The 45,688-nt window shown below is 48.9% G+C and carries 44 protein-coding genes; 18 read left to right on the top strand and 26 right to left on the bottom strand.

All coding sequences use genetic code 11. From position 1 onward, the window contains the following. The 3 genes from CWO84_RS24640 to CWO84_RS12840 form a co-directional block, all read left to right on the top strand. Positions 1-281, top strand: a 281-nt coding sequence (locus CWO84_RS24640; protein WP_205800377.1) for a hypothetical protein, incomplete at its 5' end; no start/stop codon positions are given. 380 nt (positions 282-661) lie between these two features. Then, complete coding sequence (locus CWO84_RS24180; protein ID WP_133120674.1) at positions 662-1,504, top strand: hypothetical protein; 843 nt, start codon at positions 662-664, stop codon at positions 1,502-1,504. A gap of 88 nt (positions 1,505-1,592) precedes the next feature. Further along, a complete protein-coding gene (locus CWO84_RS12840) occupies positions 1,593-3,008 on the top strand; it encodes a tetratricopeptide repeat protein (RefSeq protein WP_051669935.1) in 1,416 nt (471 codons plus the stop codon). 213 nt (positions 3,009-3,221) lie between these two features. On the opposite strand, the gene CWO84_RS12835 is transcribed toward CWO84_RS12840, so the two are convergent. From CWO84_RS12835 to CWO84_RS12825, 3 genes are all read right to left on the bottom strand, one after another. Beyond that, positions 3,222-3,515 (bottom strand): addiction module antidote protein, encoded by a 294-nt coding sequence (locus CWO84_RS12835; RefSeq protein ID WP_033156494.1) that lies wholly within the window; start codon positions 3,513-3,515, stop codon positions 3,222-3,224. A gap of 9 nt (positions 3,516-3,524) precedes the next feature. Beyond that, complete coding sequence (locus CWO84_RS12830) at positions 3,525-3,815, bottom strand: type II toxin-antitoxin system RelE/ParE family toxin (RefSeq protein WP_033156495.1); 291 nt, start codon at positions 3,813-3,815, stop codon at positions 3,525-3,527. Between the two features lie 157 nt (positions 3,816-3,972). Continuing rightward, complete coding sequence (locus tag CWO84_RS12825) at positions 3,973-4,248, bottom strand: hypothetical protein (protein ID WP_033156496.1); 276 nt, start codon at positions 4,246-4,248, stop codon at positions 3,973-3,975. A 26-nt stretch (positions 4,249-4,274) separates the two neighbouring features. Here CWO84_RS12825 and CWO84_RS12820 point away from each other — a divergent pair, with 26 nt between their 5' ends. The 5 genes from CWO84_RS12820 (at position 4,275) to CWO84_RS12800 (ending at position 11,234) form a co-directional block, all read left to right on the top strand. Continuing rightward, positions 4,275-4,787 (top strand): RNA polymerase sigma factor, encoded by a 513-nt coding sequence (locus CWO84_RS12820; protein WP_033156720.1) that lies wholly within the window; start codon positions 4,275-4,277, stop codon positions 4,785-4,787. A 58-nt stretch (positions 4,788-4,845) separates the two neighbouring features. Beyond that, positions 4,846-5,823 (top strand): FecR family protein, encoded by a 978-nt coding sequence (locus tag CWO84_RS12815; protein ID WP_101053037.1) that lies wholly within the window; start codon positions 4,846-4,848, stop codon positions 5,821-5,823. A 292-nt stretch (positions 5,824-6,115) separates the two neighbouring features. Continuing rightward, the gene (locus CWO84_RS12810) at positions 6,116-8,509 is read left to right on the top strand and encodes a TonB-dependent receptor (protein WP_165786315.1); all 2,394 of its coding nucleotides are present in this window, start codon (positions 6,116-6,118) and stop codon (positions 8,507-8,509) included. A 194-nt stretch (positions 8,510-8,703) separates the two neighbouring features. Next, the gene (locus CWO84_RS12805) at positions 8,704-10,017 is read left to right on the top strand and encodes a PepSY-associated TM helix domain-containing protein (RefSeq protein ID WP_205800376.1); all 1,314 of its coding nucleotides are present in this window, start codon (positions 8,704-8,706) and stop codon (positions 10,015-10,017) included. Positions 10,018-10,283: 266 nt separating this feature from the next. After that, positions 10,284-11,234: an OmpA family protein gene (locus CWO84_RS12800; RefSeq protein ID WP_033156497.1), complete on the top strand. Its 951-nt coding sequence runs from the start codon at positions 10,284-10,286 to the stop codon at positions 11,232-11,234. Between the two features lie 115 nt (positions 11,235-11,349). On the opposite strand, the gene CWO84_RS12795 is transcribed toward CWO84_RS12800, so the two are convergent. The 4 genes from CWO84_RS12795 to CWO84_RS12775 form a co-directional block, all read right to left on the bottom strand. Beyond that, positions 11,350-13,185: an Hsp70 family protein gene (locus CWO84_RS12795; RefSeq protein WP_101053033.1), complete on the bottom strand. Its 1,836-nt coding sequence runs from the start codon at positions 13,183-13,185 to the stop codon at positions 11,350-11,352. Next, on the bottom strand, positions 13,182-13,832 hold the full coding sequence (locus tag CWO84_RS12790; RefSeq protein ID WP_101053031.1) for a DUF2760 domain-containing protein: 651 nt from the start codon (positions 13,830-13,832) through the stop codon (positions 13,182-13,184). The genes CWO84_RS12795 and CWO84_RS12790 overlap by 4 nt, the downstream gene beginning before the upstream one ends. A 113-nt stretch (positions 13,833-13,945) precedes the next feature. Next, positions 13,946-14,332: a hypothetical protein gene (locus CWO84_RS12785; protein WP_033156500.1), complete on the bottom strand. Its 387-nt coding sequence runs from the start codon at positions 14,330-14,332 to the stop codon at positions 13,946-13,948. A gap of 308 nt (positions 14,333-14,640) precedes the next feature. After that, a complete protein-coding gene (locus CWO84_RS12775) occupies positions 14,641-15,039 on the bottom strand; it encodes a hypothetical protein (RefSeq protein ID WP_101053029.1) in 399 nt (132 codons plus the stop codon). A 255-nt stretch (positions 15,040-15,294) separates the two neighbouring features. Here CWO84_RS12775 and CWO84_RS12770 point away from each other — a divergent pair, with 255 nt between their 5' ends. The 6 genes from CWO84_RS12770 to CWO84_RS12745 all read left to right on the top strand — a co-directional run bounded on the left by CWO84_RS12770 (position 15,295) and on the right by CWO84_RS12745 (position 21,623). Then, the gene (locus CWO84_RS12770) at positions 15,295-16,230 is read left to right on the top strand and encodes a hypothetical protein (protein WP_101053047.1); all 936 of its coding nucleotides are present in this window, start codon (positions 15,295-15,297) and stop codon (positions 16,228-16,230) included. Continuing rightward, positions 16,206-17,318 (top strand): FAD-dependent oxidoreductase, encoded by a 1,113-nt coding sequence (locus tag CWO84_RS12765; RefSeq protein WP_240618039.1) that lies wholly within the window; start codon positions 16,206-16,208, stop codon positions 17,316-17,318. Before CWO84_RS12770 ends, CWO84_RS12765 begins: the two co-directional genes overlap by 25 nt. A 15-nt stretch (positions 17,319-17,333) precedes the next feature. Then, entirely contained in the window at positions 17,334-17,795 is a 462-nt protein-coding gene (locus CWO84_RS12760) for an amine oxidase (RefSeq protein WP_101053027.1), read from the top strand. 26 nt (positions 17,796-17,821) lie between these two features. Continuing rightward, positions 17,822-18,442, top strand: a complete 621-nt coding sequence (locus CWO84_RS12755) for a glutathione S-transferase (protein ID WP_101053025.1) — start codon at positions 17,822-17,824, stop codon at positions 18,440-18,442. Between the two features lie 209 nt (positions 18,443-18,651). Continuing rightward, the gene (locus tag CWO84_RS12750; RefSeq protein ID WP_101053023.1) at positions 18,652-19,455 is read left to right on the top strand and encodes a spermine synthase; all 804 of its coding nucleotides are present in this window, start codon (positions 18,652-18,654) and stop codon (positions 19,453-19,455) included. Then, positions 19,452-21,623, top strand: a complete 2,172-nt coding sequence (locus CWO84_RS12745; protein WP_033156506.1) for a YgiQ family radical SAM protein — start codon at positions 19,452-19,454, stop codon at positions 21,621-21,623. Before CWO84_RS12750 ends, CWO84_RS12745 begins: the two co-directional genes overlap by 4 nt. Positions 21,624-21,640: 17 nt before the next feature. Here the strand turns inward: CWO84_RS12745 and CWO84_RS12740 are convergent, their stop codons facing one another. From CWO84_RS12740 to pgaB, 19 genes are all read right to left on the bottom strand, one after another. Beyond that, positions 21,641-22,591: a hypothetical protein gene (locus CWO84_RS12740; RefSeq protein ID WP_051669942.1), complete on the bottom strand. Its 951-nt coding sequence runs from the start codon at positions 22,589-22,591 to the stop codon at positions 21,641-21,643. Next, positions 22,588-23,691, bottom strand: coding sequence for a DegT/DnrJ/EryC1/StrS family aminotransferase (locus CWO84_RS12735; RefSeq protein ID WP_033156507.1), 1,104 nt, complete (start codon positions 23,689-23,691; stop codon positions 22,588-22,590). Before CWO84_RS12735 ends, CWO84_RS12740 begins: the two co-directional genes overlap by 4 nt. Then, positions 23,688-24,683 (bottom strand): NAD-dependent epimerase/dehydratase family protein, encoded by a 996-nt coding sequence (locus tag CWO84_RS12730; protein WP_033156508.1) that lies wholly within the window; start codon positions 24,681-24,683, stop codon positions 23,688-23,690. Before CWO84_RS12730 ends, CWO84_RS12735 begins: the two co-directional genes overlap by 4 nt. Continuing rightward, entirely contained in the window at positions 24,680-25,399 is a 720-nt protein-coding gene (locus tag CWO84_RS12725) for a class I SAM-dependent methyltransferase (protein ID WP_201799029.1), read from the bottom strand. The genes CWO84_RS12730 and CWO84_RS12725 overlap by 4 nt, the downstream gene beginning before the upstream one ends. Next, a complete protein-coding gene (locus tag CWO84_RS12720) occupies positions 25,396-26,235 on the bottom strand; it encodes a methyltransferase, TIGR04325 family (protein WP_051669943.1) in 840 nt (279 codons plus the stop codon). Before CWO84_RS12720 ends, CWO84_RS12725 begins: the two co-directional genes overlap by 4 nt. After that, positions 26,220-27,419 carry a glycosyltransferase family 4 protein gene (locus tag CWO84_RS12715; RefSeq protein WP_033156509.1) on the bottom strand — a complete coding sequence of 400 codons (1,200 nt, stop codon included), beginning with the start codon at positions 27,417-27,419 and terminating at the stop codon, positions 26,220-26,222. The genes CWO84_RS12720 and CWO84_RS12715 overlap by 16 nt, the downstream gene beginning before the upstream one ends. A gap of 16 nt (positions 27,420-27,435) precedes the next feature. Then, positions 27,436-28,302, bottom strand: coding sequence for an FkbM family methyltransferase (locus CWO84_RS12710; RefSeq protein ID WP_033156510.1), 867 nt, complete (start codon positions 28,300-28,302; stop codon positions 27,436-27,438). Positions 28,303-28,479: 177 nt separating this feature from the next. Then, the gene (locus CWO84_RS12705) at positions 28,480-29,769 is read right to left on the bottom strand and encodes a lipopolysaccharide biosynthesis protein (RefSeq protein WP_033156511.1); all 1,290 of its coding nucleotides are present in this window, start codon (positions 29,767-29,769) and stop codon (positions 28,480-28,482) included. Positions 29,770-29,857: 88 nt separating this feature from the next. Beyond that, positions 29,858-30,736, bottom strand: coding sequence for a glycosyltransferase family 2 protein (locus CWO84_RS12700; protein ID WP_101053021.1), 879 nt, complete (start codon positions 30,734-30,736; stop codon positions 29,858-29,860). Then, a complete protein-coding gene (locus CWO84_RS12695; protein WP_033156513.1) occupies positions 30,733-31,806 on the bottom strand; it encodes a glycosyltransferase in 1,074 nt (357 codons plus the stop codon). The genes CWO84_RS12700 and CWO84_RS12695 overlap by 4 nt, the downstream gene beginning before the upstream one ends. Positions 31,807-31,821: 15 nt before the next feature. Next, positions 31,822-33,012, bottom strand: a complete 1,191-nt coding sequence (locus CWO84_RS12690; RefSeq protein WP_240618038.1) for a glycosyltransferase — start codon at positions 33,010-33,012, stop codon at positions 31,822-31,824. 50 nt (positions 33,013-33,062) lie between these two features. Next, positions 33,063-34,190: a sodium ion-translocating decarboxylase subunit beta gene (locus tag CWO84_RS12685; protein ID WP_033156515.1), complete on the bottom strand. Its 1,128-nt coding sequence runs from the start codon at positions 34,188-34,190 to the stop codon at positions 33,063-33,065. Between the two features lie 142 nt (positions 34,191-34,332). After that, positions 34,333-36,138, bottom strand: a complete 1,806-nt coding sequence (gene oadA / locus CWO84_RS12680; RefSeq protein WP_033156516.1) for a sodium-extruding oxaloacetate decarboxylase subunit alpha — start codon at positions 36,136-36,138, stop codon at positions 34,333-34,335. Between the two features lie 53 nt (positions 36,139-36,191). After that, the gene (locus CWO84_RS12675; protein WP_033156517.1) at positions 36,192-36,431 is read right to left on the bottom strand and encodes an OadG family transporter subunit; all 240 of its coding nucleotides are present in this window, start codon (positions 36,429-36,431) and stop codon (positions 36,192-36,194) included. A gap of 191 nt (positions 36,432-36,622) precedes the next feature. Next, complete coding sequence (locus tag CWO84_RS12670) at positions 36,623-37,093, bottom strand: peroxiredoxin (RefSeq protein WP_101053019.1); 471 nt, start codon at positions 37,091-37,093, stop codon at positions 36,623-36,625. 4 nt (positions 37,094-37,097) lie between these two features. After that, positions 37,098-37,622, bottom strand: coding sequence for an ACT domain-containing protein (locus CWO84_RS12665; RefSeq protein WP_033156519.1), 525 nt, complete (start codon positions 37,620-37,622; stop codon positions 37,098-37,100). Positions 37,623-37,703: 81 nt separating this feature from the next. Continuing rightward, positions 37,704-38,138 carry a poly-beta-1,6-N-acetyl-D-glucosamine biosynthesis protein PgaD gene (gene pgaD / locus CWO84_RS12660; RefSeq protein ID WP_033156520.1) on the bottom strand — a complete coding sequence of 145 codons (435 nt, stop codon included), beginning with the start codon at positions 38,136-38,138 and terminating at the stop codon, positions 37,704-37,706. Further along, the gene (pgaC, locus tag CWO84_RS12655; RefSeq protein WP_205450394.1) at positions 38,135-39,481 is read right to left on the bottom strand and encodes a poly-beta-1,6-N-acetyl-D-glucosamine synthase; all 1,347 of its coding nucleotides are present in this window, start codon (positions 39,479-39,481) and stop codon (positions 38,135-38,137) included. The genes pgaD and pgaC overlap by 4 nt, the downstream gene beginning before the upstream one ends. Positions 39,482-39,488: 7 nt before the next feature. Then, the gene (gene pgaB / locus CWO84_RS12650) at positions 39,489-41,402 is read right to left on the bottom strand and encodes a poly-beta-1,6-N-acetyl-D-glucosamine N-deacetylase PgaB (protein WP_205450395.1); all 1,914 of its coding nucleotides are present in this window, start codon (positions 41,400-41,402) and stop codon (positions 39,489-39,491) included. Positions 41,403-41,743: 341 nt separating this feature from the next. On the opposite strand from pgaB, the gene CWO84_RS12645 reads away from it, so the two are divergent. The 4 genes from CWO84_RS12645 to CWO84_RS12630 all read left to right on the top strand — a co-directional run bounded on the left by CWO84_RS12645 (position 41,744) and on the right by CWO84_RS12630 (position 45,514). Next, a complete protein-coding gene (locus tag CWO84_RS12645; protein WP_101053017.1) occupies positions 41,744-43,336 on the top strand; it encodes a SulP family inorganic anion transporter in 1,593 nt (530 codons plus the stop codon). A gap of 127 nt (positions 43,337-43,463) precedes the next feature. Next, complete coding sequence (locus CWO84_RS12640) at positions 43,464-44,747, top strand: DUF2130 domain-containing protein (protein WP_101053014.1); 1,284 nt, start codon at positions 43,464-43,466, stop codon at positions 44,745-44,747. A 129-nt stretch (positions 44,748-44,876) separates the two neighbouring features. Further along, complete coding sequence (locus CWO84_RS12635) at positions 44,877-45,131, top strand: AbrB/MazE/SpoVT family DNA-binding domain-containing protein (RefSeq protein ID WP_101053012.1); 255 nt, start codon at positions 44,877-44,879, stop codon at positions 45,129-45,131. Continuing rightward, on the top strand, positions 45,125-45,514 hold the full coding sequence (locus tag CWO84_RS12630) for a type II toxin-antitoxin system PemK/MazF family toxin (RefSeq protein WP_101053010.1): 390 nt from the start codon (positions 45,125-45,127) through the stop codon (positions 45,512-45,514). The genes CWO84_RS12635 and CWO84_RS12630 overlap by 7 nt, the downstream gene beginning before the upstream one ends. The last annotated feature ends 174 nt before the right edge of the window (positions 45,515-45,688 follow it).

The raw sequence follows: 45,688 nt of genomic DNA, 5'->3' as shown, positions 1-45,688 counted from the left end.
AATCCGCCAAAAGGCGGAATTTAACCCCCTTAGGGGCGAATATAACCGGCCAAAACCGGTTTTTAAGGCCTAATCAGGCTTCCAGACCACCCGGCGCTTCGAGAAATGGCGCCGAAACCGAAGGTATATCGGTAAATTTCAACAGCCTGTTAGGTGGCATGTTTATGTTAAGCTGCCCATGGATGCTTTTTATTCTATGGTCATTTGTTTTAGGAAAAAATCTTGTACCAAACACAAAGCATCCGCCTGCGTTTATTTATCCAGAACTCAGGTTAAATTAAGATGAAGTCATTATACAATAAGCTATTTTATATCAAAAATATCATAATATTATTTGGATTTTTCTCTACTACGGCATTAGCTGAACAAAATGAATTGATAGTTACTTGTGTTAAACATGCTATAAGAGTTGGTTATGAAGACGCATCGTGCGCAGCTAACTAAATTGATACCTGTCTACGAACACAAAGCCAGAAGGAAATGGCTGGTGCATTAGGTGTCAGTAAAATGTTGAATGCAGTAAAAGGAACATGCCCAAATTCAAGATCATCATATTCTAGTGTTCCTGAAATTTTAGATTCAATTGCATCACAGCTAGATAAACCGTAATGTATCCGTTCAGTCCCCCTCTTAGAAAAAGAGGTGGTTATGGGAGATTTTATTGAATAAATCCCCATCAATTCCACTTTTACAAGGCGGGGAAGTGAATACTTACACCGGAATAAGTATTTTACAAATGAGACAATATTTGTTAACTCGGCTAAAAAAACAAAATTTAAATACGTCTCTGATCGTAAAAGATTCGACACCGGTTCTTGGTTTTGGTGACTATTATTGCGCATCCGTTGCTACTGTTGGCTTAAATCCAAGTCATCGCGAATTTCTTGATTCAAAACGATTATTATTGTTGGGACCAAATAACCGTTTAGAGACTAACAAAACTTTGAGAATATCTGATATCCAACATGCTCTACCTCACCAGTTGCAGATTATTGAATGTGGATGCTTGCAATATTTCCATAAAAACCCTTACAAATCATGGTTTGACAAATTCAACCCAATTCTTAATAGCTTTGATGTTTCCTATTATGATGGGACAGCTTGTCACCTTGATTTAGTGCAAAGCGCAACAAACAAAAATTGGTCAAAGCTTAGCGCATATGAAAAGAAAAATCTTCTTGAAAATGAGTCATGGTTTTTCAAGGAGCAGGTTTGTAACAAAAATATTAAAATAATTTTGTTAAATGGAAGGTCTGTTATTAATGCATTTATTTCTTTATTTGATAAAAACTTAAAGGAAATAAAAATATCTGAAATAAATAACAATTGCGCAACGTATGACTCTATTGTTTGGAATTTAAACATTAATTGCAAAGAACCTGACAAATGTAGAGAGTTTATTGTTATTGGATGGAGTATTAATATACAATCTTCATACGGAGTTGGAAGCCAGTTAATTAATGACATAGCAAATAAATGCGCCACGTATAATACAAACCATTAGAAATGCATTAAGATTATCATATTATTTTTGAATAAAACATTTATTTTATGTATACAAAAAGTAAAAATATTGTTTTTTTGTCTTATTTGTGTCTAGTTATGCACATTCATCAACGGTAGTTGAGGACGCTCAATTAGCAGAAAATGGAGATGCCAATGCTCAATGTAGGCTAGCAGAGGCATATTATTTTGGTAAGGATATTGAAAAAAATGTTGCACAGGCTATTGTATGGGGCGAGAAATCCAGCAACCAGGGAAATTCATGTGGCCAGGAATTTATGGGTCAAATGTATTTTAAAGGGGATGGTGTAGAACAAAATCCAGACAAAGCAATATCCCTTTTGACAGCAGCAGCTGAACAAGACAATGTAGAAGCGCAACGTGTACTTGGTAAAGCTTATTTTAATTACAAAAAATATCCAGACGCCGTTGAATGGTTCAAGAAAGCAGCAGAGAAGGGCGACAGGGACTCACAAGAGTATTTGGGTAATATTTACTCTAATGGTATTGGTGTAGAAGTGGATGACGAAGTTGCATTTGAGTGGTTTAAAAAAGCCGCACAAAATGGTAGTGCGTCAGCAGAGTATTATCTCGGCTTGTCATACCTTATGGGTAAAGGCGTTCCAAAAGATTATGAAAAGGCTGCGGATATATTCAAGAAATTAACAGCTGTAGGGAATAAAGAAGGACAATTCTGGTTGGCTTTTATGTATTACCACGGCACTGGCATGCCAGTTGATTTCAAAAAGGCGGTGGATTTACTCACACTATCCGCCAACCAAGGTGAAAAAATGGCGCAGCGTGGTTTGGCGCATGCGTATCTCAATGGAAATGGGGTTGAGAAAAATCTAACCTTAGCGAAAGAGTGGGCGCAGAAATCCGCCGATCAAGGTGATGAACAAAGCAAGGAACTTCTGGCGCAAAGTAACGCAGAAGTAGAGAAGGTGAAAGCAGAAAAAACGAGAGAGGAATCCTGTCAAAAAGCATTGGCCGCAAATGAAAAATACTGTCGTTATATTGAAAAACCAGCAGGTGGTGGTGGCTATGATGTTGAATACACAATACATATCACACCGGACTGTCTATGTGATACTGAAAGCGGATTAGCTATTCCAAAATATCCAGAAAACGCAAAGAATAGTCACATGGAAGGTACTGTGCATTATATAGTTGATAACGACACATATGAATATAAACCAGATGGCAAAACAAATTCCGGTAAATTAATGAAATTTGAATATGGTCGTCGTTTCGATAATGTGAACCCAGATTTATTCAAGCCAGCCATTGAGGAAGCCATGCGAAAATGGGTAAAACTACCAAACCCTCATTCGCAATTTATAACATTCGAGTTTGATTTGCCTGGCGATCAAGTTATTAAGCAGCGCAATGAAGCAGCAAGACGTGAATACGAAGATCGGCATCAGCGCATGCAGGATTTACAACAAAGGAAGAATGAATACAATCAATATCTAGATAGCATGGGGGTAGGTCCACTTAAATAAGACCTTGAATTAGCTTAATCTTCCCCAGCAGACAACCGAGGGAAGATTAAAAGAAAAGGCTAGCCAAGAGAAAATCGGCCATTAAACCGGATTATTGGTAGAGCCACTCTCGTCAGACGACGAGAGGCCGGGTGTTGTCCGTCAGTTTGCTTAAGAAAGCATGCAAGCGAATTAAATTAGCCGCTAACGTACGTTTTCGTACCGCTGAATTTATCAGGCCGGGTCGGCATGCAGATGAATGCCTAGTGCCTTTGTTACCTTGAGAATCGTATCGAAACTAGGGATATGCTCGCCGTCCAGGGATCGATACAGGCTTTCGCGGGAAAGTCCGGTCTCTTTGGCAATCTGCGACATGCCACGCGCGCGGGCAATATCGCCAAGCGCTTTGGCTATGAAGGCCGCATCGCCGTCGGCTTCTTCAATGCAGGCATCCAGATAGGCCGCCATTTCTTCGGTGGTTCTCAAGTGCTCCGCCACATCGTAGCGGCTGATAATAATTTTTGTCATTGCGTTGTCCTACAGGTTACGAGCAAGTTCTTGAGCGGTTTTGATATCGGCAGTCTGCGTGCTTTTATCGCCACCGGCCAATAAAATGACGATTTCGTTGCCGCGCCGCGTGAAATACACTCGATAGCCGGGGCCATAGTCGATGCGCATTTCAGATACACCTTCGCCGATGGACTTCACGTCACCCGGATTGCCGGCAGCCAGACGTTCGACCCTGGCCAAAACTCGTGCGCGAGCACGAATGTCGCGAAGATTGTCCAGCCATTGGGCATAAACATCGGTTTTCTTTATATCGATCATGGATTAAGTGTAGCCGATAGGCTACGTTTGTCAATAGACTGACTGCCGCTTGCGTTCTCGTGCAAACGTAAGGGCTCGTGTTGAAATGGGTAATAGCGGGAGTGGATTATATGCCAGATAACATGGTGGAAAATAAAGCCATGTGCATGCCGGCTTATTAGATATTGCTAATTTTTACCTTTTCGAGGGGATGGGCAAAAATAGCCTTATTCAGGCCCAGAAAAATCCCGATAAAGTCCGCTGCTAAATCACCGCCGCCGAAACATTGGCGGCGGATACGCCCTTCGGCTTGAAATGTCGGCGATTTCCCGATGCTTGCCGTTGGCATATAACACAGTTCAATTAAATCGGCCGTATGCTCAAGCTCGTCAAACCGCTTAAGCTCTTGAATAATCGCATCGCCCGCAAATCGGGCACGATTTCGGCTTGCCATTGCGCACCATTGAACTTCACGCCGACATGCCCAATCGCCATATTCGCCTATTGGACTTTCTGTTCCAACGACACAACAAGGAGCTGCTGGTGTTCGCCGAACAACGGGCCGGCCGCCAACATGCCGAGGATCTGGTTCAGGATGCTTATCTCAGGCTCTTGCAGCACGGCGACACCGACGCCATCGACAATCACCGCGCCTACCTGTATCGCATTACCGCCAACCTCAGCGGCGATCTACACAGACGCGAGCAAATCGTCCCTTTCGTCAACGACGAAGAATCGGAAACGGACGCTGTAGCCTGCCCGATGCCGCAACCCGATGCCGTCGCCGAAAGCCGGGAACGCCTGCGAATTTGCATGCAAGCGCTAGACAGCCTGCCGGAAATTGTTCGTACCGTGTTTCTGTTACACCGCGTCGACGGTCTGACCTATCCCGAAATCGCCAAGGCTTTCGCGATCCCGCCGCGCACCGTCGAGCGCTATTGCATCAAGGCCTTGGCCCACTGTAGCAAATCCGTCAGCCAGGACATCGATTAATACCGCCAAATTCTCCGCCGGCCAGCGTAGCCGGTTGTGGATACGATACACTAACACCATGAACCGAATCACCCCGCCAATTTCACCGTCGTTGCACGAACAAGCCAGTCATTGGGTGGTCAGACTGAGCGCGCCCGATTGTTCGGCTAGCGAACGCCGGGCGTTTCAGGATTGGCTGGCGTTAAGCCCTCGCCATCGCCAGAGCTATCAAAACGCCGAAGCGATTTGGCGGGAATTTAGCGGCGCCGACGTACAACCCGACCCGCGGCTGATGGCAGCAAGGGACGGTTTACGCCGCGCGCAAATGGCGCGCCGCCGGGCACGCCGCGGCCTACGGCTGTCGATAGCCGCCTCGTTACTGATTGCGGCAATAGGCATTCCTCTAGCCTGGGACTGGATAAACACCGACTGTTACTCGACACTAAAAGGCCAACGGCAACACATCGCGCTCCGCGATGGCTCGACGATAGAACTCAACAGCAACAGCCAGGTGCGAGTCCGCTACGGCTGGCGCGGCCGCGAAGCGGTGTTGGATCGTGGCGAAGCCTTATTCAGCGTGGCGCACGATGAAACCAAACCCTTCGACGTCGTTGCCGGCCACGGCAAAATCCACGATATCGGCACCCGCTTCAACGTGTGCATGCTGAATAACTCCGCCACGGTCAGCGTCCTGGAAGGCGAAGTCGCCATTGCCACGGAGCGGCGGCCCGACCCGCAAAATCTGTTGGCTGGCCAGCAAATTAAATACGATGCGCGCGGCCTGGCGTCCGCGCCGGCCAGTTTCGACGCCACTACTGTCGCCGCTTGGCGGGAAGGCATGCTGGTATTTAAAAAGACCGCGCTGGCCGAGGTTCTGGCACAACTAAGCCGCTATCACGACATCGAACTCCGCGTCGCCGACCCGCAATTGCAAAACCTTAAAGTCAGCGGCGACTTTCCCACCGACGACTTAAACCTTGCCCTAAATGCCATCGGCGCCGCGCTGCCGATCAAGGCGGTTCGAAAAAACGAGCGACTGATCGAATTCGAACGCTGACCGAGAGATGGTCAGGTTCAACAGCAAGTTGGAAAACACATATGACGCTTGCGAGCCCAGGCCGGAAGTCGGTTCGTCACAAAACCCCTTGGCTTCCTTGGCACAAGCGCTGGCCATGGCAACATTCCCGCATACCGCCGGCGATTTACGCTTGACGGAAATAACTGAATTTACGCTGCGCGCGAAATCGTTACCGAAAATATTTTTAACCACTCGAAAAAAAAGTGGCGCCTCCGCCCTCGAAAACCGCTCTTACTGGTTAGTGAAATCACCACACACCACGGGAGGGCAAATGTATTCACTTTCTAGGACGCTAGTCGGCGGTCTGCTGACCGGCACCGCGCTGGTTGCCGCGGCTCAGGAACAAAGCTATCAATTGAACATTCCGGCGCAAGCCCTGTCCAGCGCGCTGGAAACGCTCAAACAGCAGACCGGCCTGCATCTGTTCTACGCGGAGCAAACCCTAGCCGGTAAAACCAGTACCGCGCTGCAGGGCACTTACAGCGCCAAGCAGGCGATAGCGATTCTGGTCGGCGGCGCCAGTCTGAGTTACACCTTTACCGCCGACAATGCCGTATCGATTAAGCCATTAGACGTGAACAGTTTGCCGGCGGTCACCGTCTCCGGACAACGCAGTTACGATCTCACCGATCCCTATAACAAGGACTACTCGGTACCCAATACCAGTTTCGCCACCAAAACCGATACGCCAATCATGGAAACCCCGCTCAACGTGCAGGTGATTCCGAAGGCGGTATTGGACGATCGCCAAGCCATCAAACTCGATCAAGCGGTGAAATACGTCAGCGGCGTAACCACCGGCCAAGGCGCTGGCGGCTTGGGCGATCAAGTGACTATTCGCGGATTTTTTAATTTCAACTATTTCCGCAACGGTTTCCGGATAGATACCTTTGGTGGCGCGGACGGCACGCGAGCCATGGCCAATGTGCAAAGCATTGAGGTCCTGAAAGGGCCGGCCGCGATGTTATATGGGCGTGTCGAGCCAGGCGGTATGGTTAACGTCGTGACCAAAAAGCCTCTGGATACGGCGTATTACGCGCTGCAACAACAATTCGGTTCTTACGATTTATACCGTACCAGCATCGATGCGACCGGGCCGTTGACTGAAAATCGCGATCTGTTGTACCGGATGAATGTGTCCTATGAAAACAGCGGCTCGTTTCGCGAGCTGGTGGACTACGAAAAAGTATTCGTCGCCCCGGTGCTGCAATGGAACATCAGCCCGCGAACCACGGCATTGTTGGAGATGGAATACCGCCACGAAAACAATGATTACGACCTGCATTCCAGACCCCTAATGATAGACGGCACCCGTGCCGACGGTAGCTGGATCAACCCACGCTTGGTGGAAATTCCGCGCGAACGGAATTTGATGGAAGCTAACCCGAATCCGGTCGAAAATAAATTCGTCGGCTTTAATCTGAAACACCAATTTAACGACAACTGGGAGATCAGCGAGCAACTAGGCATCAACTTATTGGATAGAACTAGAACCGCACTGTTACCCACTACCTTACAAGCCGACCAGCGCACGCTGAACCGGCGTTTAGTGACCAGCGATTTTTACAGCAACGAAAGTTATTTTACGACCACCAACCTGACCGGCCATTTCAACACCTGGGGCTTGCAACACACGCTGCTGATTGGCGGTGATTATTATCTGCAAGACGAAAACACCGTCGGCTACAGCAGTACCGTTGCCAGCACCATCGACATCTACAATCCCATCCATACCGGTAATCCGCCTATCAACTTAACAACACGAGCCGCCAATTCGTTTCATACCGTTACCGACCTATACGGCATCTATCTGCAGGATCAAATCAAACTACCTTATAACGTTCATGTCATGGGCGGCTTTCGTTACCAAAATGTCGAGCAATTCAATGTGTTGTCTCAACAGGTCGGACAAAGAGCCGATGCGGTGACACCTCAGGTGGGTGTGCTGTGGCAACCGGAAAAATGGCTGAGCCTTTACGGTAATTATGTGGAGAATTTCGGCACAACCAATGGCATGGGACAAGGCAATACCTTTTTACCGCCGCAGACCGCGCAACAGTGGGAAGTGGGATTTAAAACCGCATTTTTCGACGACAGATTAACCAGCACTATCGCCTACTATGACTTAACCAAACAAAACATTCCCACCACCGATTTAACCAATATAAATTTTAGCGTAGCCACCGGCGAGGCCCGTAGCCGGGGCGTCGAAGTGGATATCAAAGGGGAAATTCTGCCTGGATGGAATGCCATTGCCACTTATGCTTACACCAACACCGAAGTGTTGAAGGAAAACAATCCGAATAATATCCCGGTCGGCAGCCGATTGAGAGGCATTCCGGATCATACCGCCACTTTTTGGACCACATACGACTTTCAGCAGGCAGACTTGCGTGGTTTAAAAATCGGTGCTGGCCTGGAACTGGCAAGCGACAGGAAGGCGACCTTCGATTTTCATGATTTCAACTTCGATGGCTATGGCGTCGTGGATCTGCTGGCTAGCTATACCCGCAAAGTGGCAAAAACCAACGTTACTTTACAGCTGAATGTTACCAATTTACTGGATAAGGAATATGTCCACGACGGTTTTGCGTTAGTGTCCGGCACGCGCGCGACCTGGGGTACGCCCCGTTCGTTCTTGGGGTCGGTCAAGGTTGAATTTTGACCGGGTAAGTCGCAAAAAGCGGTAGTCCTTCCCGTTCTTTGCGACCGAACCGCCTCCTGACCATAAAGTTGCGCGAGCGGTGTCAAGTATCGTCATCTCGGCAGTTACAGCCAAGATGACGTTATTGCTGAAACCGCTTTTTAATCAGAAAACCGTCTTGTGTTCCTTAGCCGAAGTCATTTTTAAAAATCGTTATGAAACCAGCTTTTGAGAATTTAACGTCCTGCAGTGCAAAGCCTCCCGCACCCAATGCCAGTGCTAGCCGGTTAACGAAGCTTAAATCCCGTCGTAAAAGGTGGCTGGCTGTTCACCTTTATTTAGGTTTGAGTGCCGGATTGCTGTTGGCGGTCGTCGGTCTGACCGGCGGCATACTGGTGTTTTATCTGGAAATGCAGGAAATACTGAACCCTGAGTTGTCCGTCGTTTCCTTACCCGCCGCAGAACAACGACACTTGCGGTCGTTAGACGACATCGTCGCCGCAGCGGAAAACGCCAAACCGCCAGATAGTCTGTTTTTTAAGGTGTACTACCCACGAAACGCCGAAGTGGCTTACAAATTTTTGTATTTTGTCAGGGACGACAGTAAAACGAACAGTGGCGACGGCTACTATATCTTCGTCGACCCTTATACCGCGCAAGTCAAGGGTTTACAGCTTTGGCATCCGAAAGATCGATATTGGGGCCGGCCTTTGGTCAGTTTCATCATGCAGTTACATTGGTGTTTGCTGCTGGGCAAGACTGGCGCCACTATCGTCTCGATTCTCGGCGCCTTTTCCATTTTATCGGTATTGACTGGCTTAATCGTCTGGTGGCCGTTGACCGGTAAATTTAGGCAGGCGCTGACCTTCAAGCGCCGTTCGGGATCAGTCAGATTCAACTTCGATCTGCATAAAATAGTCGGTTTCTATTCCGGCATCGTGTTAATACCGGTATTGTTTTCCGGTATTTATATGACGCAGCCGGAGCGAATAGACGTACTAGTCAAGCCGTTCTCGACTATCACCCGCCCGAATGCGTACAACGGCATTCCGGAAACGATTGATAGCGCCCCACCCAAAGCGGGGCAACAGACGATTAGCTTAGCGCAAGTGGAAACAATAGTGCAGCAAAGCTACCCTGCCGGCCGGCTGTGGATGCTGAATGGCCCCAAGGACAGAACCGACGTGTTCAGGGTCATGAAGCGCGATGTCGACGAATTAAGCCGCTTCGTCGGCTATAGGGATATTGCCGTCGATCAATACAGCGGCGAAATTCTGAAAGTCTACGATTCCGGCACCAGCTCCAACGCCGATGTCTTTTACGATTGGCAATGGCCTTTGCATAGTGGCCATGCCTTCGGTTGGCCGGGGCGGATTCTGGTGTTGCTGGCGGGTTTGGCTTGCCCGGTGTTATATATCACCGGCATCGTGCGTTGGCTGCAAAAACGGCGAGCGAAACAGCCTCTAAAGTCACTTAGCCAAAAACAACTGCCACAGGCCGCTGAATCAATTTATTGCCCCCGCCCTTAAATCCCGTTCGCGCTTGGTCTGTCGAAGGGCACGCTCGTTTGGGCTGCGATGCGCTTAGCCCGCGGCATATCCGGGATAAATAGGGCCGGGTTAATAAGCCATTCAGGAAACCATTCCCCCGCCTGCCGATCCATTTTAAGTGCGAGTTAAGCCTTTAAGGTTTTAATCGCCACGCGGTCCGGGACCGGCTTCTATTGGCAATACCCATAGAATTTATACGCCGCCCGACTCAACGTATTTATGAACAGCATCCAGGATGAAAAATAATGACTAAAAAATTACTTGCTATCGCCATCGGTACCAGCTTGTTGACAGCCTGTACCACTAACCCCTATACCGGCCAGTCCAGCATGAGCAACCTAGGCAAGGGCGCCGGTGTCGGCGCGGCAGTGGGAGCAGGCGCCGGTACTTTATTCGGCGGAAACGACTGGAAAAACGCCGGTCTGGGCGCATTAGCCGGTGCCGCGGTTGGCGCCGGGGTCGGTTATTACATGGACAAACAACAAGAAGAGATGCAGCAGTCGCTGCAAGGCACCGGGATTGAAGTCCAGCGCACCGCGCAAAACCAGCTGACCTTGAACATGCCCAGCACCAGTGATGTGACGTTTGCGTTCGGCAAGGCCGACTTGACGCCGGAAGCCCAGCACGCACTCGACCCCATCGCCAGAGTGTTGACCAATTACCCGGAGTCGACGATTTCCGTCACCGGCCACACCGATGACGTGGGTTCCGATGCCGACAATCAACGTTTATCTGAAGCACGGGCTACCAGCGTGGCCAACTTCTTGGCGCAACGCGGTGTGAACCGGATGCGTATCTCCCAGCAGGGCATGGGCGAAAGTTCGCCGAAAGTACCGAACAGTAGCGATGCCAATCGGGCAATCAATCGCCGGGTGGAACTGGCGATCAACGCCAATCAAAACGCCGGTGCTGCGCAACAACCGCAGCAAGGCTACCCGCAACAGCAAACCCAGCCTTATCAGCAACAAGGCGGTTATCCGCAGCAGAACTACCCGCAGCAAGGTTATCCGCAGCAAAACCAACCGTATCAGCAGGGTTACCCGCAACAGCAAAGTTACCCTCAGCAGAATCAGCAATACCAAGGTTACCCACAGCAACAGGGGTATCCACAGCAAACTTATCCGCAACAGAGTTACCCACAACAGAACCAGCAATACCAGCAGCAGTATCCACAGCCTTATTACCAACAACAATAAAGCTTTAGATACAAGCCAGCCATCATAAAAAACCCGCTTCTTTCCGGGAAAAAAGCGGGTTTCAGTTAAGCCCTTGGAAATTCGGCTCTGGTTTAGCCGCTAGCTATTGTTAATATCAAGCGTCGCCAGCCCTGACATCAAACTCAATTTTCCAGCGCTGTTGATCGCGTTTGGAAACCGCTTTTAACTCTAAAGTCCCTACTTCGGTTACTGCCACAGACAAATGCACGGGGACGATGTCGCCGGCATGGCGGCCTTCTTCCGGTAAGGTGATTTCGATTTCGTCCAGTTCTTCCAATTCGTCGTCCTGCCAATATTCCAGCCTTACCCCTACCGCATCGTCGCGGCGGGTTTTTGAGCCAAAAAAGCGGAAGCGTACCGGTTCGCCGATGATCAAACCGAATTCGTCATTAGGCAATTCCTGTTCGCTGCCCTCTTCCATTCCAAACGGCGCGATGCACAAGGCTTCGATCTCCGCCGGCAATCCGGGAACCGCCGGCATGGCGCTCTCAATACCGACGTAATAAGCCGCCGCCGTGCCGCCTTTAATTCTGACGCCCTTGCCTTTGCGGACAAATCCGTAATAGGCAGCGCCACGCGCGACCGCCAAATCCAAGTCGGCGCCTTGCAACAGTCTGGCCGGCGCCGCTTGTTCGGTTTGCAGCCAGCTATTTAATATTTGCATCAAGCGCTCGGCCATCACGCCGGCTTTTAACACCCCGCCGTTGAACAATACCGCGGTCGGATGCAAGAAACTGGCGTGTTCGGGCAAGACATGATCGGCTAGCTCGCCGGTCGCTTCTTTTTGCCGCGACAAAAATGCAGCCAGATGGCGAGTAATGCCGGCATCCTGCGCATAAGGCAAACCCGCGGTACGCAAACCACTGCGCGGTCTGACCACCGGTCTTTCTTCGATCGGTACCCACGGTAAAAAGCCTTCGACCAAGACGCGGTTCAGTTCGTCGCGAGTCAGTTCGGTGCGCAAGGTGCCGCCGATCAGGGATGAGCCTCGGCTCGCCACGACCAAAGGCATGCTGCCCAATTCGGGCTGGTTGAATAGTTTTTCTTTGGCTTCCCGACAGGCGTGGGTCAAAGCTTGTAGTTGCCAGGATTCCAGGCGCTTGCCACCGTCTTGTTCCAGTTTGGCTTTAACGGTATAGGCCAAGGCCAAGTCCATGTTATCGCCGCCCAGCAAGATATGGTCACCCACCGCCACCCGGGTCAATTGCAGGTTGCCATCCTGTTCGGTGACCGCAATCAAGGATAAGTCGGTAGTGCCGCCGCCGATGTCGGCGACCAAAATCACGTCGCCGATTTGCACATGATTGCGCCAATCGCCTTCGCTGTTTTCGATCCAGCTGTACAAAGCAGCTTGCGGCTCTTCCAACAACACGGCCGGCCCTAGTCCCACCGCGCGGGCCGCTTCGACCGTCAATTCACGCGCGGCCGGGTCAAACGAGGCCGGCACGGTGATAGTGACATCTTGATCTTGTAAATTGTGCTCCGGGAATCGATGATTCCAGGCATCGCGCAAATGTTGCAGATAGGCCTTGCTGGCGGCAAACGGGGAAATCCGCTCCACATCCTCCGGCGCCTCGACCGGCAAAATCGCTTGTTTGCAATCGACACCGGCATGGCACAACCAGCTCTTGGCGCTGGACACTAATCTGATGGGGGTTTTGCTGCCCAGATTACGGGCGATTTCGCCGACCAGATATTCCGGTTTAGCTGTCCACGGCAACGCAGTCGCGCCCTCGGCAATCTCGGCCGAATGAGCCAAATAGGTGAAGGACGGCAATTGCGCCTTGTCTTCTATCGTGCCGGGGCCGGTCAACTGCGGTATCGCCAACACACCCAGGACCACTTGGTCGTCGCCGGCTTCCAAATCGACATAAGACAATACGCAATGCGTGGTACCTAAATCGATACCGACCGAATAACGCGCGGTCATAATTCCACCTCGGCCGGCGCGACGATTTTGGCGTTATGGCCTTCGGTCAATTTCGGCAAACGCAGATCCGTGACTTGCCAACCTTTATGCACCAAAGTACCGGTAAACGGCGCCTCGCCGACGATATTGCCGGTCAAACGAAATGACGTGGCATCGAAGCCTTTGTTTAGAGTCACCCGGTTACCTTCGGGATCTTTGCTGACAGGGGCCAGGGTGAAATGCTCGCTGACCGCTTTGCTGCAACCTTGATGCACCACCCGCGCCGCCGCGCCGATTTCGGCATCGGAAAAAGCACTGACATCTTCTTTGATAAAGTCGATAAAGCGGGCTTCTTTTTGCAGCAAACTCAATAGTTGCAAGGCGGCATCCGGAGTCGCTTCCTTTAATACCACGGGCTCAGGCGCCGGGGCCTGGACGATTTTTTCCACTTCGACGATCTTCTCGACGATTTTGACTTCCGGTTGCGGCGCAGGGCTGGGAGCGACTACCGCCGGAGCTGCGGATTTGCAGCGGCGCATGCCCAGCAATACCGAGACTAAAACCACAATCAGAATCAAAGCCAACAGTGCTGCGGTACCGGCCAAACACACGTGCCACAAATCGAAGGTGGTCGGGCGCAAGGATAAATCGATGGTGTAGGTATTCATGAAAAACGAGTGATGGTTGTTAATTGAAACAAGGGCTGTAGCATCTAATCTTCAAGCATGCCGCAACAGATAACGCTAAATTTTTACGCCAATGCCATTGCGGACAGTGGGAGTCAGTTACCAGGCATGCCGGCTTTCTTCGCGGCTTCCGCGTACATTAATTGCTGCAGCAAATTGCGCGTTACCTGGATACGCATTTTCTTCAAATGCCGGTCAGCCACCACGCCCGGCACTTCGGCGTCGGTATAAACTTTGCGCATTTCGGCCAAGGTCGGCTCACAAGACTTAATAATCACATCGGTGGCGTTGCGGCTTTCCATCTTGGCAAACTCGGGTTTTTGCATAGTATCCACTACACATTTTTTATAGGTGTACTGAGCTTGCTGAATTTTCTGGATGGTCTCATCTTTCAGAGTGGTTTCGTTCCATTCTTCCTTGGCTTCCTCGGCACAGGCCAAACCTGCGACCATCATCAATGCAACTACTAAACGGTATGTCATGTTTTGCTCTCCAATGGGGGCGTGATAATGGCTGGCGATTTTACGCGATGCTAGCTGAAATGAACAATCAGTCGGCAGCAGCAGGCGGTCAGAACAGGCCTAGCCTGATCAGCCAGCTCACTGCGGCCAGCTGTAAACTCACCCAGGCTCAGGACAAACTCGCCTTTCAACGCCAAAGCACTAAGATACCAGGCAGTGAGCTAAAAGCCACGCCAAGGCGGCAGGAACGCGCTGCTCATATAAGGGCTGGCGCGGGTCTCTTGGAAATGACCGTATCGAAAAATCCACCCAAATTGGTGCTCTAAAGCTTAGTGATCGCAAACATGCCGAGACGAACCGGCCTGATTTTGGCCTTGAGTGGTATCAGGCAATAAAGGCAGGGCTTCGGTTATTCCGTCGCCGCATTGTTTCATTTGCTGCATAGCTTTATTGGCCGATACGTCCTTACCAAACTCCATCGCTCTGGCCATCGCTTCATCGCGTTTTCCCGCCGCGCATAAGCGCTCCACCTCGGCAGTCATTTGTTTGGCCTGCGCTTGAAAGGCTTGCATGTCGGTCTTATCGATGTGCTTCACGCAGTCTTGCATGGCTTTCATTTTCTGCATCACTTGCTGCATTTGCGCTTTATCCATATTTTTAAACGCATCGTTTTCAGCGGCAGCGGCGATGGGGAGTAGTAACAGCAGGGTTATCAATAAATTTCGCATGACTTTCCTCAAAATAATGAACATACCTGGGAACTGTAGAAGTGTTCTACCTGGATAGCAAGCGCGGACGATAACGCCGACTTAATGGTGTTGTCGTGACAAGATCGCCGATTTTGTCGCACCCACGACATCGTTTGCTAAGCTGCCTCAGAGCAATAATCCCTATCAATCTACAACCTACACACGCATGCGGCGATTTGCTAAATTGGCATCATTCTTGATTGCTTGATGACTTTCGTCATCAGCAACCCAACGATGGAACACATTTTCCCTCTGCCCCGCCCGATGCCTGCGCCGCCCAAACCCAAGCATCCAGTGCTGCAAGCAGGCCATCGCTACAGCATCGACACCCAAAAATTAGCGGACAACCCACTCGGTGATGTGGAGCATGATCTGCAAAACGGCTTACTCGGCGATTATCCGCTAAGCATCGAACGGGCTGCGGTAGTGCCCGTGGATACGAAACGAACACCCATACACGCATTCGTTTGGAACAGCGATTTACTGAGCCCGCCGCTCAAAAGCTGCTTAGCCCTTACCACAGCTCACCCGCAGCAACCCAAGCAGAATCGTTTGACCTTGCTTGACGCCCGCATGGCCGCGCCGACCGTAAGCTTGGCGGACGATATGCCAACCCTAAGTATCTCACCTCATTTTGAACTGGCATGGGACACCGCCGGTTTTTGCAGCCAACTGGGCGTCTTGCAGTTGCTGGAGTCTACTCGAACAGCACACTTCGCCGACGGCAAAACGATGACTTTATTGGATACCGAAAGTGAAGAAGGCGACCCGGTTTTGTATCTATCTGTGAAAGACAGGCCTGTGCCGGTCATACCGCTTGGCGGGTTTCAACAGCAAGGCCGGCAGCAAAAACTGCTGTTCAGGCAGGCCGTGACGCAAGCCATTCCGTCCGAAATTGCCGGTAATACTGTCGCGTCGATGAGCGTTTTGGAAAAATACACCGTGTACTTCATGCAAAACGCCGGACCGGATAGGCCGGATCTTTATATTTGGGTGCCCGTACATTTACCTATCGTTTGGGGATGGAGCATCCGGGTACAACAACGCTATGACGGCGTTTGGGATATTTTTCGCAAGAAATTGATCATGCCCAGCGCGTCGACCGAAGCGCCGAAATTACCCCTATGGCAGAGTAACTCCTTGCTATGCCAAACGATGCAGATGGCGTGATGACCATGCTGGACGTGGCGATTGTTGGCGCCGGACTGTCCGGTTTGTCCTTGGCAGAAAAACTGCTGACATACAAACCTAACATTGGCGTATTTGAAGCCCGCGAACGCTGCGGCGGCAGGATTCTATCCGCAGCTGACCCTACCCTGGGTTTTACCGCAGACTTGGGCCCCACTTGGCTGTGGCCTACCGAGCAACCGCGTATTTCGGCATTAGTAAAGCGCTTGGGATTGACGCTATTCCCGCAATGGGACTGCGGCCAAAGCTTATATCATGTGCAAGCACACTCCCGTCCGGTGACTTACATCGATACTCAGACTCACGCTGAAGCCAGACGGATTGCCGGCGGTTGCCAGCAATTAATTGACCGTTTATTGCAACGGATACCGGGACGGGTGTTGCGCCTTGGATACAATTTGCTATCACTTAGCGATCACGGTAGTTATGTCGATTTAACATTCGCATGCGATAGCACCGTCAGTACCATACAGGCTCGCCAAGTTGTGCTGGCTGCTCCGCCGCGATTACTGGCTAACAGCATTACCTTTCAACCGGCTCTAGCACCCGGTTTGCTATCACTAATGCAAGACACGCCCACCTGGATGGCCGGGCACGCCAAGGCGGTTCTGGTTTACGAACAAGCTTTCTGGCGCCAACAAGGCTATTCCGGCAACGCCATTTCATCCTACCCCGGCGCGGTTTTGGCCGAAGTCTATGACGCCTGCTCCGACGATGCTGGAACATCTGCCCTGTTTGGTTTCTTTGGTTTGCCAGCCCAGATTCGCGAACAGTATCAAGACAGTCTGCCGGCCCTGATCGTGCGGCAAATGGTCGGCTTACTCGGTCCTGCCGCCGCCAATCCACTAAGTGTGGTGATTCAGGATTGGAGCCGGGAACCATTTACCGCGACTTCTGTAGATCGCATACCGGTGTTCGAACATCCCGCCTACGGCCATCGCGCGCTGCAATTGGACCATTGGCAAGACAAACTGTATTTCTGCGGAACGGAAACAGCCAGTAGGTCCGGCGGCTATTTGGAAGGCGCATTGGCAGCCAGCGACCGGGTTTTTAGCGCATTAACACTCTAACTAAAGGACTTTGACATGAACAATCCAACGCTTAACGCGAACAGCATCGGCGAATTTAGTCGATTCATAATCGAGCAGAAAGCGAATATGAAGAAGCAGTACGATCAATTATTGGCCCATGACCTATCACACCAACAATGGGATGGTTGTTTTCAGCGCAATATCTTGATCGTCTTGGAAAAAACCTATCAAGACGCCCTGGCTCAATTAAAGGCCTTGCCGTTTGATCACACGGGCAGCACCGTCAATCAGGGCTTGGCGGATCTTACCAAATCAGTATTGGCGGTATTTGATGGCTTTATCGACGAGTTTTTGTTGATGGTAGTGGATAAACATCGCACTTCCTGCGCCTTATCCAATTTCCCAGACGAGCATAAACCCGATCAGGTTTACCTGAGCGCGGTGCGTAGCGATATCGCCTTACTGTGGCGGAATTTTGCGCTGGACATTAATGCTTACTTTCTGGAATGCCGTTAAGCAAAACTTTTCCGATAGGATAATTTATGAAACTCTACATGACACCCGGCTCCTGCACGACCGGTATCCATATTTTACTGGAAGAGCTGGATCTGATTTTTGAAGCGCATCTGGTCAATTTAATGGCCGGCGATCAACATCAAGCCGATTATCTGGCAATCAACCCCAAAGCCAGCATTCCTACCCTGGTCCGTAACGACGGTACTGCCCTGACGGAATTCCAAGCTATCGCCTACTGGCTGGCGCGCAGCTACCCCAAAGCAAAACTATTGCCAGGCGACGCGGATGGCGACGCGAAAGCTATCGAGTTGATGGACTATGCGGTCGGCACGCTGCATGGTCAAGGCTTTGCCCGCATTTTTACCACGGAGAAATTCGCGCCCAATCCCGCCGATCACGACGCGGTTAAGGCCCAAGGCTTGGATATAGTCAATAAAGCTTTTGCAATCTTGAACGAGTTGCTACCAGCCGAAGGCTATGCATTGAACGCATTCAGCATCGCCGATGCCGCTTTGTTTTACGTGGAATTTTGGGCGGATAAGATCGGCATTACGCTGCCGGAAAAATGCTTGAAACACTATCGTTTGATGCTGTCGCGGCCGGTTGTTAAACGGGTACTGAGGGAGGAAGGTTATCGCGGGGAGTGACTTTTATCGCCGCACTATCTGTTGTTGCCTTCTCCTGTCCGGAGATTCGCGATGTGAAGCCATTCACACTCATATCCATCAATCACCCGAGTTAAGCCAATATCCCTTCACATTTACAAGGTGACTAAATCGTCATCCACACACTATTCACAAGACAAGCGCTGGATTTTCAAGGAAAATAGCGTCCTCTTTACCATTCGCTACAGCGCATGTACAAATATGAAGGCCTGGTGGTACACCAAAGCCACGACGACGAAGGCATCATAGAAATCGTTGATAAGGAAGGGGTGAGGGCCTTGCACTTTGGCTCGCATGCCCGGCAAAGCAGCATGCTGCTGATGGAACCCGACCGGCTACATTCGTTGTATGCCAGAGCAATGATGGCCGGCCTGCTGTTCCACGACACTCCCAACGAAATCCTGATGATCGGTTTGGGCGGTGGCACTATCGCCAAATTCATGCTGCGCCAATTTGCCGATTGCCGGCTCAAGGTGGTGGAATTTCGTAGCAGTGTGTTAAAAGTCGCACGCAGCCATTTTGGCCTGCCATTCGATCCGCGCCTGAAAATCAAGATTGGCTGCGGCGCGCAACATGTACGCCAAGCCAGCCAGGTCCAGAGCGAACAGCACGACTTGATCGTCATAGACGCTTACGACCACGACGGCATGGCCCCGGAAGTGAGTAGCGAAACTTTCTTCGACAACTGCCGAACCTTACTGACCAAGAACGGTCTGCTGGTGATCAATTTGTGGGGCACCGATAAGGACATGTTCCAGCAAGTGGCCTGGAATCTGGGCCGTGTGTTTGAAAGGCGCATGCTGTTTTTGCCGGTACGCAATCGCGGTAATGTCATCGGCTTTGCCTTCGGTGAAGCCATGGCAAAGCCAGGCATCAAACAATTGATCGACAAGGCCAAGCGGCTGGAACAGATGTATCAACTGGAATTCCCCATCTATTTGCTGGATTTAAAACGCCACAACCCCAACGTCTTCAACCGGATTATAAAATCGTGATACACAACGCTCCCAACATCTTCGGCTACAAAAAATACTGGGCGCACCGCTTCGGTCCGGCGCCGGAATTACCGATGAGCCGCGCAGAAATGGAAGCGCTGGGCTGGGACGCCTGCGACGTCATCTTGGTGACCGGCGATGCCTATGTCGATCATCCCAGCTTTGGCATGGCGGTGATCGGACGAGTGTTGGAAGCGCAGGGCTTCCGGGTCGGCATCATCTCGCAACCGGATTGGCATAGTGCCGAGGATTTTAGACGACTGGGCCAACCCAAACTGTTTTTTGGGGTGACCGGCGGCAATATGGATTCGATGGTCAATCGCTATACTTCGGATAAGAAAATCCGCTCCAACGACGCTTATACCGCCGATGGGGCGGCCGGCAAACGCCCGGACCGAGCAGTGAATGTTTACGCCCATCGTTGCCGCGAAGCCTTTAAAAACGTACCTATCGTCATCGGCGGCATTGAGGCCAGCCTACGCCGCATTGCTCACTACGATTATTGGTCCGATAAAGTGCGGAAATCCATTTTGTTGGATTCAAAGGCCGATTTACTGGTGTACGGCAACGCCGAGCGGCAAGTGGTGGAAATCGCCCAACGCTTGGCAAAAGGCGAAACCATCGCCGATTTGAAAGGCATACGCGGCACTGTGCATTTTGTGAAACAGGTTCCGCAGGGCTGGATGGAGAAAGACTCGACCGACATCGATAAACCGGGGGCGGTGATTTCTCACGTGAATCCCTATCAAGAACAACCGGCGTGCGACGATCAGGGACGGTCGGAGTGCGGCGACGGGTCGGAAACCCTTGCCGCCGCGGATAAACCGGCACTGGCTGAAAACGAGCAGGTGATTCAATTCAAACCTATCGCCAACAAGCAGCGCACGCAAACCGTGATTCGCTTGCCGGACTACGAAGCCGTAAAAGACGATCCAATTTTATACGCGCACGCTTCCCGGGTGATGCACGGCGAAACCAACCCCGGCAACGCCCGCGCGTTAATTCAACGCCACGGCAACCGCGAAGTGTGGATCAATCCGCCGCCACTGCCGCTAACCACGCCGGAAATGGACGGCGTATTCGACCTACCCTACTCGCGCTTGCCGCATACCGCTTATGGCAAAGCCAACATACCGGCGTTTGAGATGATTCAGCATTCTGTGTTGATCATGCGCGGCTGCTTTGGCGGCTGTAGTTTTTGTTCGATTACCGAACACGAAGGGCGTATCATTCAAAACCGTTCGGAAGATTCCATCATTCGTGAGATTGAAGCCATCCGCGATACCTCGCCGAATTTTACCGGCCATATCTCGGACTTGGGTGGCCCCACTGCCAACATGTGGCGGCTGGCGTGCAAAGACCCGAAGATTGAAGAATCGTGCCGCAAACCCTCCTGCGTCTATCCGGGGATTTGCCAGAACCTGAATACCGATCAAACACCGCTGATCAAACTCTACCAGCGCGCTCGCGCCTTGCCGGGCATCAAAAAAATCTTCATCGCATCGGGATTGCGTTACGACATCGCGGTTGAGACACCGGCTTACGTGAAAGAGTTGGTGACCCACCACGTCGGCGGTTACCTGAAAATTGCCCCGGAGCACACCGAGCAAGGCCCGCTGTCGAAGATGATGAAACCCGGCATGGGCACTTACGACCGCTTCAAAGCGATGTTTGATAAGTACTCCAAGGAAGCCGGCAAGGAACAGTATCTAATCCCCTACTTCATTGCCGCCCATCCGGGTACAGAAGATAAAGACATGCTGAATCTGGCCCTATGGCTGAAACGCAACGGCTTCCGAGCCGACCAAGTCCAGGCCTTTTTACCGTCGCCGATGTCGATTGCTACGGCTATGTATCATTCGGGGAAAGACACCTTGCACAAAGTCGCCCGAAACAGCCCGGACATAGCAATTCCGAAAAACATCAAGCAACGGCGCTTGCACAAGGCATTTTTACGCTACCACGACCCTAAAAACTGGCCTTTGTTGCGAGAAGCATTAAAAGATATGGGCCGCGCCGATTTAATTGGGAATGGTAAGCAGCATTTGGTGCCGAGTTTTCAGCCGAAAAGTGATGGTGTAGCAATGACAAATGCCAAAAAAACTCAGGTTTTTAGAACCAAACATACCGTATTTCCTGGTACAGACAGGAAGCGTAAACAAAGATAAAAAACTGCATTTTTAGCTTATAAAGGCTGCTGCCAATGTATGGTTATTCGCCAAACTTGCCTCCAAAAACCAAGAAGCAGCCCAAAAAACTTGTCGTTTAGAGTACACCTGCGCTGTGCCTTCACTTCCCACCCAAAAGTTGTGATGGTGTTAATTGCCCTGCGCAGATCGATGAAGTATTCGCGATAAATATGGCGCCTCGTTACCCATGGTAATGGGTAAGAACCGCAATCAACAGCATACCCGGTCGCGGATAAGCCTTTTAAAATACGTAATTCGTGAAAGTGCCAGCAGACCGCTCGGCCATGAGGAAAACGGGTTGCGTTCCAGGGGGCCAGCAAAAGCTCCTTGTCGATCAAGACATGGACTTCTTCAGAAAATCGCTCTGTCCAATCATCCAGATATTTTTGGTCCCCGAACTTACCGTCTTCCGCGCGTGCATAACACCACTCTAAACAACGGGCTTCCCACCAACTTCGAACCGCTTCCCCACCGTCTCTTTTGAAAATCATAAACTGAACGCAATACTGACCGGAGGTTGCTGATCGGTCATACTCCGGGGCGTAAGCATGATCCGTTATCAACACTTGTTTGCCAGATTCTTCAAACTCACGAAAAATCTGCCTTGGATTTACACGAAACCATAAATCCGCATCAAGATAAGTCACACGCTGAACAGATGAATCAGCTGCAAAAACAAAACGAGGGGTAAATGGCGTGAGCGTCCAGCAATATTCCGCTACTGTGCGTTGCTGTTTAACGTGAATCAGTTCATCCGTCTCAAGTTTGCTTAATTGCAGTAATCGGACATTTGGAAGATCAAGGCACCCCAACGTCTCAAATACCTCATCATCCATACACAAGACCCATAGGGTATAAGTTCCTGCATGTCTCTCCATGGATAAATGCAGAGCAAGCCCCTGCGGCAAAAAGAGGCTGTCAAATAAGGTTACGTAATGCTCGTTCATTTGCCCTGAAAAGAATTTACAGCGGCTATAACAGCCGCTATGTCCTCATCCGACATTTGGGGATGACAAGGCAAAGAAAGACAAGTGTCGGCGTGACGTTTGCTGTTAACCAAGCCAAACGGATCATGGCGAAGATTACGACAAGGTTCTTGCATATGAATGGGAACGGGGTAATGAATAAATGTTTGGATCTGATTTTGTTGCAAATATGTTTGGAGTGCGTCACGGCAAGGGCAAGTCACAACGAATAAATGATAGACATGCGCGGATCGGGATTCGGGGAGTGCGGGGCAAGTGACATAGGGATTCTTGATACCATCAAAGTAAGCCGACGCAATTTGCCGCCGGCGCTCCGTAAAATCAGGCAACCACTTTAGTCGCGCCGCCAAAATAGCAGCCTGCATTTCATCTAACCGACTATTCAAGCCTAACTCCGGGTGCTGATATCGCACACTTTGTCCGTAGTTACGCAATTGGCTTGCTCTTACAGCCAATTTTTCATCATCTGTCACAATCATGCCGGCATCGCCTAACGCACCAAGATTCTTGGTCGGATAAAAACTATATGCCCCAATAATCCCAAAGCTACCAGCTGCTTTATCATTTAATGACGCCAAGTGTGCTTGCGCACAATCCTCAATAAGCGCAATCCCATAATTTGCACAAAATTCCGTCCACAAATCCATCGCACGAACCTGTCCGTATAGATGAACCAAGACTACCGCCTTGGTCTTGGATGAGACACAACGACTTGCACTTTCCAAAGACAGCAACGCGTTTTGAGGTTCTATATCGGCCAAAACCGGCGTGGCTCCCGCTCTGATAATTGCTAATACTGTAGCAAATGCGGTCATAGGCGTAGTGATAACCTCATCACCGAGCCCAACTCCGAGCGCACGTAAGCCAATCTCTATGGCATCCATTCCATTACCAACCCCAACACCATAACCTAAGCCGCAGGCTAAAGCCCATTGCTGCTCAAAAGCAGAAACTTCCTTGCCTAACACAAACCAACCTGACTCGATAACGCGCTTCGCAGCCCCCAGCATGGCCTCTTGTAACTCCGGAGTCTCGGCCTTAAAGTCATTCATCAAAATCATGCGTTAGCGTCCCAATAGTGGCGATGATGCTCAGAATAGTAAGCCATTGTATTTGCTAATCCTTCGCGCAAACCAATTGTTGGCTGCCAACCTAATTCAGCGGAAATTAGCGAAAAATCACTGTAATAGTCACCTATATCAATCGCTTTGCGTTCAGGCGGGAACGGTATCAGTTCATATACACCGCCATGGCCAAGTTCAATCATCATCTGCGCCAAATCTTTTAAGCCAATGACTTCCTTACTGCCCAAATTGTATACCTTGCCGTTGGCTTGCTCGCTTGCACCAGCCAGTAATAGGGCGCTAACGCAATCATCCACATAATTAAAATCCCTTAGTTGCAGCCCGTCTCCAAAAACCTTTATCGGATTACCTTCAATCAATAGCCTCACCCAAATTCCAAGAAATGTTTGACGAGCATCCTTCACGCGCATGCCGGGACCGTAGGTATTGGTTAAGCGTAAGGCGCAGGCCTGGATATCATAAACATTGTTATAGAGAAGGTGATACCACTCACCGGCCAATTTGTTAATGCCATTGACATCCACTGGACGAATTGGATGTTTCTCATCCACCGGCAGGTAATCCGGCTTTCCATAAAGTTGTCGAGTACTGGCAAAAACAATCTTGACACCGGGATTAACTTTGCGGCAAGCCTCTAATATGGAAAGCTGCGCGGTGGCATTGATTTCCAGGTCTGTGCGTGGATCGACCATAGAATCAAGATGACTTGTTTGCCCAGCCAAATTGAAAAGGTAATGCTGATTTTGCAGCAAATAGGCAAGCGCAAATGAATCGCGTACGTCACAAACATTTACGGAAACTCGGTCACGGATATCTGCAATGTTAAATGGATTGCCGCCATATTGTGGTATGAGGCTATCTACAAGCGTAACGTTCGCACCAAGCTCAACTAAAACCCGGGCAAGATTGGAGCCAATGAAACCCAGCCCCCCCGTAATTAATATTTTTTTACCTTCATATGTATTCAAGAAATTTTTTCCGCCAACACAATATTATCAAGAAATAGATCCGCGTTTACAGGCAACACTCGACTAAAAAAAATACCGCATAAATTAATTGTTGCCATCACGGAAACCGTTAAAAGTAGCTTACAGATTTTTGGAAAAGATTGGATAATCTTAAAAATGAAAGCGTTTGTCAGTTGAAACAAAACAGACGCATCGGCACAAGTTTTTCTATGCTCGATGATTCTAAACCCATGTTTTTCCAACAGGGCGCGTAATCCAAAACTGGAATATCGCGCGAAATCGTAAGGCTGCTCATGCTCGTCCCAAACAAATGGAACCGTAAGCAATAAGCTACCATTAGGCTTTAGCACCCGATTGAGTTGCTCTAGAAACTCATCAGGATTAAATACGTGCTCGAGAACTTGATTACAAAGGACTGAGTCGAACGATGCATCATCAAATGGGAATTTTTTACCATCATAAAAATAATCCGCAATATCCCTCTGCCTGGAAAAGACACTATCAATCTCTAAACCGATGTAGGCACTAACATTAAAAAGCTGTTTATAGGGCTTAGTACCACAACCTACATCAAGTAAAACTCCTCTCAATTTAGGAGCGAATTCTGTCATAGCGCGGTATAAACCCAAACGTGAAAAATAAAAAGGATTTACAAAAACACCTAGCCATCCGGGGGTGTACATTTCTTTAAAATAATATGATTTAAAAAGAATCACGATTCACGCCGCTGCAATAACATACCTTGAAAAGAGAATTCAAAGCCTTTATTGGAATAAACCGTCCCTTCTGGACAATTTATGTTGCCTATCGAGCACCAATCTTGATTTATTTTATTTAGAAATGCAGACTCAGAAAAAACCCACATCGGGTAACTAGCCTTGTAAATAGAAAGTGGCACACGCTGGATTAACAGTCTATCTTGCGCAAGTTTTGAAAAAGGCGTACGATCAATGATTAAAATTGACGCCCCTATAAACGGCAATTTTTTGATAACGTCAAACGGGGATTCCAGATACTGTAACACGCTAGATAAAAGAATTACATTTGGCTTATTCTCAGCTAAACATTCATCAATCGAATAATAAAATCGCAACATGTCGTCCTGAATATGAGTTCTTCCGGCTTCTACATAATGGGCTTGCTCGACTACATTCCATCGAACATTGGACAATGTACTGAGGATAATCCGGTGCTGAAAATAGCCACTCCCCAAAGCACCGCCAAAATCCAGCACATTTAACCTGCCTCCAGCTAGAGCCGCTGCCCACATCAATCCCGACAAACCTGGCCAAACGAAATCAACGTTATAAAAGAGCACGGAATCACGCTCGAAAAGCGCATCGCCACACTTAACTGTTAGTGTGGCATCCAGTACTCTTTTAAGTATATCGTCCGCAGAGTAACCAATGCACAACAAAGCGGATTCATCCCAGGTACTACCAGCATCATCAAAAACTATACCACCACCAAAATATCGGTTAAATTTACGAATTAGAATCAGAGGCAAGATTTTTTTTAAAAAAAAATTAAAATTTTTCACAACAACGTACATTTTTTATTAATAAAATAGAAAAATTCCACTAATCTTTGTTGAGCAAAAACTTCCCAAGAATACTTCTGTTTTATTCTGTTCGCGCCGATAGCACCCATATTGACTCTTTGTTCCGTTTCAACTAAAATCAATATTTTTTTTGCTAAATCCTTAAAGTCGTTCTTCTTGAATCTCATACCATTCCCTTCAAATCTATCGACATCTTCTACCGTGTCGTTCACAATAATAGGCAGGCCACACGCCATAGCATCTAACTGGCTAGTAGATTCTTGCAACGGCCACACACCTATATCTGAGCTATGATAAATATTTGGCAAATCTTTTGGCTCTACAAACGGCAGTGTAGTGCATCCTTTGCAATTCTGAAGCTGACTCTGATAATCAGCATCACCGCAGCCTATAAATAATCCTTTAATAAATACGTAACCAATTTCGTGTAAATAATCTATTGCTTGTCCCAGTATGAGTGGTCCTTTATCTGCCGTAAAGCGCCCCGTATAAACACAAACAATATCGGCATCACCAAACCCTAGCTTTTCTCTAAACCTTGTTACTGAGACTTCGTTTCGTTCAGAATTGAAAATACCAGTTTCGACAGAAAGACTAGCTAACTTACACTTATCACTAGGTATACAAAAATAATTTGTAATATTAAAATAAACGTCCGGCGCTATAGGGTAAAATATATCAACATTATTGATAACATCTTCCAGCCAAAAATGCCTATTGCTTATCCAGAACTTAACCTTACTAATCAAATTAGTCGGCGGGGAAAAAACCGAAGAATGCATTCGGCTTTCACAAAATAAACAGAAATTGTATTTTGGCTTTAACTTTGCTAATAACGCAGTTGTTAACAGGTTTATCTCAAAGCAGTATATAACATCTGGATTTAACTTCTTTATTTTTTCTTCCAAACCAATTATATTTATTCCGTAGCGAGAAACCTCAGAATAATTTCTATGTAACGTGAAATATAAATTTTTGAATACACCTGTTTTTGTTTGAGAATTTCCGAGCTTATTTTTATATACCTTATCGTAGTCAGTCGAGGTAGCATATACTTGCAAATTAGAAGTAACCAAATGCACTTCTTGATTTAGCTTCCCAAAAGCCATAGGCAAGAAATTTTCTGAATAGCCCATGCTCTCAGAATACCAATCTGATACTATTAAAATTTTCATACCTAAAGAATGCCTATTACCTCATCAGTCCCACACTATTTAAATAATCCGCAACACCCTGAGTGCATATTAAAAAGTTCTGATGATCGTTATTCCAAAGGCCAGACACCAAAGTTAAACTATTTTTAACTTCATCTATAGAAAAATATCTATAACTTAAACCTTCAAGCAACTTATTAATTTTATTTGCACTATCATCACTAATTATTTCCACCACGATTGACGGCAAGCTCACTTTTAATTCAGGATACATCGACTCCAGAACTGAAAATTCATGCCCCTCAACATCGATCTTAATTAAATCAACATTTTTTAGCGAATACTTATTTTGTAAATACTCATAGGGCTTAACATCAACGACAACCTCAATAATTTTAGTATCTCCAGCAACCTCAGGGTGTAGTTTATATCTATTATCGTTAATAGATGTCATATAATTTAATCTATCTTTCAGCATGAACATTGATGCGTTTCCATCATAATTTGACAACGCTATCCGTTCAACACTGACAGGAAAATTATTTTTTTTTATATTTAATTCCAATAACTCATAATTTATCTGTATTGGCTCGACCGCTATAATTTTCGCCGAACTGTTATTACTTTGAGAAATTAGACTAAATACACCAGTATTCGCTCCGACATCTAATATTAAATGAGCTCGTTTTGACAAAGCAGCCCAAATCTTAAGAGACTGCCTTTCCCATCGACCATAAAGACCATACTTATATAATTCAGATTCTATAAAGCTATCTTTTCTCCAAAACATTTCAATACACTTACCAGAACCATGATCATACAACTTTATAAATCTTTCTTTTTCTGGCTCACGATATTTCTTAAAAAAAATTGATAGCATTACTTTTATAAAACTTTTAACCATATTTATTTTTTCTTAAAAAAGTTGCCTCAGTAAAATGTAAGCTATATGGTAATATCCCAGCAACAGATGCTTATCGACTAGTCACGATAATAATAACGAAAAGCATACCATAATTTCTTTAAGTCACTTTCCATTATATAAAACAAACACGCCGACCGAAAATACGAAGCCGAATATTCAAATATTCACGTACTGTTTCTTTTTGATTAGAATAAAAATATAATATAAATTAAACTGCACTGCGCTTACAAGCACACCAACAACTGAAACCCCTAGAATACCATAGAGCTTTGATCCAAAATAATTTAGCGGCAAACTGATGCACGCAACAAACACACCGAATAAAATAGTCAGAAAAGTCATATTCCAGTATATAACATAATTACTTAATAAACCGGTAAGCCCTGAAATAATACATGTAATCATTGCATAAGGTAGAATCCGCAAGACACCTGAGTATTTTTCATCTATTATTTCAAAGAATATCGCCATAAACAAACCAAACCATATAAAAAGCGCAATAGCAACAAACACTCCACCTAAAACTAGAAATGTTTTTTTCGTTTTAGCCAGATTCAGAGACACATCTTTTTCCTTTAAGAACAAAGGAAGCCAAACATTTTGGAATGCCGAAAAAACAATAGTAATTATATTCGCTAAAGTGAATGACAAATAGTAAACCGACAAATCAGCTAACGAGCAATATTTCTCAATAAAATATTTATCAGAAAAATTAACAAAAACCCCCAATATAGCCGAGCCCATTATTGGCAACCCTATTTTCAAAGCTTTTACTGCCAACCCTAAATTTACCTTTGGACACATAACATTAATATAAAAATGAAAAAAAAATGTAAGTGCGAATATTTCACTGAATAAATATGCTTTTGCACGTATATCAGCCTTATCACCTGACAACCAGTACATTGCACAGACTCCAACTACAGTGCCGATTATAAAGCGAGATAGGTTATATAACTGTTGCTCAGCAACAAGCTCCTCCGCCATAAAAAAATACAATAACATGCATGAGTACACTGAGCTTATCATGCCAATTAATATTAGCCATCTATAATGATGATAAGCAATAGATTTAGAAAATAAACTCTTAACAAGAACATCATCCCAACCAAAAAAGTATAATGGAGCAAGAAATATTATTAAAAAAACAATTAAAATAACATTAATTGTATACAATAAAGACGCCCTTTCTTCACTACGCAAACTATGATATAGCTTTATCTGAGAAACATATAATCCAAAATTAAGAACTAGCCCAAAAGTACCTATAACTGACAACATATAATTGAATACAGCGTATTCTTCTTGCGTCATCAAATGCAGATATATCGGCAAAAAAATTATCCCTGAAGCTTTAACAAAGCCATCAACACTAAATAACTTTATAAAACGCCTTAGAACAATACTCTCTTTATACTCAAATATAAATTTTTTAAGAATTCTCAATTTTTTCGCCAGCTATTATTTTAATACCGGTTTACACAATAAAAAATTAAAGCGAATAATATTTAATACATTAATTAATTGCTTTTAATTACCAAACAACATACCTCGCTCGATTAAATAAATATACAAGAAAATAGCGGACAAAATATAGCGCTACTCCTAGCTGGCATAGCCATGAAACAGGATAGTGAAACTTGAATAAAGTAATAACATCTCGCAGATTGCGATGGGATCTAGTGCTGGTCAAAGAATGCATAAATCCAAAAATGCTAAGCCTAGCTGGATTACTAGCCTGACTGGTGCTATGCGAATCAATATCCACGACTACATGAGGCGCTACATTAAGCGAAATTTGCTGCTTTCTGGCACGTAAATAAAAATCATGGTCGGCACCATAATGTGGCAAGCGTTTTTCGTCGAACAAGCCTATTTTGTTAAATACCGCAACGGGAACTAGCGCTCCTCTGCCGCCAACGATTAGTTTGACGGGGATAACATCTTGGGTGAGCATCTTAGCGCTGAGTTTCTTGGGGCCTGTTATCGTGGAAAACCCCAACAAAAAGCAGGTACTGGGACTGATAGACGTGATTTGTCCGCTTTGCCAATCGCGCTGTACTGGAGCAATAATGGCTTCGGGATATGCTTCAGTTGATTGGACCAGGTAACCCACAGTATCCGGCGCCACATAGCAATCGTCGTTTAGCAACATCACATAGTCCGCGCCACGCTCTATAGCCGCACGAATCCCCAAATTGGTTGCGCCAGTCCACCAAAGTTCGGATGAACCTTCCAAGCGAATCACATCTGGAAAATCCTTAGCCAGGCCAATCCGCGTGGTGTCATTGGTGCCATGATCGACTACCAAAACAGTAAACGTACGATATTGGCTTGCGGCCAAGGCCTCCAAACAACGCCGGGTTTGCGTGTAGCCATTAAAGTCGGTAATGACGATAAAAAGATTTTTCATCCGGCAAGTTTAGTCAAAGCTTCATAAAGTTTTTGACCAATTAATCGCCAAGCTAACTCTTCTGGAAACAAAGCTATTTCTGGGGTCTGAAGCTGTGAGAGGATTGCTTTTGCCATATCGACTGTATCGGGATCGCAAATAGATGACGGTGCATCTTTAAAGATCTGTTCGTGATTGGAAACCCGTGTAGCTACAACTGGTTTTCCGCAAGCAAGGTATTCCGCAATCTTGCATGCGCCGGACATACTATTGAATGTATCATCGGCATACGGCACGCATACCACGTCACAAGCCTGTATAAGTTTTGGTATGTCTGATTGTTCCAACTCACCAAAATAGTCTATCCACGGCTCGTCAAAGCATACATCCGTTACTCGTCCGGCCAATACAAGACGCAAATTCGGCAGAGCCGATCTGGCTCGTCGACAGGCTTCGATCAGAAGCGGTCCTCGGGACGGCGTAATTGAACCGAAATAACCAACCAATGGAATATCGGTCACCAGTTTCATCGCCAGTCTGGCCCGTAAATGATCACCTTTATTGAATAAGGCCGTATCAACTCCATTTTCGATTAATAGGGCATTTTGGTTAAGTTGGGTAAGGACTTTTTGTAACAGAGGTTGGCTTGCACATAAAACCAAATCGGCTTTCTTAACCGTATGATCAAACAGCAAAGCGAGTCCTTTAAATCGGTTGATCCGAAAAGACGGGTAATAATCATACACATCGTAGACAAATGGCACTCCAAGTCTTCTTGCTATCCAAAGCCCTAGGTAACCAATGTAAATGTCGCCACTTGCGATGAGAACATCCGGTTTGGCAATACAAGCATTGCGATAGGCATCCAGAAGAAATCGAGGTATCTTGCTTGCCGTTGCTGGAATGGTATGAAAAGAAACACCCGCTTCGTTAACGCTTATTTCTGTGTTATTTCGATAGTCAATGGCATCAACAAAAACATCGCTACCATGGGTCACCCATTGTTTCGGCAAATGGTAAAGCCGCCCAAAGCGATCATGAATTAGATCTTTGTTGGTGTAATACCGCTTACACAGGAAGTAGATGTTCATTACCGCTTAACTACTCTATGACTGTCGGCTATAAATTGCGACAAACTTACTGGCGATCTCTTTCCAATCATAAGGTTCGGCAGCCAGCCTCCCAAATGCGCACAGTCCTTTTCTTAAAGTTTCATCCACCAATAGCTGCTCAATCGCCTTTGAAAGCGATTTTGTTTGCTTAGGATCAACTAACAACCCCGTTTTTCCATGCTCAATTATTTCGGCAACGCCACCAGTGCGCGTACTTATCACAGCAGTGCCGCTAGCCATCGCTTCCAATAAAATTACACCTTGGCCTTCCGTATCGCCATTGCTGTCGACAATTGATGGGGCGATGAAAATATCAGCTGCCGCATAGTAGTCCGGTAAGATGGCGTTCGGAAATCTGCCGTGAAAAACCACCTTATCTTCAATCTTTAAATCAACCGCTAACATTTTTAAACGTTCACGCTCGATGCCATCGCCAATAATCCATAATTCAATGCGATCAAGTAGGTTTTTAGGCAAATCAGCAACCGCCACTATCAGATCGGCCACGCCTTTTTTTTCAACCAAGCGCCCGACAAATAATAGAATTGTTTTTTGCTGATTGTTTGGCTTGAGAATAGCTTTTGCATTGCCGGCCGCAAATTTTTCATAGTCTATGCCCATGGGAATAATCTGCGGCTTGGGCAAATCCGGGCCTACGGCATCGGCAGTGGCTTCGGTGTTGCTGGTCCAAGCTGCGCAATGCTTTATGGTCCAGCGTTTGATAGCCCCTAAAACGCTACCTCGCAACGCAAAAGCGTCACCACCGTGCGCGGTCACCAACACCGGGATTTTGAACAGCTTGCCTAACAATACCGCTACCGTGCCTTGCGGGAAAATCCAGTGGGCGTGTATCAACGACGGCCGGCGGGCAACCATAATCGCGGCCGCAGTAATAAACATAGACAGAATGAAAAAAGGCACCTGCAACAACAACCAAGGCGCGGTTCGCAAGTTGGGTAAAATCCCTGAGCCGTAAGCTAACATTTGCCACTTACGCGGCCAAAAATAACGAAAATGGCGACAAACTATGCCGTCAGGCTGCGTAGTAGGGATTGCTTCCGGATGATCCGGTGAGAGGATATAAAGATTAACTTTCTGGTTTGCCAGAGCTTCCGCCAAATAGCGCAAGAAAACCGATGCACTGTCGTCTTTACTGCGTGGATAACTTGATGTCAGCCAAAGCACCTTAATCGGCTGGTCCTTGGCTGACAGGGCACTCATACAGAGTTTTGGCGCTAACGAACCAAACTCAACAACACGCCCGCCGCGACTGCTGAGCCGATCACACCAGCCACATTCGGTCCCATCGCGTGCATTAACAAAAAGTTGTGCGGGTTACTTTCCAAACCAATTTTATTAGCCACCCGCGCTGCCATGGGCACGGCGGAAACGCCGGCAGCACCAATCAACGGATTGATAGGCGTACTGCTGAAACGGTTCATGACTTTGGCCATCAGCACACCACTTGCAGTACCGATAGAAAAAGCGACTGCGCCCAGGCCTAAAATACCCAGTGTCTCCATTTTCAAAAACGCCTCGGCACTCAGCTTGGAGCCGACCGACAAACCCAGGAATATCGTGACTATATTGATCAATTCGTTTTGCGCGGTTTTACTCAGTCTTTCGACCACGCCGCTGGCGTTCATCAAGTTACCCAAACAAAACATGCCCACCAGCGGTGCAGCAGAAGGCAGCAACATGGCGGTCAACACCAGCAACATCAAAGGAAATACGATTTTCTCGGCCTTGCTAACCACTCTAAGTTGTTGCATTTCTATCCGCCGCTCTTGCTCGCTGGTCAGCGCGCGCATAATGGGCGGTTGAATCAAGGGTACTAATGCCATGTAAGAATACGCGGCCACCGCAATCGCTCCCAACAATTCCGGAGCCAATTTGGAAGCCACATAGATCGCAGTGGGGCCGTCAGCACCACCGATGATGGCAATCGCCGCCGCCTGCTTAAGCGTAAAATCCATACCTGGAACGGCATTCAACGCCAACGCGCCGAATAGAGTCGCGAATATCCCGAATTGGGCGGCGGCCCCTAAAAACAAAGTTTTAGGGTTAGCCAACATCGGGCCGAAATCGGTCATCGCCCCGACGCCCATAAAAATCAGTAGCGGAAAGATGCCTGCCTTGATACCACCATATAGGTAATAAAGGATGCCGCCTTCGTCTATCATGCCGGCCACCGGAATGTTGCTCAGCACCGCGCCAAATCCTATCGGCAATAGCAGCAAAGGTTCAAAGCCTTTTTTGATAGCCAGATACAACAGCAAAAACCCCACCGCCATCATAATGACTTGCGGCCCGGTAACGTTATAGATACCCGTGCTTTCCCACAACAGTCTAAGATTTTCCATGGATTATGTATTCAATCGGTTGTTTGATCAGAATCACCGCCATCGCACCCGCCAGTAGCGTGGCGCGAATCGCTGATCAGCGAATTACTTAGATCCCGGGCCTAAGCTAACGGCCCGAGACCACGTTAAACGATAAGAAATATTACAAGGTGACCAATACATCGCCGACCGCCACGGAATCCCCCTGACGAACGTTTACCGCGCTGACGATACCGGCTACTTTGGCGCGGATCTCAGTTTCCATTTTCATCGCTTCCATAATCAAAACGACATCGCCTTCGGAGAGATGAGAGCCTACATTGACATTGACTTTAAGCACCACGCCAGCCAGCGGCGATTCCACAACACCACTGCCGCTGACGATAGGCGCAGTGGCTGCCAACATGGGGCCGCTGTCCAAAACGGACTGTACTGTAACCGGTTTAACGACTAAGTCGGCACCGCCGGATGCCACCGCTACGTGATAGTTTTTGCCGTCGACGTTAACAGTGTAGGTCTCTGCGACCACGGCTTTCTGGGTAACGGCGGGCACTGACGCTGTCGCGCTCTCTGCTCCCGGTTTAGGTTCAAAAGCCTCCGGGTTACCGCGGTTTTGAATGAATTTCCAGCCGACTTGCGCAAACAAACCATCAATAAGCGCATCTTCTTCAACACTGTCGGCCAGTTTCACGCCTTCCGCCGCGGCTTTGGCTTTTACATCTGCCACCAGTTTGTCCATCTCGGCTTCCAGCAAATCCGCCGGTCGGCATGTGATCGGTTCGGCGCCGTTCAGCACGCGCGCCTGCAATTCTTTATCGACTGGGGCTGGCGTTGCGCCGTATTCGCCTTTCAATACACCGGCGGTTTCCTTGCTGATCGTTTTGTAGCGCTCGCCGGCTAGCACATTCAACACGGCCTGAGTACCGACAATTTGCGAAGTGGGCGTGACCAGCGGGATGTAACCCAGGTCTTTACGCACTAACGGAATTTCCTGCAGCACCGCATCGAAACGATCTGCCGCGCCCTGCTCCCGCAATTGACTTTCCATATTGGTTAGCATGCCGCCCGGCACTTGCGAGACCAAAATCCGGCCATCCACGCCTTTTAGGCTGCCTTCAAATTGCGCATATTTTTTGCGCACTTCTCGGAAATAAGCGGCGATTTTTTCCAGCTTGGCTAAATCCAGACCGGTTTCGCGCTTTTGGCCGGCCATGGCCGCCACTATGGTTTCAGTGGGGCTGTGACCGTAGGTCATGCTCAACGACGAGATGGCGGTATCGACATTGTCGACGCCTGCCTCAACAGCCTTGATGTATGTACCGACACTTAAACCGGTGGTAGCGTGGCATTGCATATGGATTGGAATCGCCACGGCTTTTTTTAGTTTGCTGATCAGCTCGTAAGCATCGTAAGGCGTCAACAAACCGGCCATATCCTTGATACAGATAGAGTGCGCACCCATGTCCTCAATTTGCTTGCCCTGCTCAACCCATTTCTTGATGGTATGCACCGGACTGGTGGTGTAGGAAATAGTGCCTTGGGCATGGGCATCGGTATGTAGCACGGCTTTGATGGCGCGGTCGATATTGCGCATATCGTTCATCGCATCGAAAATCCGAAATACGTCTATACCGTTGACCACGCAACGCTCGACGAATTTATCGACCACATCGTCCGCATAATGCCGGTAGCCCAAAATATTTTGCCCGCGGAACAGCATTTGTTGCGGGGTATTGGGCATGGCTTTTTTTAACAGCCGTAAACGCTCCCAAGGATCTTCGCCCAAATAGCGAATACACGCATCAAAGGTGGCGCCCCCCCAGGATTCGATAGACCAGTAACCGATTTGATCAAGCTGCTCGCAAATTGGCAACATGTCTTCGATACGTAGCCGGGTCGCCAGAATTGACTGATGGGCGTCACGTAATACCACCTCAGTAATTCCTAGGGGCTTATTTACCTTTTCCACTCTTTTCTCCTAATGACGTTTTTGGGCCGAGCACTGCTACCTTGTGGGTATGATTATCCGTGTTTATGTTTTTTGCGGTACTGATGAACAGCTGCGGTAATAGCAGCGATAACGGCTTTATCGTTGCCTGCCACGACAGGTTGATCCGAAAACTTGGCAGGCATTTCCGGAAAATAGCGGCGTACCAGCCGGGACATCACATTGATAGCCACGATCAACATGGCCAAAAATGCGTAAACCATACCCATGCCTATCAACATCAGCTCAATCCCTGAGGACAGCATTTCGTTCATGTGTTTCGTCCAAATGATTAAAAACTGTGTTCATTATCGCCAAAACCACCGGATTAAACAATCCTGAGCGGGGCGCAGGGTTTAATTGCCCTAGCCGGCGTAAGGCAAAACAAGATTATTAGACGGTCGTCTTAAGTAGTCTGACGCTAACTGAATAAGATCATCAATGAGGATGGACTGGCGCCGATTTATTAAGCGGCCGATTGCAAATAGCTCAACACCTCGGCAATATGGGCTTTAACCTGCACCTTACGCCACTCCTTGACCAACACACCTGCTTCGTCGATCAGGAAAGTGCTGCGCTCTATACCCCGCACTTGCTTGCCGTACATGTTTTTCATTTTGATGACATCAAATAAATTGCAAAGGCTCTCGTCCTGATCTGATAACAAATCAAACGGAAACTCTTGTTTACATTTAAATCCCTCGTGCATTTTCACGCTATCACGGGATACACCGAGGATAACGGCATTTAATTGATTGAACTGTTCGATATTATCCCTAAAGCCTTGACCTTCCTGGGTACAGCCGGGGGTGTTGTCCTTGGGATAGAAATATAAAACGACTTTTTTGCCGCGATAGTCGCTCAGTTTGACGGTTTTTTCGCCGGTGGCGGCAATTTCAAAATCGGGAACGGCGGAGCCGAGAGTAGCTAAAGTCATCAGATCACCTTTTAATGGGTTCGAGAATAGCGTCGATGTTCAAGCTGTCGCAAAAATCCAGAAACTCTTCACGCAACGATAAAATGCGCACTTCCGGCGGTACCAGCAATACATATTTGGTGGAGAACACCGGCGTGTTAAAAAACGCCGCTTGATGGCGGCTGGCAGTCACTTCTTCGATAGAAATGCCCCTGTCCAATAAAAACGATGTCACCGCGAACAGCACGTCATTTTTATCCATGGAAATGGTTTCCAATGTGTAAGGCACCCCCTCCAATACTGGCGGGATTTCATCCGGCCGTAAAAAACTCATCTGAATTTCGAATCGAACTTTTATCGCTTCCAGCATACCTTCCAGCTTGGCGATATGATTCCAATTGCCGGCTATCAGCAGATAAGCCGCAGTGATTTGGGTCAGGTTGGACGTGCGCAGTTCCACGACACTGCATTGACAGGCACTCAGGGCCGAGAGGATTTCCGCGATAAAACCGTTGGACTTGCCGCCCAACACTGTGATTGCAAGTTGCATAATGTAAGTCCTTGAATACGCCTAGCGCAGTGTAACATCAACGCCGCGAAAAGCAGAACCACAACCCAGCAATCCGGACTACTATGAATCTATCTCGGTAATCACCGCGTGATTATCGAAGTGCACGGTTACTTTTTTGCCGGCCCGAGCCTTCAATACCAAGGCTTCATCGACCTTAAACGCCACCGCCAACTGTTGATCAGTGACAGGCGCGGTCCGCTTCGGAGCGACGCTGGCATGCAACCAGGACAAATACAAAGTCCAAAACAACCAGATGCCGGCAATGATCACCACGATCTCGCCGTACAACTGCAACAATTCCAACAGCGTTTTATAACCCCCGAACCAGCGGATCTCGTCGGACAGGCTTTTCAAACCCATCAACCAGGCGCCGAGCGTAAACAGGGGCCACAAAAAATACAACCAAAGCACCCAACTCAATACCGACATAAACGCCGAACCGCATTTTTGCCGGAAACTTTGTAGATGCGGTTGGTTGATGATGATGTCTTTCATTTTTGCCTCAAGCCTCTATCCAAGGTTACCCACACCGCCCGCTGGCCGCGCTTTTTGCGCAAGGCCTTGATGCAGCCGTTAATCGTGGTCCCGACATTGATTAGCCAATAGACAATCGGATACCAAATCATCCAATAGTAATGCTGCGCGGAGCCGCCGCTCTTACGCTCGTAACTGGAATCGATAGTTAAACTGACGGCAAACTGAATCAAACAGGTGACGCATAACAACATACTGGTCCAATGCGGCGATAAATCTTCCAGCGCCTCCTGCGGTTCGCTGCTAAGCCACTCGATCGGCACCAGCGCCAGCATCGCCACCACCAGAAACGCCCAGGTCAAACTGATGCAGCATTCCAGATACAGCGGCCACATACCACGGGAACGCCAGCTAAACAGCGGCCGGAAATAACGCAGCAAGACCTCAACTCCACCTTGCGCCCAGCGGCTGCGCTGTTTCCACAAGCCGTTTAGCGTTTCCGGCATCAACACCCAACACAAGGCATTGGGCTCAAAACGGATAGCCCAGCCGGCCAATTGCAGTTTCCAGCTAATGTCGATGTCCTCGGTCACCATGTCCGGACTCCAATAGCCCACATCGTGCAAGGCAGTTTTCCGGAAACCGGCAATCACTCCGGAAATGGTAAATACATGCCCATAAGAACGCTGCGCACGCTTGATCATCCCAACGATAGCGGAAAACTCCCCAACCTGAATTTTGCCCAGCAAAGTGGAACGGTTGCGGATACGCGGATTACCGGTCACCGCGCCGACATGCGGATCTTCCAGAAAATGTCGAACGATCCAGGCCGTCGCATTCGGCGCCAGCAAGGCGTCACCGTCAATGCCGATCAAAATTTCGCTATTGGCTAATAATGCTGCGGTGCGCAAACCCACCGCCTTGCCTTGATTGCTGGCTAAATTGACCACTCGAATTTGTGGGTGCTGGTCGGCCAGCTCGTGCAAAATTTCCAGCGTGTTGTCTTTGCTGCCGTCGTTGATCGCAATAATTTCGTAGTTGGGATATTCCTGATGCAGCAGATATTCGATGGTCTCCCGGACATTCTCGCCCTCGTTATAGCAAGGGATCAGAATCGACACGGACGGATATTCGGGTAACTGCGGCAGATCGGACAACACATTGCCGCGATTCCGCTCCCAACGCACGTAATAAATCATGCCGCCCAACATCCAGACATAGGCCATCAGCAACGGATAATAAAACACAAAGCGCGACAGCCATTCGTTGAACTGCCACCACGGCACTTCCTGCAAATATTCCAGGGTGATCAACCACCAGTCGATAAACTGCTGCACCCAGGCTTGGTCTAGCAAGTTTTCCATGTATCGTTTAATCCTTTCTCGAAACCGGGAAGAATTTTTTCAGCTCGGCCAACTTCGGCTGATCGTTAAACACATTATCCGGGTAATAACCGATATGCTTGGCGCCGTGCTTTTTCAATAACTCGAATTGCTCGGTAAACACCGGCATCGCAATATCCTGCTTGGTTTTCCAATTAACCGCCTGCAATTCGAACACCATCTTGTCCAATCCGTCCGGATATTGCGCGGTCTTTTCCACCAACTCTATCAACCATTGTTTGGGATTTTCCGCCTCTTCCATGAAAGGCATCGCTTCCACCGCCACGTAGTCGTAATGCTTTAAAAATGCCGGGAAAGACTGCGCATACCATTCTTCGCTATAAGGCTTTAACAGCGGCAACGAATAAAAATTGCGGGCGGTTTTGATGTAAGGCCGATAGAACCGGACCTTGTCGGTCAAATAATCGGTGAACTGGCCGATCAACTCGGTTTTGTGCTGGGCCCAACGCAAGCGTAACTCGCTGGATGCGTGGATCTTGTCGAACTCGGCCGGCATGCCCCAGACGTTGCGACTGAAGTCCATCGCCAGCGGCGAGACGTCTTCAAAATCCGACAAAATCCCGTCGTCGTGAAACAGAATGCCGTTAAAGTCGCAATGTTTCGCCAGGTCTTCGTAAATTTCGCCGACAAACTGCCGGGCTTCCGGGTTAAACGGCGACAAACGGGTATAGATATGCCGGGACAACTGCGGTTCGCCGTCGCGCCATTCTTTCACGTACCATTTCAGCGGCACATCGGCTTTATACGCCATGATCGGCATCCAGGCATACACTCTCACGCCTGCCCGCGTGCGCAATTGCAAGGTCACATGATTAAACATATCCCGGCGTACCGGCAAATGCCGATTAGGGAAATACAGTTTGTCGGCATTACCGTCGCCATCCGGGTCGGAATAGGCTTGCAGATAAACGGTATTGGCGCCGCTGGCTTTAATTCGCTCCACCACCAAGGCCAAATTCTTTTCGGTCTGCTCTTCGTCCTCGTCGTAGATGTAATCCATATCCACGTGCGCGACCCGCAACTCCTGGCCCACGCGCTGGTTTTTGACGATTTCACCGAACTGTTTGGCGTTGACGTCGTCGGTGATCATCATCCGCTTCATCACATATGCATCGGCCAGGGTATTGGCGCCGTCGTTTAGCCCCATGGTCAATCGCATGCCAGCCAATTTCGTAGCTTCCAGCGCAATCGCGTTATATTCGCCGTAAGGCCACACCATCACCCGCGGCCGCTTGCCCAATATCTGAAACAAACGCTCGGAGCTTTTATCCACTTCCTGGAAAATCCGTTTGCGATAGTCCTCGTCTTTCTCGTATTCGTCGTATTCGTTGCTGTACAAACGCGAAGTGACCGCGCTTTGTTGATTGCCTTGCGGATTGGCGACGATGCCGTGATGTAAATCATAGGTGTGCGACGCAATCTCGACCAGACCGCTGTCCGCCACTTCGCGAATCTGCGCCGGCGTCATCAACGGTTTAACACCGGGCACATTCTGCTGCTCCAGCCAAGAACCGACTACCGCCAAGGTGGCCGGATACTTGTATTTTTTCAGCAAAGGCATGGCCCGGGTATAAAAACTCAGGTAGCCGTCGTCAAAGGTCAACATCACGGCTTTAGTCGGCAACACCTTGTCGCCCTTCATGCAATCCAGCAAATCCTGGACGCTGATCACGTGATAGTTATTCTGCTTCAACCAGGCAAAATGATCGGCCAAATGGTCTTTGTTGACCGCGATCCGATCAAATGGCGGCACCCGCTCTTCTTCTTCGAGAATGTCGTGATAATTCAATACCAGAAAGCTGGAGTTACCCGAATCGGCGGCCAGCAAGGGCTGGGCAAACAAACAGAAAAAGACAAAAATTACACGAGCAACAATGTGCATATTTATTAATTTAAGCGGGAAAAGAAACTGGAAACAGCTGGTTCTCAGTGTTAAAAAAGACCAGAATTGGCCGGCCCATTTTACCCGAATCATCAGGCTAGGCCCGTTTTATTTGTCCCTGCGACGCACTGTCGCAGGCCTAGGCAAACGTTAAAACCAACCTGCCACTGCGGCCTCCAACACCCGCTTGGCCATACCCGTAACAAAAAGCCGGAACAGCATCCGCCCACAAACTTCATAACGTTCGGAAAAAACTGGTTATGATTGAATAAAAACCTCATCCAATTCATTGCCCGATTAACTGCGTGCGTATCGGGCCATGCGACCTACCCGGAGAATTCATGCAAAAACCCTCGCTAGCAAATCATTGGCGGCAAGACCTCACCGCCGGCTTTTTGGTATTCCTGATCGCCTTGCCCTTGTGCCTGGGTATCGCCGTCGCCTCCGGCTTTCCACCGATGGCCGGCATCATTTCCGCCATCGTCGGCGGCTTGCTGGTATCGCGCATCGGTGGCGCGCAACTCACTATTACCGGCCCAGCGGCCGGTTTGATCGTGGTGATATTGACCTCCGTGCAAACCCTCGGCGACGGCGATACAATGGCAGGCTACCGCTATACCTTGGCGGCAATCGTCATTGCCGGCGCCTTGCAAACCGTGCTGGGTTACTTCAAAGCCGGCCGCTTGGCGGCATTTTTTCCGGCTTCGGTGGTACACGGCATGCTCGCGGCGATTGGCATTATCATCATCAGCAAACAATTACCGGTGATGGCCGGCGTGCAAAGCCAAGGTGCCAGCATCCTGTCCGGCATCGTGGCTTTGCCGCATAGCCTGATTTACTTCATGCCGCAAATTGGCTTGATCGCGCTGGCCGGTATCGTGGTGCTGATCGGCTGGCCGCAGATTCACCAGCCTTTGCTGCGCAAGATTCCGGCACCCATCATCGTCATTGCCTCCGGCATCCTGCTCGGCCATCTATTCCAGCTCGACCAATTGCAGCCGGGCGAAGCGTTCATCGTTCCTAAAGATGTTTTGTTTGCATCGCACTTTCTGGTGACATTCCCGGACAGTCTGTTGGCCAGTTTTTACCTGCCGGATTTCAGCAAACTGAGCGCCTTGGCGTTTTGGGAAAGTGTGATTTCAATCTGCCTGGTGGGCAGCCTGGAAAGCCTGCTCAGCGCCGCCGCCGTCGACAAGCTCGACCCGGAAAAACGCTACTCCGACTTAAACAAGGAATTGCGCGCGGCAGGTATCGGCAACGTAGTGTCCGGCATGATCGGCGGTTTACCGATGATTGCGGAAATCGTCCGCAGCTCAGCCAACATCGACGCCGGCGGCCGCAGCAGCTGGGCTAATTTTTTTCACGGCGGCTTCGTCTTGCTGTTTGTGGTGCTGTTTCCGGACTTGATCTCGACAATTCCCTTAGCCTCGTTGGCCGCGCTGCTGGTTTATACCGGCTATCGCTTGGCTTCGCCGCAAGCCTTTGCCAAAAGCATGGACTTGGGCAAGGAACAACTGGCTTTGTTCGTGATTACCATTTTCGCGATCCTGGCAACCAATCTGTTAGTCGGCGTACTGATCGGCATCGCCGCCAAATTGTTGCTGCACATCGGCCGCGGCGTGCCCTTGGGCAACTTGCTGTCTATATCTTTTAAACTGCAAGCCAACGGACCAAACAGCTGGATTGTTAAAGTCAGCGGCGCAGCTTTGTTCTCCAATTTTCTGGCGCTAAAAAGCCAGGTAGCCAGCCTGGCAGACGGCCAAACCGTGATCTTCGATTTAAGCGCCGCCGACTTGATCGACCACACCGTGATGGAGTTTATCGCCCATTACCGAGAAGACTACATCGCTCGCGGCGGACGCTGCGAAATTCATGGGCTGGCCGACTTGGAATCCTTGGGCGACCATGCTTTAGCCGCTAGACAGCGCAGATAAATATCGGCTTGCGCCCATCCATCAAACGCAGTAAATCCTCACCCGGCACGGATGCCGGGGTCAAAATGCCAAGTGTGTCTGGCGCCAATACCTGCGTATTCCGAATCTCTATATAAAGCCACTAAACATGACCGAAGCCACCATCACCTGCCCCAATTGCAGTACGCAAGTACCGTTGACCGAATCGCTGGCCGCGCCGCTAATTGCTGCCACCCGTAAACAGTTTGAGCAACAGCTACAACAAAAAGACCAAGCGATTGCCTTGCGCGAACAGGGTATCAAAGATCAGGAAAAACAACTGGCCGAAGCCAAGCGCGGCCTGGACGATCAAGTCGCAGAGCAAGTTGCCAAGCAACTGCAAGCCGAGCGCCAGCGGGTCATTGAGGAAGAAACCCGTAAAGCCAAACAAGCCGCTGCCGCCGAACTGGAACACAAGAACCGCGAATTAGCCGACTTGCACGAAGTGTTGAAAGTCCGCGACGCCAAACTGGCCGAGGCTCAGCAAGCCCAGGCCGAACTGATCAAAAAGCAGCGCGAACTGGATGACGCCAAACGCGAGCTGGAACTGACCATCGAAAAGCGCGTGCAAACCAATCTGGCTGAAGTGCGCAGCCAAGCTAAACGCGAAGCCGAGGAAGGCCTGAAACTGCGGGTGATGGAAAAGGACCAGACCATCGCCTCCATGCAGCAAAAAATCGAGGAACTGAAACAAAAAGCCGAACAAGGCTCGCAGCAACTGCAAGGCGAAGTCCAGGAACTGGAACTGGAAAACCTGCTGCGCGGCAAGTTTCCGTTCGACAGTATCGAACCGGTCGCCAAGGGCGAATTCGGCGGCGACGTGTTGCAACGGGTCAACGGCCCGAACGGCACCCCGGCCGGCAACATCTTGTGGGAATCCAAGCGCACCAAAAACTGGAGCGACGGCTGGTTAGTGAAGCTGCGCGAAGACCAGCGCGCCGCCAAAGCCGAATTGGCGGTCATCGTCAGCCATGCCTTGCCCAAGGAAGTGGAAACCTTCGACGTCATCGACGGCGTTTGGGTCACCAGCCCCCGCGCCGCCTTACCGGTCGCCACCATCTTGCGCCATACCCTGCTGGAAATCGGTTTGGCCCGCCTCGCCGCCGAAGGCCAGCACGGCAAAACTGCCTTGGTCTACGAATACTTAACCGGCCCGCGCTTTCGGCAACGGGTCGAAGCCATCGTCGAAGCCTTCTCCACCATGCAGGAAGACTTGGACAAAGAGCGCAAAGCCATCCTGAAACAATGGGCCAAACGCGAAGCGCAAATTGAGCGGGTGATGAACGCCACAGTCGGCATGTACGGCGACTTGCAAGGGATTGCCGGCAAATCGTTACAAGAAATCGAAGGCTTGGAGATGCGGGCGTTAGAGATGGATGGGGAATTGGAGTGACCTATCGACCAGCCGGTCGATCTGGTTTCCAAGCTCCGGCTTGGGAACCAGAGGAGTAGAGAAATTCACAAAATTGACCCGAATATAAAACCATGTTTATACTCGCGTTTAAACATCCCGGAGATCATCATGACCAAAGCCATACTCGACATCAAACAATGGGGTAATAACCTGGGCGTGCGCCTACCGGCGGCCATTGCCAAAGCAGCCCATTTGCACAACCATCAACGAGTACGGGTATCCGTTGAAGATGACAAGGTGATTATCACCCCGTTAGTCGACGAACCTTTAACGTTGGAACAACGTTTGGCCCGTTTCGATCCCGAGCGGCACGGCGGCGAAGCCATGGCAACCGCGGAAGCAATCGGTGCCGAACGTTGGTAAGCCGTAAGCAAGCAACGGCCTGGGTACCGGAAAGGCAAGACATCATCTGGATTGATTGCAATCCGCAAGTCGGCCAGGAAATGCGCGACATCCATCCGTTTTTAGTGCTTTCGCCAAGCATTTTCAACGAAAAAACCTCGCTGGTGATCGGCCTGCCAATGACAACTGCCGCCTATAACGCCGACAATCCGTTTGCGGTCGCCGTCGGTAAAGCCGGCGGCCGCAAAGCCGAACAAACCAGCTATGTGCTCTGCCACCAACCCAAATCCTTCGACTGGCGCTTGCGCAAAGCCAAACCGCATCCGCTTAAGGTCTTGCCGGGCGATTTGTTCACTCAGCTTTGCGAGCAACTGAATCAGATTATTCAAGTCGGCCCCGGCTGATCTACCGATGTGCCGGATTGAGCGGTGATCTGGCTCTGGTGGCTCTGGTTCCCAAGCTCCAGCTTGGGAACCCCGGTCTTGGAAGCTCCGGCTTCCAGTCTGGCTGTAGATAGGAAGCTAGTGCTTAATTCCGTAAGTTAGCGATAGTATTTCGTAATTGCGCACCGCGGACCT

The organism is Methylomonas sp. Kb3 (assembly GCF_002834115.1).
Classification (GTDB): Bacteria; Pseudomonadota; Gammaproteobacteria; order Methylococcales; family Methylomonadaceae; genus Methylomonas; species Methylomonas defluvii.
This window is presented reverse-complemented; position numbering and strand designations above follow the sequence as displayed.

Coding starts and splice junctions, on each gene's coding strand:
- CWO84_RS12835 (WP_033156494.1), bottom strand. CDS start 3,515: ATGACAAAAATTATTATCAGCCGCTACGATGTGGCGGAGCACTTGAGA.
- CWO84_RS12830 (WP_033156495.1), bottom strand. CDS start 3,815: ATGATCGATATAAAGAAAACCGATGTTTATGCCCAATGGCTGGACAAT.
- CWO84_RS12825 (WP_033156496.1), bottom strand. CDS start 4,248: ATGGCAAGCCGAAATCGTGCCCGATTTGCGGGCGATGCGATTATTCAA.
- CWO84_RS12820 (WP_033156720.1), top strand. CDS start 4,275: ATGCCCAATCGCCATATTCGCCTATTGGACTTTCTGTTCCAACGACAC.
- CWO84_RS12815 (WP_101053037.1), top strand. CDS start 4,846: ATGAACCGAATCACCCCGCCAATTTCACCGTCGTTGCACGAACAAGCC.
- CWO84_RS12810 (WP_165786315.1), top strand. CDS start 6,116: ATGTATTCACTTTCTAGGACGCTAGTCGGCGGTCTGCTGACCGGCACC.
- CWO84_RS12805 (WP_205800376.1), top strand. CDS start 8,704: ATGAAACCAGCTTTTGAGAATTTAACGTCCTGCAGTGCAAAGCCTCCC.
- CWO84_RS12800 (WP_033156497.1), top strand. CDS start 10,284: ATGACTAAAAAATTACTTGCTATCGCCATCGGTACCAGCTTGTTGACA.
- CWO84_RS12795 (WP_101053033.1), bottom strand. CDS start 13,185: ATGACCGCGCGTTATTCGGTCGGTATCGATTTAGGTACCACGCATTGC.
- CWO84_RS12790 (WP_101053031.1), bottom strand. CDS start 13,832: ATGAATACCTACACCATCGATTTATCCTTGCGCCCGACCACCTTCGAT.
- CWO84_RS12785 (WP_033156500.1), bottom strand. CDS start 14,332: ATGACATACCGTTTAGTAGTTGCATTGATGATGGTCGCAGGTTTGGCC.
- CWO84_RS12775 (WP_101053029.1), bottom strand. CDS start 15,039: ATGCGAAATTTATTGATAACCCTGCTGTTACTACTCCCCATCGCCGCT.
- CWO84_RS12770 (WP_101053047.1), top strand. CDS start 15,295: ATGGAACACATTTTCCCTCTGCCCCGCCCGATGCCTGCGCCGCCCAAA.
- CWO84_RS12765 (WP_240618039.1), top strand. CDS start 16,206: ATGCCAAACGATGCAGATGGCGTGATGACCATGCTGGACGTGGCGATT.
- CWO84_RS12760 (WP_101053027.1), top strand. CDS start 17,334: ATGAACAATCCAACGCTTAACGCGAACAGCATCGGCGAATTTAGTCGA.
- CWO84_RS12755 (WP_101053025.1), top strand. CDS start 17,822: ATGAAACTCTACATGACACCCGGCTCCTGCACGACCGGTATCCATATT.
- CWO84_RS12750 (WP_101053023.1), top strand. CDS start 18,652: ATGTACAAATATGAAGGCCTGGTGGTACACCAAAGCCACGACGACGAA.
- CWO84_RS12740 (WP_051669942.1), bottom strand. CDS start 22,591: ATGAACGAGCATTACGTAACCTTATTTGACAGCCTCTTTTTGCCGCAG.
- CWO84_RS12735 (WP_033156507.1), bottom strand. CDS start 23,691: ATGATTTTGATGAATGACTTTAAGGCCGAGACTCCGGAGTTACAAGAG.
- CWO84_RS12720 (WP_051669943.1), bottom strand. CDS start 26,235: ATGTACGTTGTTGTGAAAAATTTTAATTTTTTTTTAAAAAAAATCTTG.
- CWO84_RS12715 (WP_033156509.1), bottom strand. CDS start 27,419: ATGAAAATTTTAATAGTATCAGATTGGTATTCTGAGAGCATGGGCTAT.
- CWO84_RS12710 (WP_033156510.1), bottom strand. CDS start 28,302: ATGGTTAAAAGTTTTATAAAAGTAATGCTATCAATTTTTTTTAAGAAA.
- CWO84_RS12700 (WP_101053021.1), bottom strand. CDS start 30,736: ATGAAAAATCTTTTTATCGTCATTACCGACTTTAATGGCTACACGCAA.
- CWO84_RS12695 (WP_033156513.1), bottom strand. CDS start 31,806: ATGAACATCTACTTCCTGTGTAAGCGGTATTACACCAACAAAGATCTA.
- CWO84_RS12685 (WP_033156515.1), bottom strand. CDS start 34,190: ATGGAAAATCTTAGACTGTTGTGGGAAAGCACGGGTATCTATAACGTT.
- CWO84_RS12675 (WP_033156517.1), bottom strand. CDS start 36,431: ATGAACGAAATGCTGTCCTCAGGGATTGAGCTGATGTTGATAGGCATG.
- CWO84_RS12670 (WP_101053019.1), bottom strand. CDS start 37,093: ATGACTTTAGCTACTCTCGGCTCCGCCGTTCCCGATTTTGAAATTGCC.
- CWO84_RS12665 (WP_033156519.1), bottom strand. CDS start 37,622: ATGCAACTTGCAATCACAGTGTTGGGCGGCAAGTCCAACGGTTTTATC.
- pgaD (WP_033156520.1), bottom strand. CDS start 38,138: ATGAAAGACATCATCATCAACCAACCGCATCTACAAAGTTTCCGGCAA.
- pgaC (WP_205450394.1), bottom strand. CDS start 39,481: ATGGAAAACTTGCTAGACCAAGCCTGGGTGCAGCAGTTTATCGACTGG.
- pgaB (WP_205450395.1), bottom strand. CDS start 41,402: ATGCACATTGTTGCTCGTGTAATTTTTGTCTTTTTCTGTTTGTTTGCC.
- CWO84_RS12645 (WP_101053017.1), top strand. CDS start 41,744: ATGCAAAAACCCTCGCTAGCAAATCATTGGCGGCAAGACCTCACCGCC.
- CWO84_RS12640 (WP_101053014.1), top strand. CDS start 43,464: ATGACCGAAGCCACCATCACCTGCCCCAATTGCAGTACGCAAGTACCG.
- CWO84_RS12635 (WP_101053012.1), top strand. CDS start 44,877: ATGACCAAAGCCATACTCGACATCAAACAATGGGGTAATAACCTGGGC.